The following is a 57671-nucleotide window of genomic DNA, read 5'->3' as shown; positions in this document are numbered from 1 at the left end:
CCCTCTTTGATCTTATCGAATCTTTGGTCGAGCCTGGCGAAAAAACGGCCCAGGTGCAATACCATCATGAGGGTTGGGTCGTGCATCCTATCACCAATACTTGGGGCTATACTTCTCCTGGGGAAGCGGCCAGTTGGGGAATGCATACCGGTGCTGGGGCTTGGATCAGTACTCATATTCTAGAACATTATGCTTTTACCGGTGATAAAATATTTCTGAAACGGATGTATCCCGTTCTCGGGGGGTCTGTCGAATTCTATATAGACTGGTTAGTGAAAGACCCAAAAACCGGGAAATTGGTTTCTGGTCCGGCGGTATCTCCAGAAAATACTTTTATAGCCCCAGATGGAAGTAAGAGCCAAATCAGTATGGGGCCCGCCCATGACCAGCAGGTCATTTGGCAGCTCTTCACCGATTTTTTACTGGCTTCAAAGGAGTTGGGGGTTAAAAACGATTTCACGGTTAAAGTGCAAGAATCATTAAATCAATTGGCCGGACCGCAAATTGGTTCCGATGGTAGGTTGATGGAATGGGCCGAAGAATTTCCGGAAGTAGAACACGGACACCGCCATATTTCACATCTTTTTGCATTGCACCCTGGCAGTCAGATTGATTTAAGGGAAACTCCCAAACTAGCAATTGCGGCAAAAAAGTCATTGGATTATCGTATCGATAATGGGGGCGGACATACGGGCTGGAGTGCAGCTTGGTTAATCAATCAGTACGCACGCTTGCAAGATGGGGAAAAAGCCAAAGAAAGTCTTGAGACGGTATTATCGAAAAGTACTTCGCCCAATTTATTCGGTTTGCACCCTCCTTTTCAGATGGATGCCAATTTCGGCGCAACTGCCGGTATGGCCGAAATGCTGCTGCAAAGCAGGGACGGAATTGTACATTTACTTCCTGCGCTTCCCAAAGAATGGCCTGATGGCAAGTTGTCTGGATTAAAAGCTAAGGGCGGGCTCACCATTGATATGGAGTGGAAAGATGGCAGCCTCTTGTTCGCTAAGATATATTCTTCAAAGACCCAAAATATTACTTTGGCCTATAAAGGAAAAGAGACACTTTTAGCTTTAAAAAAAGGGGAGAAATATAATTTTGACAATTAAATAGGTCACATGAGGTGCTATGCGATATTCGCATCGCATTTGATTTTTAATCTGTGATATGATTGTTAAAAGGTCAAAAAAGTGAAGTGCTGGCAAGAAAAAAGGAATATTATTTTTATATTCACGGGCGCTACACAAAATGGTTTAGAACCGAACAGATATAAATTCAATAACAATGGAAAAAATGGAGAATAACAAGAAGGGCAAAGGACTGTCTGAAAATTCAAGAAGGAATTTTGTCAAGAGTACAGCGTTGCTTTCAGGCGCTATGGTACTTCCGACATTTCAGATGGGTGCTATGGTAAATGTACTTAACGATAAGAAGCTTAAACTTGCCGTAGTAGGTTGTGGAGGCCGGGGAACAGGTGCGGTTGTTCAAGCCTTAAAGGCCGATGATAATGTAGAACTGGTTGCCATGGCCGATGCTTTCGAAGACCGGTTGAAATCAAGTTTGACCAATATTGCCAAAGCAATGGGCGAGACCAAGAAAATAAATGTAAAAGAAGCACATCAGTTTGTAGGCTTCGATGCGGCCGAAAAGGCTATAGATTTGGCAGATGTGGTCATTTTAGCCACTCCCCCAGGGTTTAGACCGCAACATTTTGAGTATGCCATAAATAATGGGAAACACGTTTTTATGGAAAAGCCCGTTGCCACCGATGTTCCCGGGGTACGTAGGGTACTGGCTGCCGGTAAAAAAGCGAAAGAAAATAAATTAAATGTTGTTGTCGGACTCCAACGTCACTATCAAGATAGTTACCTTGCCGCATTAGAGCAATTGAAGCAAGACAAGATTGGTAAGATTGTATCAGGTCAGGTATATTGGAACAGTAGAGGTGTTTGGGTACGGGAAAGACAGCCTCAACAGACTGAACTTGAGTACCAAATGCGTAATTGGTATTACTTCAATTGGTTATGCGGGGATCATATTCTTGAACAACATATTCATAACATCGATGTCGCAAACTGGTTTATTGGAGAGTACCCAATCTCTGCTCAAGGTATGGGAGGTAGACAAGTTCGTACAGGCAAAGACCATGGTGAAATTTTTGACCACCATTTTGTAGAATACACATATCCGAGTGGTGCTGTAATCGCAAGTCAGTGTCGACATCAGCCGGAAACAATGAGCAGGGTGTCCGAATTTTTTCAGGGAACCAAAGGAACGGTTTCAACCAAAGGAGATACGGCCGAATTAAAAGATTGGAGTGGCAAAACATTATTCGAACATAGAGGAAAAGATGATCCGAATCCGTATGAAGTAGAACATGTTAAATTATTCGAATCGATTCGAAATGGTGGCGTTATCTCAAATGCTGAAAACGGGGCGAAAAGTACCCTTACTGCGATAATGGGTAGAATGGCCACTTATTCTGGTAAAGTAATCAATTGGGACGAAGCTTTGAACTCTGATTTGGTTTTGGTGCCCGATAATATGACATGGAATTCTCCTGCACCGGTTCAGCCTTTGGCAGATGGTACCTATGCAATACCTACACCCGGAAAAACAGTGGTAGTATAACACCTGCCATTATAAATAGAATATTTATTTGAATCCACATTTGTATATGTTTAATATCAAGCATTTAATGTCCCTACTAGCCGTAGGGACATTATTTTTTTCCTGTAAAGACAACCCAGAAAACAAAATAACAACTGAAAAATCGACAAAACCGAACATCATCTATATTTTGGCCGATGACTTGGGTTATGCCGAATTGGGGGCCTATGGCCAAGAAAAGATCGAAACTCCTAATATTGACGCCTTGGCAAAAAACGGTATGTTGTTTACACAGCATTACAGCAGTGCTCCCGTTTGTGCCCCGGCAAGATATATGTTGATGACTGGAAAACACGCAGGGCATGCCTATGTACGTAGTAATTCTGAGTGGGGCGAACGTGGTGACGTCTGGAATTACAGGGCAATGGCGAAAGACTCCGTATTAGAAGGACAACGACCGATGCCCGAAGGTACGGTAACCTTTGCGGCTAAACTTAAGGAGGTAGGCTATGCCACCGGTATGATTGGCAAATGGGGATTGGGAGCCCCGAACACCCAATCAATACCCAATGAAATGGGCTTTGACTTTTTCCTTGGATACAATTGTCAGCGTCAGGCGCATACGTATTATCCGCTCTTTTTATACAAGAATAGAAACCGCTTACATTTGGCCAATGATACTGTTGCACCAAATACCAAATTGCCAAAGGGCGCAGATCCAAAAGCTTCAGAAAGTTACTCCGATTTTACCCTGAATCAATATGCACCGGATATTATGTTCGAGGGAATGACCGGCTTTGTCGAAGAGAACAAGAACCGACCTTTCTTTATGTATTGGGCCAGTCCCATTCCGCATGTCGCACTTCAAGCGCCGAAAAGATGGGTAGATTATTATATTGAAAAGTTTGGCGATGAGGAGCCCTATTTGGGTGATAGGGGTTATTTTCCGCATAAGAACCCCCATGCTGCCTATGCCGCTATGGTTTCTTATTTAGATGAAAATGTAGGAAAACTGGTAAAACAATTGAAAGACCTCGGTATTTACGATAATACGTTGATTGTGTTTACTTCTGATAACGGGCCGACGTACAATGGGGGCTCTGATTCTGAATTTTTCGATAGTGCAAAGCCCTTTCAAGGAACAAGGGGTCGAGGAAAAGGGTTCTTGTATGAAGGGGGTATTCGCGTGCCTTTGATTGCTTCATGGCCAGGGAAAATAGAGCCGGGTAGCAAGAGCGACCATGTTTCCGCACATTATGACATGATGGCTACATTTGCGGATGTTGCGGGCTACAAAGCTCCTGAAAATGGAGATGGTCTCAGTTTTCTTCCTACACTACTTTCACAAAGTGATCAGCAAAAACATGACTTTATGTATTGGGAATTTCCTAGTAGTGGCGGACAAGTTGCCATTCGAATGGGTGATTGGAAAGTGTTGCGTAGAAATTTAAAAAGTAAGGATGAGCCAACTTTGGAGCTCTATAATTTAAAGGATGATCCAACTGAAACGACCAATGTGGCGGATGCCCATCCGGAGATAATAGAAAAGGCTGCGGAAATTTTCAGCAAGGAACGTGAGACTCCCGAATTGGAAAGTTTTAAGATTCCTTTGATTGAAAACGGTCTACTAACTAACAAATAGACCGTATCTTTACCCCTCAAATTTTTTACCCTATGATGCGAAATAGTAGTGCAATTCTAGTTATGTTGATTCTTTTAATCGGATTTACTAGTTGTAAAAACAAAGAAAAAAAAGATAATCAAGCTGTACAAAAGGAGGTGAAGACCGAAGTTGCCAAGGTTGCCGTACCTCAAAATATCGAAGTTGTAAAGTCGAAGCCTGAAGATGTAAAGGTTCCTGAAGGTATGGTATGGATTGATGGAGCGACTTTTATGCAAGGGGCGGTGGATCAAGACAAAATGGCGATGGACCATGAAAAACCTGCACATAATGTAGCCGTCGATGGCTTTTTTATGGATGTCACTGAGGTTACCAATAGCCAATTCAAGAAGTTTGTCGATGAGACGGGTTATGTAACGGTTGCCGAGCGTGCCATTGATTGGGAAGAGATGAAAAAACAGCTTCCCGAAGGAACCCCTAAACCTCATGATTCTATTATGCAGCCTGGCTCTTTGACTTTCAAAAAAGCAAAAAGCAGTGTTCCAAATTTATATGATTTCTCTCAGTGGTGGAGTTGGACTATTGGTGCCAACTGGCGACACCCCAATGGTCCTAAAAGTTCTATAAAAGGTAAAGACGACTACCCTGTGGTCCATATTGCCTATGAAGATGCCTTGGCTTATTGTGAATGGGCCGGTCGAAGATTGCCCACCGAAGCGGAATGGGAACTCGCTGCTCGAGGTGAGGAAGAAAATGCTATATATTTCTGGGGGAACGATGCTTCGGGCCTTGAAAAGAAAGCGAATACATGGGAAGGCGAATTTCCTGTTACCAATACAAAAACCGATGGCTATGAGGATCGTGCCCCGGTGAAATCATATCCTCCCAATAATAAGGGACTTTACGATATGGCAGGAAATGTTTGGGAATGGACTGGCGATTGGTACAACACGAACTTCTACAATGAAATGCTTTCGACCAATGCGGTTACTAAAAATCCGCAAGGGGCAACCGCTCCGTTTAATGAGCGGGATCCATATGCCAAAGAAAAAATAATGAAAGGAGGGTCGTTTCTCTGCAACGCTTCCTATTGCGCCAGTTATAGAATATCTGCAAGAATGGCGACAAGTCTCGACTCCTCATTGGAGCATTTGGGTTTTAGGACTGTGGCTTCCGTAGAAATGGCAAAAAAAGAGAAGGATTAAACCAAACCGACCTAATGAAGTTTTTAGAGAAATTCAGTCCCCAACTCGTTGTTGAGTCCCCAGGAAGAATAAATCTTATTGGGGAACACACCGATTATAACCTAGGGTATGTACTGCCCACCGCAATCGAAAAGAAGATTATTTTCAAATTACAAAGGAATGGTTCGGATACCGAATGTAACATTTACAGTACGGACTTTGATATAGGTTTTAAAATCAACCTAAAAAAAATTGCTAGAAGTTCGGTAGAATGGGAAAACTATATTCTAGGCGTTCTCAACGAAATTTCAGAACGAACCGATGGTGTTAAAGGCTTTGATTGTACATTGCAAAGTAATCTTCCACAAGGGTCAGGTTTAAGTTCCTCGGCCGCATTGGAATGCGGACTGGCTTTTGGTCTGAATGAATTGTTCGACCTTGGTCTTACTAAAAAAGATATTGTGCAATTGTCACAAACTGCAGAACATACCTATGTAGGTACGCAGTGCGGTATTATGGATCAATTTGCCTCGGTGATGAGCCAAGCCGGGCATGTTATTTTGCTCGATTGTAAATCGTTGGAGCATAGCCAAATTCCAATAGCGTTTGAGCCTTATCAAATCGTAATGCTTAATACGAAGGTATCGCATAATTTGGCAACAAGTGAATACAATGTGCGAAAGCAGGAGTGTGAAGAAGGGGTTTCGGTAATAAAAAAGAAGTATCCTGAAGTTGGCTCCCTCAGAGACGCCACTTTACAAATGCTCGAGGAGGTAAAGCAAGACATGCGTGAAGTGGTCTTTAACCGTTGTTTATTTATAATTGCTGAAAACGAAAGAGTTTTGTTAATGGCAGATGCACTAAAGAATAATGATTTGAACCAGGTTGGTGCACTGCTGTATGAGGCTCATGAGGGAATCAGTAAGCTGTATGAAGTAAGTTGTCCGGAATCCGATTTCTTGGTTAACTTTTCAAAGGGTTTTTCCGCTGTTTTAGGTGCTCGCCAGACTGGGGGAGGGTTTGGCGGTTGTACGCTGAACATTGTTCATCGGGATAGCGTTGATGAATTTATAGAAAAGGCAAGTATCGCCTATAAAAAAAGTTTCAATATAGCATTGGAAGCTTTTACGGTAAGCCCCAGTGCCGGTACAATGGCTCGATAGAAATTTATTAAATAGATTCAAACTTGATTTGCCGTAATTTTTTGATTCTTGTAACGATAGGGTGCTTTTTATTCATAAAAGCCGACAGCCTCCCTAAACTCCATTTTTCTTTTTCTACTTAAAGGTATCTTTCTTCCGCAAATCGCCACTGTTGAACTATTAAAATTCTCGACTTTTTGTAGGTTTATAATATATGATTTGTGAATTCTGACAAATGTTTTGTTTGGTAATTGTTTGGCAAAGGCGGTCATGGAGGAGAGAATCATCATGTTTTTGTTTTCCATAACGAGTTTAACGTAATCGCCTAAGGCTTCTACCCACTTGATATCTGATAGTCTGACCCTGACACTTCTTGACTCGCATTTGACAAAGATGTGCTTTTCTTTTTGCTTTGGAACACCTATACCAGACTTGAAGAATGCCTTGTCAACAGCACTTTCAAAGCGATATGGCACAGTTGGTTTTAAGAGGTAATCGGCAACATCGTAATCAAAAGCCTTCAGAGCATGGTCGGCGTTGTTGCTGATGATTATAACTTGCGGGCTTTGTACTAAAGTTTCTAGTAGCTCAAATCCGTCAATATGCGGTATGTCGATATCGAGAAAAAGAAGATCTATTTGATCGATGTCGTTGATATTATCAAGTGCTTCCAACCCATTTTTGTAGCTGGCTGCAAGGTTCAAAAGCGGGTGCAATGAAATCAATTTTTTGAGTTGCTCTCGTTGCATTTCCGAATTATCTACGACGATACAGTTTAGTTTTCTAGTTTTCATGGTCAAAGATTCGTGTTTCTATACCTATCTACGAAGAATGAGTTCATAGGGTTTGGTTTTCTGAATTTTTTTTAACTTTTCTTTTTTTAGCTTGAACTTTGCTTGTAATTCGACTGGGGGAATGATGAGGTGTGTTTCCTTTTCGGGGAATTGATGTAAAAATGAAAGACAACTGCGAATTCAAACGGTCTTTCGAATAGATAACTTTTGATAACTTTTAATGTAAGGTTTTTGCTAAAAAACCTACTTTTGTAGTATAAATTTTTTGAAAATTTGAATTATGTCGGATAAAATCGAACGATTAAAAACATTGATTATTGGGTCTGGACCCGCAGGATATACCGCAGCCATATATGCCGCTAGAGCAGACCTCAAGCCGGTGGTTTATACTGGTATGGAGCCAGGTGGGCAGTTGACCACGACTACAGAGGTCGATAATTTTCCCGGTTACCCTGAAGGAATCGATGGCCCTTCTATGATGGTTCAGCTACAACAACAGGCCGAACGATTTGGTACCGAGGTTAGAATCGGTATGGCTACAGCAGTTGAATTGAGCGATGAAGTTGGCGGTATTCATAAAGTGACCATTGATGGAAGTACACAAATCGAGGCAGAAACCATAATTATCTCTACAGGAGCTACGGCAAAGTATTTAAACATTCCTAGTGAACAACGTTTGCGCGGTGGGGGTGTTTCGGCTTGTGCGGTGTGCGACGGTTTTTTCTATAAGGGTCAAGATGTTGCCATTGTTGGTGCCGGTGATACGGCAGCCGAGGAGGCATCTTATTTGGCCAATATTTGTAATAAAGTTACCATGTTGGTAAGAAAAGATTATATGCGAGCTTCTAAAGCGATGCAACACAGGGTAAATAGCCTCAAGAACATAGAGGTTCGTTACAACACTGAAGTTGATGAAGTGTTGGGAGATCAGGTCGTGGAAGGACTTCGTATGGTCAATAATCAAACCGGTAAAAAAGAAGATATCGCTATCACTGGGCTTTTTGTTGCCATAGGTCATAAGCCGAATACTGATATTTTCAAAGGCCAATTGGATATGGATGAGGTCGGTTATATTCTTACTCAAGGAAAATCGACAAAAACCAACAAACCAGGTGTTTTTGCTAGTGGCGATGCTCAGGACAAAGAGTACCGTCAAGCAGTAACAGCGGCAGGTACAGGTTGTATGGCCGCTTTAGATGCTGAACGGTATCTTGCGACAGTTGAAACCCACGAGGAGGTCGCGACCTCATAATTAAATCGATAATATAAATAAAAAAGCGCCGCGTAAGCGGCGCTTTTTGTTTCAAGCAATAAAATCTTAATCAATTCTTTTATAATTTTCAGAATTTATGCGGTTTCCATCTTCGTCGAGAAAAATCTGGCTAAACCGATGGTTGTCCAATTGAAGTTCCATTTTCCATTCCATATTTTCATTGGCAATCTTACGCATCGAGGCCGACATATATTCCAGTCTTTCGGTTAAAGTATTGTCCGTAGTTTCGTAAGAGCCATATCCGAACCATTCGACAGAATCCGTTGGCACATACCTCGTCCACATGACCTTTCCGTCATAATACATTTTTATTTGTCGATATCCCTCTGTAGTGGGTAGGGTATCTGAAACGGTAACACCATCGAGATAATTGTAGAAACTGACAAGCTCCCAAGTACCTTCAATTGATGGATGATAAGCTAGCTTTTCAGAATCAGCTTCCGTAGCGGAGACTAGAAAAAGCAATAAGAAAATCAATCCGAGTAATTTTTTCATAGTCTTTGTTTTTAAGTTATAATTTAAAATACCTCAAAATGGTATCATCATTAATTGATCCTTCTATAATTTTCAGAGGCGATACGGCCTCCTTCTTCATCGAGATTAATTTGGGTGTAAGTGTTGTTTTCTAATTGTAGTTCCATGTGCCATTCCATGTTCTCGTTGGCAATTCTTCGCATCGATGCCGACATGTATTCCAATCTTTCGGTCAAAGTACTATCTGTCGTTTCATAGGTTCCGTACCCGAACCATTCAACTGATTGGTTAGGGGTATATCGTGTCCACATTACTTTACCATTGTAAAACATTTTAATTTGATTGAATCCGGTAGCTGGTGTGAGGGTATCGGTGATGTTGACACCATCATAGTTGTACCGGTTTATCAATTCCCAAGTACCTTCGATTGACGGGTGGTAAGATTTCTTTGTAGGCACGGTAAAATTGGTCGTCAAGACTAAAATCAAAAACAAAAGAACTAAAACAGATAACTTTCTCATAATAGTAATCTTTATGGTTAATGATTGGATTATATATCAAAAGTTACGAATTTTTTTGTTAAAAAATCAATTTTAAGTAATAAAAAATGTGTTTTTAAAAACTAGGAAAGGGATTTATATAGAATGCTTAAAATCAAACATTTCCTACGTAAAATGTTTGATTTTCAATTTTTTTTGCAGACTTTAGTTATGAACTACTAACTCCAATTTACTATGAAGAATACACTTTTTTCATTGTTTGCCCTGTTATTGACTTATACGCTCGTCGGCCAAACTATTAGTGGCAAAGTGACTGACAACATGGATGTTCCTTTACCAGGGGTGTCAATAGTTATTACTGGAACCAATACGGGAACCACCACTGATTTCGATGGTAACTATTCGATAGTTGCAAGGGAAGGTGACATACTACAATTTTCTTATCTAGGAATGAAAACCAAAGAAATTACTGTAGGAAGTAATCAAATTTTAGATGTTCAACTCGAAGAAGATTCAGAACAGTTGAGCGAAGTTATTGTGACAGCTTTTGGAATATCGCAGGAAAAAAAGGCCTTAGGGTATGCCGCCCAAAGTATAGATGCCGAAGCAATTGTAAAAACTAAGCAAACAAATTTAGTGAATGCGCTGCAAGGACAAGTTGCCGGGGTACAGATTACCAATTCTGGTGGTGCTCCTGGGCAGAGTGCAAGAATTATTATAAGGGGTATAAACTCATTAGACCCGCAGGCAGACAACCAACCCCTTTTTGTAGTCGATGGAGTACCTATTGATAACTCCACTGTAGAGTCAACAAACACCCCTCGTGGATTATCAAACAGGGCAGCGGATATAAATCCGGCAGATGTTGAATCTATGTCAGTGTTAAAAGGTGCGGCCGCAACTGCACTTTATGGAGTAAGGGCTGCCAACGGAGCCATAATTATTACAACTAAAAAAGGGCAAAAAGGTCAGGTAAGGGTTAACCTGAATACTTCAGTTGGTTTTGAAGAGTTAAACCGTCTGCCCAAGTTACAAGATCAATATGGACAAGGTTTTAGTGGGGAATACGATCCCACTAGTTTTTGGCCTTCTTGGGGCGCTCCAATATCGGAGGTTGCGCTAAATGTTCCTGGACATAAATATCAAGACAATTGGAACAGGGCATTTAATACGGGTGTTCAAACCGATCATAGTTTAAGTATTTCAGGAGGAGGAGATAGAGCGACTTTTTATGGATCGTTCGGGCGCTTCGATCAAAAAGGCATAATTCCCTTTAGCGATTGGGCAAGAACTACAGCTAAACTTTCGGGAACGGTTCAGGTAAGCGAAAAATTTGATTTTAGTGGATCTATAAATTATACCAACTCAGGGGGGAATAGGGTGCCGCACGATCGGTTTATGGAAAGAATGATGTATTGGGCAGAAACCCAAGATGTACGTGACTACATTAACCCGGATGGCACAATGAAAACCTATGGGAATACAAATCCGATATATGATGCCCGTTTTAGTACCTATGTAGACAACGTAAATCGAATAATCGGTAATTTAAATTTAAATTATAATCCCACGGAATGGTTGACCCTTTCTTATCGTGTAGGTACTGATTTTTATAGTGATGTCAGAACGGAGATTACGCCCGGACCCAAAGGCATTGACGGCGAGCTGCCATTAAGCTCTACAGGTGAGTTGGAGGAAACCAGAATTAACAGTAGGGATATTACCTCAAACTTTTACATTACTTTAAAGAAGCAGTTCAATGATGACTGGAATACATCTTTGCGATTGGGTAATGACATTTTTGAGCGAAAATATGACCGGGTTACGGCAACCGGCTCCGATTTTGTAATTCCAGAGTTCTATAACCTTAATAATACGAGACAAATTTTTGCGGATCAGGGAAAAAGTATCAGAAGACTGGTCGGCTTCTATGGAGATTTGATGGTAAACTATAAAGAATATCTGTTTTTGAATGTAACCGGAAGAAATGACATTTCGTCAACGTTGCCTAAAGATAACAATTCTTTCTTCTATCCTTCGGTGAATTTAGGTTATGTATTTAGTGAACATTTAAATACCAATTCTTGGTTAACCTTCGGTAAGCTTAGGGCATCTTGGGCGCAGGTTGGAAAAGATACGAATCCACATGTTCTCGGGGCTACCTTCGTTTCGCCAGATGTTTTTCCACTTGACGGACAGGTCGGTTTTAGTAGAAATAGTACTTTCGGAGATCCAGCATTAAAACCAGAGTTGACTACTTCTTTGGAATTTGGGGCACAATTGGCATTTTTCGATGGGCGGTTAGATTTAGACTTGACCTATTATAAATCGAATGCCGAGGACCAAATTATACCGGTTCCCATCTCAGATGGAACAGGTTTTTCGTCCTATATCACCAATGCGGGTGAAATTGAGAATAGTGGTGTTGAGATTATTCTTGGTGGTGATATTGTTCAAAATGAGGATTTTGAATGGACCGCTACTGCCAACCTATCGATGAATAACAATGAAGTAAAGGCTATTCGCGAAGGTATCGATGAAATTGTGGTAGGTAGCCAATTCGGATATGCCGGAAGTACAGTGACCATGAAGTTGATAGAAGGCGAGGCCTATGGTAACCTTTATGGAACTAGTTATTCACGTTTTGGTGCCGATGAAAACAACTTGTTTCTCCAAAGCGGTCTCCCAGTGATTATTGATGATGAAGGCTTCCCCGACCGTAATGCCGATCAGCTTATTTTGGGCAATGCGGTTCCAAAATGGATAGGAGGTCTGAGAAATGAACTACGGTACAAGAATTTCGAATTAAGCATTTTAGTTGATTTCAGGGCAGATGTAGAACAATACAACCAATTCGACAATTTTCTGGCCGCCTTTGGTAAAAATGAATATACATTGGCCAGAAATGATTTTAGGGTGTTTGATGGTGTTTTGGAAGATGGGACGACCAATACACAAGAAGTCTGGCTTGGACAAGGGGTAGGGCCCGATGGCAATGATTATGGTGCGGGATTTTGGCGGAACGATTATAGGGGTATCACCGAAAATTTTGTGAAAGATGCGAGTTACATTAAGTTGAGAAGTATATCACTGGCCTATAACCTCGACGACAGAATACTGGATAGAACGCCGTTTACGTCCCTTAGGGTTTCTCTGGCCGCGAACAATATCATTTTATATTCCCCATGGGATGGTTTTGATCCAGAGTCATTTTCAGCAGGAGCAGGAGGCAACGCCATCGGATTTACGGGTCTCGGCTTTCCCGGCACACAGAGCTACTACTTGACCTTGAATTTCGGGTTATAGTAATTGTCAGTAGTACTGTGACTACCTGCACAAATTTGAATGGATATAAACATGCAATATCAAAACACAATTGTCTTTACAACAAATAAAAAAAATCGGATGAAACCAAGCAATATTTTAACAAAAATAGGGAGCACCATATTGGTGCTGATGACCTTTTCATGTGACTCTTATTTAGATGTCAATGAAAATCCAAATAATCCTGAAGATGCACCAATCTCTGGTTTAATGATTAATAGCACCTATGAGTCGGCCAATAATGTATATCGCGTCGGAGATATTACATCAAACTATGTTCAATATTTGGCGTCACCAAACCCTGCAAGTGCTTCAGATACCATGGAACCCGTGAGTAACAATAACACATGGTTCAGTTTATATAATGTCATGACAGATTTGGTAGTGCTTATTGATAAAGCAGAAGAGCAAGGTGCCTCTCACTATCAGGGTGCCGCTCAGGTCTTAATGGGGCTCAACCTTAGCATGGGTGTTGATATCTTTGGAAATATGCCGTTTTCTGAAAGCTTTAATTTTGAAACAGTTACCCCGAAATACGATACTGATGAGGAACTTTATAGCGTGGTCATGGATTATTTGGATGCGGGCATCACAAATCTTCAGGGTGAAACAACGGCATCATTAGGCGATGATGATTTTATCTATTCAGGAGATGTTGCCAAGTGGATTGCTTTTGGCAATATGCTTAAGGCTCGTACGATGATACACCAGAAAGGATTAACAGGTTACAATGATACTGCAGTTTTAGCGGCACTGGATAAAGCATTTCAATCGAATGAAGATAATGCACAAGTTTCTTTTTTCGAACAATCGATTAATCCATGGGCCGATGTAGCCAGGGATAATGCTGATTTATTGCTTGGTGGGTGGATTTCCGAGCAATTTATCCAAGCGTTGGATGGAACCTCATATGAAGCGATTGATCCAAGACTTAAATTAATGGTAGGTACGACTGATGCTGATGAATTTGTGGGTACGGTAAATGGTTTAGGGAGAGGAAATGCCCCAGAGCAAGGAGCGAGGTCTACCTTGGTCGAAGATCAATATTACACTTCGATAACCTCACCTATATTAATAGGTACGTATAGTGAGCAAAAGTTTATTGAGGCAGAGGCAACTTTTGATACCGACAAAACACGGTCGTATCAAGCCTATTTGGATGGGATTGAAGCCCATATGGAAATGCTTGAGGTACCCCAGCTAGAGATAGATGCGTATTTGGAAAGTTCAAGTGTAGATATGGGGGAGTCTGTTTTCTCCATAAACGATATATTTAAGGAAAAATGGATTGCTTTATTTTTACATCCGGAGGCCTGGAACGATGCGCGAAGATTTGATTATCAATATAAGGATATGACTTTGCCCGCTAATTTAAATCCAGATCTTAGCGGTCAGTTTATCAGAAGACTTTCCTATCCGGATAGTGAGGTAAGTAGAAATGGAAATAATGTACCATCGGTAACCTTGCTTGATCGTATTTTTTGGGATGCCGAATAAGCAATCAATGGTTTAAAATTAGCAATAGTACATCTCAATACATTTAGCGAGAGATACTATGTCCGTTTTTGTATGTGCTGCACTTAACACAATTCGACTCAGGGTCGGGGAATACTCATCGGGGTAATTGAAGTCGGTAACTATGATTTTATTGTGCGTTAAAAATTGTGTCAATCCGCTATCGGAAAAACTAATAGCTGGGTGGTTTTTCATGAATTTGAATTTTTTGGGATATTTCAAGCGGTCTAAAAACAGGTTTATGTTCTGCTGTAGTCGTCTTCTTTTTTCTGCGTAGATTTCCTGAGCTCCCAGTATGGTCGCAAGGGCGGCTGGCATTGCAGGACTCGCCCCGCCAAAAAAAGCGGTGTTCTTTAATTGATTGATGCGATTTTCAGTGCCAAATATTGCTCCCGCCTGTACCCCTAAACCTTTTCCTAATGAACAGCAAACCAATAGTTCTTGGCTTCCCAAATGCTTTAATTTTTGGTAAATTCCGTTCCCGTGCTCACCTATCACTCCGATTCCATGAGAATCATCGACAACCAAAATTACTTTATCCAAAGGAAGTGTTCGAAGTGCTTCAAAAGCAGGGTAATTATTTCCTGAAAAATCTATGGAATCCAATAAAACCACGGGAGTTTTACTTGGGTTTTGCTTTAGATGATCAGTTAAGAAAGCATGTAGTGTTGAATATGATTCAAAAGAACCTGAATCATCGGTCATCAATGCCGAATGAGTGTTCGGTGCATAAAGAAGTTTATGCTTTTCTACTTGTAGTGTTTGCGCCACTAATTGACCAGCTAGATAACCTGAAGAGACGGTTATACAGGCTTGGCTACCTACCCAATGTTTCAAGTGTTGTTCAACTTCGTTATAGATCGATAGCCTAATATTCGATTTTCGTGAAGCTCCGTAATTGGTGCCGTATTTTATGACGTTTTCGATAAAAATACCTTGAAACGCTTTGTCCTTTTGGAGCCCCAAATAAGCGGTTCCTCCAAAATAGAGGTGCTTTTCTCCGTTGATAAGAAGTTCACGACTTGAAAAACCGTCAATGTGATGTGTCATTACCGAAGTGTTATACCGCTTCCTGGTAGTTCGGGAAAGATTACGTTGCCGTCAGATTCGATTTTTACTCCATCGGCAATGTCGCTGGAAAGCAACATGGCACCATCCATATCAACATAATCCAATTGAGGCAAGAGTTGCGCAATGGCCGATATTCCGACCGTTGATTCGGTCATACATCCGACCATAACTTTAAGGCCTATCTCCTTACCTTTTTTTATCATACGTAGGGCAGGGGTTAGGCCCCCACATTTAGTGAGTTTTATATTGATACCGCTAAAGTGAAGTCCGCATTTTTCTACGTCGGTTTCTATAATACAACTTTCATCGGCTATGACGGGGAGAACACTATTATGCATCACCTTTTCCATACCTTCCCAATCACCTGCCGGTAATGGTTGTTCTATAAATTCGACGCCTAAATCTTTTAATAGTGGTGCATTTAGAATAGTTTCTTGTGGGGTCCAGGCACAATTTGCGTCAATACGGAATATGGCGTCTGTATGCTTTCTAAGTTTCTTAATAATTGCAATATCATTTTTCGTACCCAATTTAACCTTATAGATGGGCCATGGCATTTCTTGCATTTTTGCCACCATGTTTTCGATAGTGTCTATACCAATAGTATAGTTCGAGGTGGGGTAGCTGTCGGTATTTGTTTGCCAGATTTCATACAGCGGTTTTTTCAAAATTTTGCCGAAAAGATCATGTGCGGCTAAATCTAAAGCACAAATGGCAAAATTTGTCAATCCTTTTTCGACCAGAAAGTGGTGAAAAATTTCCGGACTAGTGAACTCGAAGTTGGTTATCTCATTTTGAATGGCTTCTATTTCGGCCATCATGCTTTCAACCGTAATTTGATAATAAGGGTTTGAAGTGGCCTCACCATATCCCGTTTGGCCTTCTAGCGAAAGAGATACAATCAAAGTATCTTGAAAATCATGAGACTCGCGAGAAATACTAAAGGTATGTTTTAGAGGAAGTATGTACTTTTTTAAATGTAGTTGCATCATGTATGGGTAGGTATTAACGAAGATAGCAAAAGACTTGCAAGCTTTCCAAAACCGAATGAAGGTAATTTATAAAATTCGTAAAGAACAAACACCCGTCAAACTATTAATAACTTGACAGGTGTTCTCCTATAAATCGTAGCGCTTGGGGGATTTTCTATTGTAGCGATCGATACATATTAATCACGGTAAGTAATGCTTCCGGATATATTCTTTTTGCCTTTTAATGAGGCGTCACCCGAATAGGAAATGTTGCCACCACTACTGGCGTCGGCAACTAAAGATTCGGTAACCGTTATCATTAGATTTCCTCCGCTACTGGCATCGGCATGGCAAATTTTGGTTTCCAAATTCTTGGCATTTATATTGCCTCCGCTACTCACATCTATATCGGCATTTGCTACATCTCCGGAAACGGTTAAATTTGCCCCACTACTTGCATCAATTTCCACTTTTTCGGCCAGAACGTCGACCTTCAAAAGAGATCCACTGCTCGCATCGATTTCGATATCATTACAAGTAATGGTATGCTGTACTATTAAATGACTGCCACTAGAACTTCGCAAAGCCGTTATTTCGGGTAACGAAACATATACTTTTTTGGTAGCCCTTCCAATATTCTTAACGGCATGAACTCTAAGTTTTCCCTCTTTAATATCTGTTCCGATAAGGTCGATAATATTCTCATCGGCTTCGACCATGATTTCAAAGTCTTTTGCTTGCGTCACATAAACCTCCAAGCCCTCTGAAGCTGATATTTTAGAAAAATTGTTGGTGATGGTGCGTGAATCTTTCGTTACTATTCCGTTTCCTTTTATTCCACTGCTAAGATCACCCATGTTTATATCAAATCCGCATGAAGTGAAAAATAGGGCAAGTAAAAATGCGATTGTCAGTCGTGCTAATGTTGTCATGATCGATGTTTTTAGAATGAACTTGTTTCGGTATTTGTTGATTAAGTTCAACTGTTGATGAATGATTGTTGTTTATTAATGTAAAAATGCTGATTAAGCTTACAGTTTTATAGTTTATAGTACCGAATCGTAGAATTCGATAGATGAATCGTTTGTTTGGCGCCTGTGTTAAAACAAAGGGAGGCATAAGCAATAATTGCGCTATCGTAAAACTTTATAGGGTGTTTAGTTCTCATCGGTATTCACCTTCACGCCTTTTTGGTCAATATTGATGTCAACATTATCACTATTGTCGTTTGCCTTTATTTTAACACCATCCCCATCAATTTTCATTTTGAAGGAATCTTGGTTGTCCTGAATATCGATGTCCACCCCTTCTTCGTTGATGATAATTCTGTTATTCCCCTTAGAATTTTCATCATCATCATCATCATCATTTTCTTCTGGACAATTAAGGCATATGAGCTCACCATTTGCGTCCATTTGCCACAAATATTTGGTCATTTCACATCCATTCATATTTCGGTCTAAAGGGGCTCTCATCGTCCAACAACGATTATTGTTGTTTTCATAAGAAATAACAGTGCCTTCTGGAATCGCGAGATTGACCTGAACTTCTTGGTCTTTGAACTTGTTGGATCTATGGGTGGTCAAAAAATTGTCGAGATAAATGGTATTCTTCTCAGTTCTATAATCGTACGCTATTTTTTCCGCAGTTTCCCGGGCATCATTGAAAGAGCTGCCACGAGCATCTTTTCTGACCCTAATATGCGACGAGGAACCATTTGATTTTTCAATTTTGACTTGTACATCGTTAGATAAAAGAATGTCGTTGCCATCATCATCTTTATATAGCATAATATCGTCGATGTTCATGGTATTGAGAATACCGCTGTTTTCAGGTGAAACGAGTGCCACTTTTAATGTGTCGGGCTCATTTAAACTGAAGAGTTCCTCTTTGGTTGTCGCACTTCCCTCGAAAGCTCTCGCAGTACCTTGTTGTATGCCTAAAACAATCAATGCAATAAGACTGATCAGCCAAAGGCCCAATAAAGAAAACTTGGCGATGTTCCCGATCGATTTTAGATTGTTGACTAAAATTTTTAATCCTAGGTAAAGTAAAAAGAACAGTGGTATGGCAGAGACAAAGAAAATAAAGAGTGAGGCCAGCCAAATAGGAGTATTTGTGGCATCGGCCATTTGGTAAAAATCCATTCCGGGGAAATGTACTCCTTTAAAGACGCCCACTGTAAAAAGGGCTACTAAAAGGGCAATGATTCCGGCAGTACCAGTAATGATCAAGATGATGCCGATGAATTTTGCGATGATTTTGAAAAAGAACATGATGATTTTTCCAATGGTATCAAAAAAGGTTTGACCACTACTTTTTATCTTGTTGCCCATGGCGTCATAGTCGGCATTTTTAACTTTATCGGCTACGCCGTCAAATCCTTCCTTTACTTTTCGCTCAATATTGCTAATGTTGATTTCTTCACCTCGCATGTCCAATTTTTGGGAGGTGGTTACCGCCTCAGGAATTAAAATCCATAGCAGGCCGTAGACTAAGATAAAACCTCCACTAGAACCGATAGTCAAGAGAATCCACAACAGTCGCATCCAAAGGGCGTCAATTTTGAAATAATGACCCAAACCTGAAGATACCCCCGCAATGTATTTATGGTCGATATCACGGTATAATTTCTTGATTCGTTTGGGTTCTTTTTGAGATAATGGTTCATCTTCGAAAATATCTTCATCGATCATGTAATCTTCTGGTTGCCCCATGATGGCAATAACTTCATCGACTTCTTTTTCGGTAATGACCTGTCGTTCGTGTTGCATTTTTTCATGAAACAGCTCTGCCAGACGCGCTTCGATGTCTGCAATGATTTCATCGCTTCCCGGGGTTCCGGCAAACGAACGTTTGATCGCTTCGAGATAATTTCGCAACTTTCGATATGCCTCTTCATCGATGTGAAAGAAGATATTTGCGAGATTTATATTAACTGTCTTGTTCATTCTTAGTCGTTTTTAGTGTTGGTAACCAGATTGGTGGCACTTCTTAATTCGTCCCAGGTCTTGTCTAATTCTTTGAGGAACAATTTTCCGGTTTCTGTCAAGGTGTAGTATTTTCGTGGCGGGCCTGAAGTCGATTCTTCCCAACGATAGTTGAGTAGCCCGGCGTTTTTGAGCCTAGTGAGCAGAGGGTAGATTGTTCCTTCCACTACGAGCATACGCGCATCTTTTAAGGTTTCCAGAATTTCTGAAGCATATTTGTCCTTTCCGTTGAGAATAGACAATATGCAATATTCCAGCACCCCTTTGCGCATCTGTGCTTTTGTGTTTTCTACGTTCATAGTTTCATTTTACTAATTGATTAACTGTTCGTTTTTCTGTGCTGAACTTGTTTCCGTATTGTTTCAATGATTGGTTGAATCGAGAAATAAGTTCGGCACAGTTTGATTGATGACTAAACTCCAAATGGTGTGATGAGTACCATATGCTTTTGATTTATCGTGTTTTACTTTATAAAATCGATGGTAATAGGATATTTAAAGGTTAGACCTTCGTTGGTACGAATGGTTGCCAAAATAGTGTAAACGAGATTGATGATAGAGAGCCCGATTTGTAAGAGACCTGAAACGCCCAAAGGCAATAACCATTTGCCAAAACCGAAATCATGGCTCTTGAAACTGATGTTCATGGTATTGAAATTGTTTAGGCTATCAAAACCGAAATGGCCAAAATCAAAAATATTCGGAAAGAAACCTATTAAAAAGGGAATGCTTATAATTCCTAATACTATCGAATAGAGTAAAAGACTGATTTGAAAATTTAGAGCCTGCTTTCCATTATAATCGATAAATCGATATTCCGCCTTATTTGCCGTCCATAAAATCAGCGGAAGAATAAAATTTCCGAAGGGAATAAAGTATTTTGAAAATGTCGATGCGTGAATTATTGCAGACAAATTTCGTTCGTGTTTTGTCAATGTATCTGTCATGGCTTAGTAATTTCTTATGCAAATATATGTCTAAAAGAAGGTACTATGCAAAGCAAAGTACTATAAATTAACATATAATTAACAATTATAACTTCGGAAAATTTCAATACTTTTAGGTCATAGAAACGAGATTATGGCAACAAATACAGGGAAATTCAATGCGTTTACTTTTTTTAATCTACCCGTAGCTTGGTGGTGTGGGGTTCGCTTGAAATATATTGACGAACAAAAGGCGATTGTTACCGTAAAGCATCGATGGTTCAACCAAAACCCTTTTAAATCGATGTTTTGGGCCGTACAAGGTATGGCTGCAGAATTCAGTACGGGTACTATGGTTATTGCCCGAATCAGGGAAAGTGGCAAAAAGATATCAATGCTAGTGGCCAATAATAATGCCAATTTCTCAAAAAAAGCTACGGGAAGAATCACTTTTACATGTGAAGATGGTCATTTGATCAGTGAGGCCTTGGCTAAAACCATTGATACCGGAGAAGGGCAAACCTTTTGGATGAGGTCGGTCGGCGTAAATGAAGATGGGGTAGTGGTTTCAACTTTTAATTTTGAATGGACAGTGCGCTTGAAAAAGTGATTTTGATCTGTTCGAATAAATTATGAGCTCCTATTTTAATACAATGGCAGTCTTGATTTAGGCCGATTTCCGGTACTTCCCAAGATTTACTAAAAGAATTGGGGTTGGTAGACAAAATTGCGCTTTTGCTCTATATACTTTTCCCCGATATCTATTAAGATTGATTTTGCTTTATATTTTAAACACTTTTATGATGTATGGAATGGATTCGACCGTTCTTAAAATCATTAATAAAGTAGTGTTGTTTTATGAAGAAAATCTTGATTCTTTTAGTATTAGTAAGGGCAAATTTGTCTTATGCCCAAGAAACAGATGGTATTTATGTTGACTACGAAAGATTTCCAAGTTCTGATGTCGGAAGTGTGGATAAAGTAGCGGCTGGGATTGCTATTCCCTTATTAAATACAAACAAGGAAAAATTAACCGTCGGGGGGAAGGTTCAAAATGTAAGCTTTAATTTTGTCGATAAGAACGTACCCTTCGAAACAGACGAGATAGAAGGGTTTAATTCCTTTAGTTTAAAATTTGCATACCAAAGAAATTTAAGCAGTAATTGGGCAATAAACTTGATGGGGGAATCCCAGATATCATCGAATTTTGATCAAACGGAAATTAACTCAAACGATATATTCTTCAATGCCCTGGTTACTTTAGACAAGTATAGTGAGGAAAATAATAGTTTATGGACTTTTGGTGCGGAATATGATATTAAATACGGTTTGTACCATCCAGTCCCGGTAGTGGCCTATACAAAAAGAATCAGCGAGGCATGGGCTTATAAAATAGGTATACCAGATAGTCGCGTCAAATGGACGTTGACAGAACATCATGATTTCGAGGGCTTTGCTACCTTAACGGGGTTTACTGGTAATATCAATGATGATATCGATATTTATAAAGAAGATTATATGGGAACATTAAGACAAACGAGTTTTTTAATTGGTTTAGCGTATAATATTGCCTTTTGGAAGAATTTTAAAGCGACATTAAAAGGAGGCCATACGGTATACAATCGTATGCAAGTACAAGATTATAGTAATGATGAGATTTATGATTTTGATATGTCGAATAGCTTCTATCTCAATTTTGGGTTAAAATATGCGTTTGGCAGCAAAACAAAAATCAAGAGCCCATACTAAAGGCCGCACAAATTAAATGCGGTATGTTCCGCAAGAGGCTGTGACGAGAGTTTCGATGGGCCACCCCGGGTTTCCGAAAATCTACGAAACGTATTGAAGTTTGGTCAGGTTTGTTTATGTATAAAATTATTGCCTGGCTAAATGTTAACGTTCTTCCGTGTTATTTTTTGGTTCTATGTATTCATGGTTTTATTAGGCTATGGACATGTTAAAACAATTCTTTAATTTGTAACGAATAACAGGAATAGTCTACATATAGAAGAATTGTAGAAAAAATATAATTGAAAAAAGTAATGAATATGAATGCACACGAAATAGACTATGAGATTTACGGGGAAGAAATGCAATATGTCGAAATCGAACTCGACCCTCAAGAGGCGGTGGTGGCCGAAGCAGGTAGCTTTATGATGATGGATGCCGATATCAAGATGGATACTATTTTCGGTGACGGATCCAATCAAGATACGGGTGTTCTAGGCAAACTGTTTTCGGCGGGAAAACGATTGTTGACAGGCGAGAGCCTGTTCATGACCGCATTTTTGAATATTGGTCAAGGAAAAAAACAAGTAAGTTTTGCATCGCCCTATCCGGGAAAAATTTTACCCATAGATCTTTCTGAAAAAGAGGGTAAGTTTATCTGTCAAAAAGATGCTTTTTTATGTGCCGCCAAAGGGGTTTCGGTAGGTATAGAATTTTCGAAACGATTGGGGCGCGGACTATTTGGAGGTGAAGGGTTTATCATGCAAAAGCTTGAAGGTGATGGTATGGCATTTGTTCATGCCGGGGGTACTATGGCAAAAAAGGTTTTGGGTGTCGGTGAGATCTTAAAGGTCGATACCGGCTGTATTGTCGGGTTTACTAAAGATGTCGATTATGATATCGAGTTCGTCGGTGGTATAAAAAATACGGTTTTTGGGGGTGAAGGCTTGTTTTTTGCAACCTTACGCGGTCCAGGAACGGTTTATATACAATCGCTGCCGTTTAGCCGCTTGGCGGGTCGCGTTTTAGCTTCGATACCCAGAGGCGGAAAAGACAAGGGTGAAGGCAGTATTTTAGGAGGACTCGGCGATATTATTGGGGGAGACAATCGGTTTTAATTTCTGTATTCGCGAGGTACGAAGCGATCTGTTGAATTTCGTTCAATCTAGAGCATGCATTACTTCTAAAGTGACTACAATAAACTGATTGCTTCACTTTGTTCACGAAGACTTCAATCATAAACTTTTTTACGGAATGAATTTCAAAAACCTTGTTACTTTTCTTAAAGAACTCGAAAACAATAACAATAAAGAGTGGATGGATGCCAACCGAAAATGGTACACCGAGGTCCGGAATGATTTTATCGCTTGGCTCGATGTATTAAATACAGAATTGGCGGCCCTTGACGATGAATATTATGATACGCCAGGGAAAAAGGGTATCAATCGCATCAATAATAATCTAATGTTTCACCCGAATAAACCCATTTATAAAAATCATTTCGGTGCGGGATTGGACAAGCGCCCCAATACTGGAGACTTTTATATTGAAATTGGTATCGAACGGTCGATATTTGCCGGAGGGCTATGGCGGCCAGATTCCAAACGATTGCGAAGTGTTCGAGATGCCATAGATTACGATGGAGAAAAACTAAAAGGAATTTTGGCTAAAAAGTCATTTACGAATATGTTTGGAGCACTATATGAAGATGCGAAACTGACCAATGCTCCGAAGGGATACCACAGTGATCATCCGCATATTGGTTTACTACGAAATAAAACGTTTGCCGTGGCCACCGAATTTTCAACGAAAGAGGTGTTGAAACCTGATTTTAATAAAAAAGTGATTAAAGCCTATCTAGAAATTCTTCCGTTTCGAAGGTATTTAAACAAGGCGGTAACGGTATAATATAAAGCGAAGTAACTTTTTTAATTTCTAGCAATACAGTCTTTTCTAAATTCATGTTGGCCTATAAAGAATACTATAGTTGCAAATTTGGGACCTAATCTTTTTCGAAGAAACCGAAACGCTTTGGTTAATTGTGCCTCAATCGTTTTTTTTGAAATATCAAGATGTTTCGCTATTTCGATATTGGTTAAACCGTCTTTTTTGCTGAGAAGAAAAATTTGACGACATTTTGGAGGCAAGTCCTCGATGGCTTCGGTAACGAGCACCATCATTTTTTGTAGCTGGTTTTCATTCTTTTCGTCTATGACAAGATCAAGGGCGGCAATGTATTTTTTTTCTAAGGCCATTACGGCTTTGTTCTTTCGGTATTGGTCTACAAACTCATTATGAACCGATTTGTACAGATAGTTTTTTATTGAAAAATCAGATTTTAATTTACCTCTCTTTTCCCAGGTGCGCACCAATACATTTTGTACAATATCTTCGGCAATTAAATCGTCTCTAATCAAACTGTTTGCATATACGCATAAGTTATGATGGTACTTTTCAACCAAATAGGCATAAGCATTTTCATCTCCCTTTTTTAAGCCATTGATCAGTGTCTTGTGATTTGAAAAATCCTTCTCCATATTGTTTATTACATAGTATTTAGTGAAAATTTTTGGTAAATATGAAAAAAAATCGTGAAAAAAATAAGGGTTTCATAGAATGGCTTCGTATAAAGGTGAACCGAGTGACGAATGAGGGCGAAAAAAATTCAGAAATTAATCGTTAAATATGTGACCGCTTCTATTTCCGCAGCCGAGTGGGATGAACTGCAGTTATGGTTGGCGGAGCCCGATAATGAGAAGGTTTTTAACGATTTTGTAGAGATCAATTATGTCATCGACCACACTATGAAAGCATACGATACTAAAAAATCAAAAGAGCTTTTATTGCATAAGATCAGACAAGACAAACGTCTTTTAGGTAGATATAAGTTAGCAAACGTTCTTAAATACGCGGCCATAATTGTTTTCTCTGTGGGACTAGGATATATTGTTCATCAACAAACGGAGAAAGAAGTCACTGTCGAGCCATCGATGCCCGCATCAAACTTTATAACGTTAGAGCTTGAGGATGGGAATATTAAGGTGATTTCTGAAGATGGCACCTCTGAGGTTCGTGATGCCTTAGGAAATGTGGTAGGTAACCAAAAGGGAAGTCAGTTGGTATACGGTACTAAAGATAATAATCTTCCCGAAAAATTGGCATATAATACCCTCAAAGTACCTTATGGAAAGCACTTTAAACTGCAACTTTCCGATAGTACGATAGCTTATTTGAATGCTGGCTCGTCATTAAAATACCCGGTTAAATTTTTAAAGGGAAAAGATCGTACGGTTTTTTTGACGGGAGAAGCTTTCTTGGAAGTAGCAGAAGATGCCGAACATCCTTTTATAATAAATGCCGATGATTTACATATAAAAGTCTTCGGAACGAAATTCAATGTAAATGCCTATCCAGAGGACAAAGTGAAAGAAGTTGTTTTGGTCGAAGGTTCGGTAGGTCTTTATATTGGTGGTGAAACAGCTGATTCTTCGGGACCAACAGTGTTGACTCCGGGTACTAGGGGAAGCTATGACAACACAGAAAAAGATATAACCACCGAGCCTGTAATCACAAGTATTTACACTTCTTGGGTGCAGGGTGAATTGGTGTTTAGAAATATGACATTTGAAAATATTCTAAAAAAATTGGAACGACAATATGATGTAACCATCATCAATGAGAATTCGAAGTTGTCTTCTGTTGAATTCAATGCCAGTTTTGATGATATGCCCATTGGCAAAATACTGGAATATTTCAAAGGGGCCTATGATATTGATTTCACCATAATTAATGATAAAAAAATAATAGTAAATTAAAATAATGCCTATGAAATAAGCGTCAAATAAAGAGGTCGATAGACCGATGATCACTTTCTAACTTTGATATACAAAAAATCGGAAAATGCGTCACCATTTCCCGATTTCCACTAGTGATTAAACTAATTGAGTAACCACACTTAAACACTATAAAAATATGAAAAAACTTCTTCACCAAGAAAGGAGCTTCCATGGGATATTTAAACCAAGCTTAAAGATGAAACTTAGTATGTTGTTCATGTTCACGGTACTGCTGACTATGCAGGCGAACACCTCAAATGCCCAACGTACCAAAGTAACGTTGAATTTGAACGATATATCGGTAGAAAGGCTCATCGATGAAATTGAAAGCAAGACTGATTTTCACTTTGTGTATCAGATAAAACAAGTAGACTTAAAACGCAAAGTAAGCGTTAAGGCAAACCAAGAACTGGTTACAGCTATTTTAGATCGCATTTTTACAGATACGAAGACGGTTCATAAGGTGGTAGACAACCAAATATTTTTAAAAGAACGTATTGCCCCTCCACCTCCAAATAATGATAAGATTGCACCTGTTTTAATTGACCTACAAACTATGGTAACGGGTCAAGTAACCGACGATAAAGGTACTCCGTTACCTGGTGCCAACATAGTAGAAAAAGGAACCACCAATGGGGTTACCGCAGATTTCGATGGGAATTTTTCGATAGAACTTTTAGGTGATAATGTTACCTTGGTAGTTTCCTATATCGGATTTTCTACCAAAGAAGTCCCGCTAAACGGACAAACTAATGTAAATGTACAACTGCTGGAAAGTGCAGCAGGTCTTGATGAAGTAGTAGTAGTAGGTTATGGTGTTCAGAAAAAGTCTGATATTACTGGAGCGGTTTCCAACATTTCAGAAGAAAAATTACAGAGCAGGCCGACCGCTAACTTTTCCGATGCACTACAAGGACGAAGTAGTGGAGTTCAAATACGACAGTCCGGCGGTGATTTAGATGGCAAATTTCAAATAGCCATTCGCGGGGTCGGTTCAGTAACCGGAAGCAATGATCCCTTGATCGTTGTCGATGGGGTTCCTTTGATAAGTGCAAGTTTTTCTACGATAAACCCCAAAGATATAGCCTCTATCGACATTTTAAAAGATGCCTCGGCAACTGCTATTTACGGAGCTCGTGCGGCCAATGGAGTAGTCATTATTACAACGAAAAAGGGCAAAGTCGGCAAACCTCAATTGACATACAGCTCAGACTTAAGTGTTGAGCATATATCGGAACGCTATGATGTGATGAGTACGGAACAACAACGGCTGCTTTTTGTGGAAGCGTTTAAGAATTCCAATAGAAGTACGGCCGTTTATGATGATCCGACCAACCCTGTCTGGCAGCTTGATACCGATTGGCAAGATTTGGGTACGCGAACGGGAATTCGTCAAATTCACAATATCAACTACTCTGGTGGTACAGAGAATACCCAGTACTCGGCATCTGCATCTTATCAGAACAGAACGGGAACCTTGTTGAATACAGATCTTAAAACCTATTCGTTACGCACCAATTTGAGCACCCAGGTAAACGATTGGCTTAAAATAAGTACGAATATTACGGGCAGTTATCAACCTGAGAATTATTCAGATGGTGATAATTGGGGGTCAACAGGTTTTCGGGGGTTTGCCTATCAGCACAGTTATACTCCGGCGTACGATGAAAATGGAGAGCTAACCAATATCAATACGGCATCGGCCCCTTATTTTGGCGCCAATCAAAACCCATTGGTTCCTTTGCTTTTGCCTACCCAAGAGCGGAATACCACCAGGTTGCTCGGTAACTTTCAGGCAAACATAAAACTTATTGATGGCCTATTTCTAAATACCAATGTGGGTGGTGATTTGGTACGTATAGAAGGGTATAGTTATAACCCTATTTACCAAATAGGGCGAATGATCAATAATCAAGGTTCGGTAACGGTAACTAATAATAACGATACCAATTGGGTGGCCGATGCCACTTTAGACTATTCAAAGGATTTCAACAAACAAAGCCTAAAGTTGTTGGTCGGTGTTTCTGCCCAGCAATTTTTATTGCGCAGAACAGCGGCATCAGGTACGGGAACCATCGACAATTCCTTAAACCAGCTATCGAATCAAACCAGTTTTAATAGCACTGGTAGTAATGTAAAAGGAGGTTTGGCTTCTTCATTTGCTCGTCTAAATTATGGATATGACAATAAATACTTGTTGACGGCCACCGTTCGAAGGGATGGTTCTTCCCGTTTCGGACCCGATAAACGCTATGGTACTTTTCCTTCCGCATCGGTCGCTTGGAGAGTTTCACAAGAAAACTTTTTAAAGAATAGTACTATTTTGAACGACTTAAAACTCAGGGTTAGTTACGGTCTTACTGGAAATCAAAATATTGGAAACTTCGAATTTATCACCAAGGCAGCGCCTACTCCTTACGTATACGGCAATACTGTGGTCGTTGGTAACTCGGCGTCTAATATCGGCAACCCTTCGTTGCAATGGGAAGCGAATAAACAACTAGATATTGGTATTGATTTCGCATTATTTAAAAGTAGGGTCAGTGGTACCATTGACTACTATGATAAAAAATCGGAAGACTTGTTGATACAAAACCCGATACCCTTGACTGCAGGAGTGCCCAATGCCCCTATTGTCAATATTGGATCGGTACAGAATTCGGGCATCGAGTTTGCAATTTCTTCTAGAAATTTGGTCGGAAATTTTACTTGGACTACGGATTTTAACATTGCCTACAATAAAAATGAAGTGTTGGATATTGGAACGAATTCGGCAGGGGAGCCTTTAGAAATACCAGGACAAAATATTCCATTATCGAATCTTCCTTCCAACTTAACGGTTGCTGGAAATCCTGTTGGGGCTTTCAATATGTATATTTATGACGGAGTTTGGCAGTTGGGCGAAGAAGCCGAAGCTGCCACTTGGTTCAACGCCGTACCTGGAGATCCGAGGTATAAAGATATTAATGAGAATGGTGTGCTAGATGCAGGTGACCGAACTTTTGTAGGTAATCCGCATCCGAAACTTATTGGAGGTCTTGACAATACCTTTTCCTATAAAAATTTGTCGCTATCGGTCTTTATGAATTTTGCAACAGGAAACGAGTTGTATAATACTGCTAGAAACTTGTTTTCGAGAGGAGTTCCTTTTGTACAGAATTTTGCCGAAGCCTCTGATTTTTGGACTCCTGATAATCCATCTGAAGTGCCACGGCCCTCACAAGGGGGTACTACCACAACTTTGGCTACTTTGGTATCTACACGATTTCTTGAAGATGCCAGTTTTTTAAGATTGAAAAACGTGGCGCTGACCTATGATCTGCCCAGCAAAATTTTTGACAACTCTTTTATAGAAAGTGCACAATTTACTTTTTCGGGAACCAATCTTTTGACCTTTACCAAATATACCGGTTTAGATCCAGAAGCTTCCAGTAGGGAAAGCCTACTATCGGCAGGAATAGATTATACGCCTTATCCGAATACAAGGCAATATAATTTAGGGGTTAAAGTAAGTTTTTAAATTAAATACGGATAAAATGAAAAATTATATAAAATATATAGGACTACTTTTAATAGGCGTCTATTCAATCAGCTGTAGCAATATTTTAGACCCGGAGCCGGAAGGTCAGGTAGCTTTAGAGCAACTTTTATCGACTGAAGAGGGTCTTATTACTGGCGTTAACGGTGTTTATGAGCCATTACAGCCTATTTTTCAAAATACGATGGTACAATTGGCAGGTCGTTCAAGTGACGATGGATGGACCTGGCGTAAAGAAACCGAATCGGATATTTTCAATATTGATGAATCATTCGGGCTTATACAGACAACTTGGCAGAATCATTATCAGGGTATTACCAGGGCAAATACGGTTTTAGAGCGTATGTCTACCATAGACGAGTTCTCAAGTGCAGAGATGAAATCATTAATTGAGGGTCAGTGCAAGTTCATGAGGGCTTTTTATTATTTTCATTTGGTAAGATTCTATGGTGGGGTTCCCTTAATAATCGAAGAAATTAAAATACCCTCTGATGCAGAATTGCCAAGGTCTTCAATTGAAGAAGTCTATGCCCAAATAAAATTGGATTTGAATGAAGCCATAACCCTGTTGCCGACAGCTTATACAGGTGGTAGTGGAAAAGAAGAAGGTAGGGCAACAAAATATGCGGCCATGGCATTGTTGGCGACCGTAAACCTAGAGTTGGAAGAGTGGAGCGCGGCGGTAACCAACACCGAAGACATCATAGGAAAAGGTAGGTTGCTAGAAAACTATGCAGATAACTTTAATGGATCTAATGAAAATGGTCCGGGTTCAATTTTTGAGGTGCAGTACGGTGGCGAAACCGGTGCGACCACGACCAATTTAAGAAATACGTTTGCTCCAGAAGCAATGCAAGGAGGAGCGGCGACCTTGCCTACCGATGATCGTTTGAATGGTGAAGGGGGTAGCTTATCTTCCGGTAATGGAATTGTTCAAGAATATGAAGACGGGGATAACAGGTTTGAGGTAACCCTCGCAGATTATGGTATTGATAATTTTCTGTTTCCCGACCAACCCAAAGGAAGCCTTCTGTTTGTAAATAAATATTTGAACGAGGTTGATCAACCACCAGGCCAAAGCACCTGGAACTATCCGATTATCCGATATGCCGATGTGCTGTTGATGCGGGCCGAAGCGTTGAATGAAGTTGGGTATATTTCTGGCGGAGAGGCCTTCGGTCTATTAAATGAAATTCGACTGAATGCAGGGCTTCCCGCACATGATGCTACCACCCTTACTTCACAAGAAGCATTTAGAATGGCCATAAGAAAAGAAAGAAGGGTAGAGATGGCATTCGAGACCAAGCGCTACTTTGATTTGAACAGATGGGGCATTCTAGAGGAACGTATCCAATTTCAGATGGATATTAAGGGTGAACTCACATTTCCCTCAAATCGGTTAATATCACACCCTATCACAGGAAAACCGTATTTCTTATATCCGATTCCATTGGTCGAGTTTTCGAATAATGCCAATATTCAGGAACAAAATCCGGGGTACTAGTTCTCTTCGGTCAAACTTGAATTATAAAAACTGAAACACTTTAGGTATGAACTGTAGCTTGGTCCGTGGCGGACTTAAAAGAATACCAATAGCCGTTTGGGCGTCGCTCGTGATGGCTTCCTGTGGCTCGAAAACTTCAAAGCAAGCAAATGAAACTATTCAGGAGGTCGACAAACCTAACATCGTCTATATTTTAGCTGATGATATGGGGTACGGCGATTTATCGGCGCTCAATCCAAAATCGGGTATTCAAACTCCTAATATGGATAAGATTATTGAAGAAGGTATGTACTTTACCGATGCACATTCCAATTCAGCGGTTTGCACCCCGACGCGATATGGTATTTTAACAGGGCGCTATGCGTGGCGCAGTCGTTTGAAAGAAGGCGTGTTATGGGGCTATGATCCACCACTTATTGAAGAAGATCGCACAACGGTCGCTTCATTTCTCAGCGATAACGGCTATCAAACTGCCTGTATCGGAAAGTGGCATTTGGGCTTGGGATGGCACTCTAAAAATCCGGAAATGCCCATTGAGAAATATGAATGGGATAGGGTTTTTGAAAAATATGCTGACAGTAATGTCGACTTTAGCAAGCCGGTGAGCGGTCCGAATACCGTAGGTTTTGATTATTCGTATATCATTCCTTCTTCATTGGATATGACACCATACCTTTATCTTGAGAATGAAATGGCGACCGAATTGCCAACCGCCTATACTACAGGTAAAAGTCAGGCTAAGGATGGAAGAGGCGTTTTTTGGCGCGCGGGAGAAGTTGCGCCAAGTTTTGATTTTTATAATGTGCTCGAACATTTGACAGATAAGGCCACTGATTTTATAGAGAAGCAAAAAACAGCAAAAGAACCGTTTTTTCTTTATTTTCCTTTAACCGCACCGCATACCCCGTGGTTACCTAATGCTGAGGTAAATGGAAAATCGCAGGCAGGACGTTATGGCGATTTTGTCACCTTGGTAGATAATACCGTGGGCAAGGTTCTCACAGCTTTAGAACAATCGGGTCAGGCCGAAAACACCTTGATTATTGTCACTTCCGATAATGGGTCGAATTGGACCAAGGAAGACAAAGAACAGTATGCACACCGGGCTAATTATATTTATCGAGGCCAGAAAGCCGATATCTACGAGGGTGGTCATCGCATCCCCTTTATTGTTCGCTGGCCAGGAAAAATAAAGGCAGGGAGCGTTTCCGATCAAGTGACATGTACGACCGATTTACTGGCGACTGTATCAAGTATTGTCGAGAAAGATTTACCCACAGGTGCTGGTGAGGATAGCTATAATATGTTGCCTGCACTTACCGAAAAGGCACAAAAACAGATCCGTGATTACACGGTGCATCATTCTCTTAATGGTTTTTTTGCAATCCGGAAAGGACCGTGGAAACTTACCACTTCGTTGGGGTCGGGAGGCTTTAGTAAACCTGATTTGATAGCACAGGAAGAAGGGCAACCGAACGCAACCTTGTACAATTTGGAGGAAGACCCGCAAGAAACCAACAACCGCTATGAGGAACATCCTGAGGTAGTGGAAGAACTTCTGGCGCTTTTGAACGATGCCAAAAAGTAATGGATTTTAAAGTGTCATGGTATTATATCAGGTAATTTGATTTGCAGGATACGCTAAATAGAACATAAGCATGAAAAAAATACTGGAAATTTCTACTTTTTGCTTTGTAATGATTTTTTTAAACGCTTGCGGAGGCAAGCAGGCAACGAAGAAAGAAGCAGTTGTACATAAAGTGGCCCCCCCCAATATCGTGATTATTTATGCCGATGATATGGGTTATGGTGATCTCAATTGTCAGAATCCAGATTCGAAAATACCAACGCCAAACCTTGATAAGCTGGCTTCGGAAGGCATGCGATTTACCGATGCCCATAGTTCTTCAGGTATTTGCTCTCCAAGCCGTTATGCTTTGTTGACAGGTAAGTATCATTGGCGAAAGCAGCATGGTATAGTACAAGCATTCGGAGAGCCGTTTTTTAATGACACTGACGTGACCCTTCCGCAGGTTCTACAAAAGTCTGGCTATACTACGGCATGTATTGGAAAGTGGCACCTGGGGTGGAACTGGGAATTTAAGAATGAACCTTCGGGAGAGATGATTCGAAGGGATAGACCAGTCAAGTTTTATCAGTCACAAGACATCGATTGGAGCAAACCTATCGCGGGTGGGCCCTTAGACCGGGGGTTTGACTATTATTTCGGTGATGGTACCATAAATTTTCCGCCCTATGCATGGGTAGAAAACGATAGGGTGATTGAATTCCCGACCGTGAATCAAAATATTGAAAATAGCAGCTACGCAACCAAAGAGGGGAACTGGGAATTCCGACCCGGCCCCATGGTTGAAGGTTGGAACCCCTACGACGTTCTGCCTACACTTACAGAAAAAGCTGTTGAATATGTAAATAATCAATCGGAAGACACCCCATTTTTTCTATACTTTGCACTGCCTTCTCCACATGCACCAATTATTCCGAATGACGAATTTATCGGAAAATCAGAGGCTGGAGGCTATGGTGATTTTATGGTACAGACCGATTGGGTGGCCGGACAGGTGTTGAATGCCCTAAAAGAAAAAGGGCTGGACGAAAACACGCTCGTCATCTTTAGCGCCGATAATGGTCCTGAAAAATATGCTTTCGCTCGGGCAGAGAAATATGATCATTATAGTATGGGTGATTTTCGGGGTTTGAAACGTGATGTTTGGGAAGGAGGGCACCACGTACCGTTTATTGTAAAATGGCCAGGGAAGATTAAGGCAGGGTCGGTTTCCGAAGAACTGATTTCCCAAGTCGATATCATGGCAACATTGGCCGCAGCAACAAAAAGTGAGTTGCCAAACGAAGCTGCTCCCGATAGCTACAATTTATTACCTGTTTTTAATGGAGAGAAGTATACTTCACCACTTCGGGAAGCTACGGTACATAACACCTATGAAAATATTTGGGGTTTACGTCAAGGAAAATGGCTTTATATCAGCGCCGCTTCAGGTGAACACAGCAAAATGCCCGATTCATTCAAAAAGCTAAGGGGTTATAAAGATTTTGAAACCGCGGGTTTATTATTTAATATGGAAAATGATCCTGAACAGCGTATAAATCTATATTCCAGTCATCCTGATAAAATAGAAGACATGGCCCATTTGCTACAAAAATATCGTGAACAGGGTTATTCTTCAAAGAATTCCAGAATAGCTGCAAAATAAGTTATATAATAAACGGTAAGCTTTGAAACGCTAACCGACTATTTGTAAAGAGTAAAGAATCGATGACAAAAAACATAATGAATATAACGGTCTTCTTTTTTCTTGTTTCCATTTTTATGTCGTATGATGTTGCGGCCCAGGGGCATATAGAAGAAGTGGGGGCCGAAGATTCAGGCAGGGCGAATTTTATTCTTATCATGGCAGATGATTTGGGGTATGGTGATATTTCGTGTTACGGCAATACTTCTATTAACACCCCGAATATTGATAAGTTGGCTTCTGAAGGAATACGGTTTACCGATTTTCACTCCAATGGAACGGTTTGTAGCCCCACACGCGCTGCTCTGATGACGGGGAAATACCAGCAGCGTACGGGCGTTTCGGGAGTTATCACGGCTGCCAATCATCGTGACGTAGGTTTGGCAATTGATGAGCTTACCTTGGCCGATGAATTAAAGAAATACGGGTATACCTCTGCGATATATGGGAAATGGCACCTGGGGTATGCCCCGGAATTTAACCCAACCTTGCAAGGGTTTGATAATTTTAAGGGGTTTGTGAGCGGCAACGTAGATTTTCATGCCCATATCGATCAAGAGGGATATTCTGACTGGTGGGAGGGTACCGATTTAAGGGATGAAGAAGGGTATACCACAGATCTAATAACCCAATACGGAATAGACTTTATCAAAGAGAACAATCCATCGGAAACAGGAAAACCTTTCTTTTTGTACTTGCCCCATGAAGCGCCACATTATCCATATCAAAAAAGGAACGATGAAGCCGTTCGTAATGTTGGTGTGAGGGGAACGAAGCCAATTCCTCAAGACAGCATTCCCCATGTGTATAAAGAAATGGTCGAGGTGATGGATGAAGGCATTGGGAGAATAATGCAAACACTTAAGGAAACGGGACTTGATCAAAATACCATCGTCATATTTTGTTCCGATAACGGAGCTTCGAAAAATGGAAACAATGGTCATTTAAAAGGGTTTAAGACCGAAGTTTATGAAGGTGGTCATCGTGTGCCGGCGATTGCTTGGTATCCTTCTGAATTTAAAGGGGGTACTATAATCGATGAACCTGTAATGACTATGGACTTTTTACCTACATTTCTTGATTTTATAGGAGAAAAACCAGAAAGCGAAGTAATTGACGGAATAAGTATTAAAAGCCTGCTATTGATGGGGAAATCGCCTCCGAAGCGTGATTTATTCTGGAGTTTTAAGAATGGAAATGCGATTCGCAGTGAAAATTGGAAACTCGTATCCATAGCAGAAGCGGGCACCAAAAAGATTGAATTATACGACTTGTCGGAAGACGTCGGGGAAGAAAATAATATGGCCGTATTAAGACCTGATTTGGTAAATGTGCTACAGCAAAAATTAAAAAATTGGCAAAAGAAAGTTCATGAAGGAGTAGTGGAGGTTTCCAACTAGTCTGCTTCTTCAGTTTAGCTTTTTTAGTAGACTATTCCTCCATAACTGCTATAAGCTCCTCAACTTTTTTTAATCGGGGAACAAATTGGGTTTTAACTCTCCATTTTCCCCAGAAATAAGTGACTACCCCAGTAGCAATTGTAACAATAAATAGTATTGCAATCAATTTGTTGTTAAGTTTTCCTTCTAGTAAAGGGCCAAAAAGAAAGAGTATTACACTGAGTATAGTGGGTAGAATATACCAGTAAATTGCATTGTCTCCCCACTTTTTAAGTAATACTAAATAGTTTCTAGATTCATATAAGTAATCCAAATAACTTTTTTTCAAGTTATTGGGTTTCTTTTTCTTCCACTCCTTGAGTTTAAAAAAATACCAAATACCCCACGTGACAATTAGAATAGATGCAATCTTTGAAAGTACAAAAGGAACGAAATAGATATAAAAAATAAATACGGGTATGGCGATTATCATTGCCCCTTGCTCTATGAGTATACCGCATTTTACTAATTTGTCAAAACGATTCAAACTTGATTGCATATCTAACATCAATCGTGACTTGTCAAATTTAATTTGTTCCTCCATTGGGGAAGATTGCCATATTTTGATCAGTTCATCTTCCATCATGTTGTTTGATTTATACAGTTCAATAATTTTTTCTTGATGCGCTTTACCTTTACTGCCACGTTATTTTCCGTTAGGCCTAAAATTTCTGAAATCTCTTTATACCGAACTTCTTCCAAATAGAGTGTGATGACCGCCTTATCGGCCTCATTCAATTTTTTGATACAGCTTTTGAGATGCGCCAATTTCTCTTGTTGTACATTATTTTCCTTTGTAGGTGTAAATTTGGCTATGGTAATACTGTCCATTTGAATGAACCTTTTTTGTTTTTTGATTTCCTTGGAACGAAAACGAAGGCAAACGTTCAATGTTATTCTGAACATCCAGGTAGCTATTGATGATTTTGCCTCAAAAGTTGGCATTGACCTCCATATTTGTACCAATACCTCTTGAAAAAGATCCTTGGTGTCATCGGTATCTTTGGAATAAACCGAACAGATTCGCAATAGCTTCTGTTGGTTTTGCTCTAAGGCATTTAAAAAGGTTTTTTCAAGTTCGTTGCTCATTGGTCTGGCTTGTTACTATTTATTTAGTTACGCGCATTTCAAAAATATGACAAGGCAGCAGCTAATTTTTAGCTGTGATACTTCCAATTGGAATCAAAGCAGGTGCGGTATCTTATTTTCGATAGTCTATGAAATGAAAGGAGAACGTGCTTTGTTCTTGAGCAAAATAAGTAGTAATTTTTCACGGTAATTCATAAATGGAAAAAATGTGATTAACATAATTTGATTACGACAAGATAAACCAATGATAGCAGCGGAAGCAAAATTAAAGGAACGGATCAAGGAACTTACCTGTCTTTACGAGGTGACTTCAATTATTGTTAATTGTGATTATACCGAAATTCGGGTGGCTCTGGAGGCCATTGCCGCAAGTTTGCAAAAAGCTTGGCAGTACAGTAAAGACACCTATGTCTCTATAGATACGGGAATCTATACCATTACTACGGATAAAAAAAACCTTGACCGGGTGTTCCTCGAGTCGAAAATAACTGTTTTTAATAAGGAAAACGGACAATTGAAAGTTGGGTACCCTTCGCATAAGTATCGGGTCGAAGATTTTTTGGAAGAAGAACAACAGTTGCTTGACAATGTGGCCCTTGAAATAGGTAACCTTCTGGAAAGAAAGGAAATTAAGGAAAACGAAGTATTGATCAAAAGACAGGTCGAGCAGTCCGATCGCTTAAGAATCTTGGGGGAAATTACTGCTGGTATAGCTCATGAAATCAATACGCCATTGGCCAATATATTGGGTTTTACAGAACTTTTGAAAGAGAGTATCCCCTCGGGAAGTCAGGCTTCAAAAGACCTTGAGAAAATAATTAATAGTGCTATTTATTCACGGGAGGTAGTCAAAAAATTGATGTTCTTTGCCTGCGAAATGCCGCAGCAAAAAAATCTGGTCAATATAATTCCGGTGACCCAAGATGCCATTGCCTTGCTCAATGCCCTACTGAAAACCAATAAAGTTGAGTGTTGGTTTACATCGGATCAAGAAGACGTACAGCTCAAAATTGACAAAATTCAGCTGACCCAAGTGCTGTTTAATCTGATCATTAATGCCATATATTTTTCTCCTGAAGGAAGCACGATTACGATTGAAATAATCGACAAGCCCAACCAAGTACTTATTGAAATCACGGATGAGGGATCAGGAATACCTGAGCCTATTCAAGATAAAATTTTTGAGCCATTTTTTACCACAAAACCCTTTGGGGAAGGGTCGGGACTTGGGTTAAGTGTTGTACATGGTATCGTAAAAAGCCATCAAGGAAACATAAGCCATCGACCTAATAATCCCCAAGGCACTATATTTACCCTTACATTTCGAAAACTGTAGCACTTATGGCCTTGAACAAAGAAAATATTTTAATTGTAGATGATGATGTTCATATTTTAGAATTGTTACAGCGCCATTTAAAGTCGCTCGAATATCACACGTACAAGGCCATTTCGGTCAAGCAGGCCTTATATATTTTAAAGGATACCGAAATTGATCTATTGATTACTGATATTCAAATGCCCGAAATAGATGGTCTACAATTATTAAAATATACTGCGGAACATTATCCTCATATTCCAAAATTGGTCATAACCGGCTACCCCTCAATTGATGGGGCCTTGAATGTGATAAAATCGGGTGCTATTGATTATTTGACCAAACCTTTTACCAAGGAAGAATTAAGACAAGCGGTATCAAAATCTTTTGAAACCCGTACGAAAAGAAAGCCTGAGACGAAAAGCAAAGGAGCGCCTCAGAGCCCAATTTATGCCGATATGATCGGACAATCGAAGGCATTCGGTAAAGTTACTGACATCATAGCGCGGGTAAAAGACAATAGGGCAACGGTACTGATACAGGGTGAGAGCGGCACAGGAAAAGAGTTGGTCGCGAGGGCCATTCACTATTCGGGCAAGTTTTCCCGAGCACCTTTTGTTGCTGTAAATTGTGGCGCAATACCCGAAGGGTTGCTCGAGGCCGAACTTTTCGGTTATATGAAAGGAGCTTTTACCGGAGCACATGAAAATAGGAACGGTTTTTTTCAGGCAGCAAACAATGGCACTCTTTTTTTAGATGAGATAGGCAGCGCTTCACTGGCGGTGCAGACCAAATTGCTGCGGGCGCTTCAGGAAAAGAATATAACCAAAGTGGGGTCACAAAAAACCGAAAAATTAGACCTTCGAATTATAGCTGCAACAAACAATGATTTGTTGGAAAGTATCAGCGATAAATCGTTTCGCGAAGATCTGTATTATCGATTGACCGTTGTTCAAATCAATGTGCCGCCCCTTAGGGAAAGAAAGTCCGATATTCCATTATTGGTCGACCGGTTTATAAAAAAATACGGCGTGGAGTACAAAGATCGTATTTTGCAGGTTACTCCCGAGACTATAAAAGTGTTGCAACGGTATGACTGGCCCGGAAATATTAGGGAGCTGGAAAACGTGATACAACGTGCGGTTATTATGAGTGATGGTAAAATTGATGTAAAGGACCTTCCCGAGGGCCTGAAATTTAAAATTGAGTTTCCCGAAAACTCATTTGCCTCCTTAAAGGAAATGGAAAAAGAATATATTCAGCGTGTGCTCTCCGCCACGGATAATAATAAGACAAAGGCCGCCGAAATTTTACAGATAGACCGTAAGACACTTCGTGAAAAATTAAAATAATCTACCGGGGTGAAAATCTCCGACCGGGTAAAATCTCCTCACTTTATTTATCGATGTTTTTGCTTGATAAGCAATAATGATTTGATAGTAAGTTAATTGTGAATTTCTGTTCTTAATTGCAGTTTTTAGGCACGCTACTTGCCATAGAAAGATTATGAGTAAAATTATTATTCTTTTAGCTTGTACTTAAGGGGATTGTGATATGAAATACGGCAGTTTGATATTTGAAAAAAAAGACTATGTGGAAACGAAGCGGTTGCTTTACTTCGGGAAATACTATGAAGATTATGCCCATAAGCATTCTCTTGATAAATTAAAGGAAAACCTAGACACGGCGCTGGTTTGCAATGAGGCTGAAATGCCCGATGATGTGGTGCGCCTACATTCAAAGGTGACCTTAGCTTCTAAAACCGGGTGGCACAGAAATGTTGAATTGGTGACCCCTTCGGAATATGGAATGGAGGGCGGCCAAATCTCTGTTTTTTCTGCTCTGGGCTCTTCTATTGTAGGACTTGCCAAAGGCGATGAAGTACCCCATGGCTTTCCATTGGGAGTAGAATCTCTTGAGATTCTAGATGTCGAGCAGCCCATTCTTTCAAATAACCCGTAACCTGAAAAAGAAGTTTAGTTAGTTTGGTTGTTTGATCCGCTCGGCCTTTCGGTCCAATGGCTTTCCGTAGCTATGAAACGTCGAGTGGATTTTAATAAACATTCCAAATAAAAAATCGGATTCCCACTAAGACAAATGTTGAAACGAAAATTTCTTGCGCATCATCAATTCATAGGGCGATATCGCTTTGATCTTGGGCGTTAACAAATACGAGCTATTTTTTAGAAACTAGGTTAAGATTTAAAAAGAAAAAGTGATGGAAGAACAAAATAGAAGCATATGTGTCACGTGCTATAATCAATCGTTCTGTGTGCTTACGACCGATAAGAGTGACATCACATCTTGTAGTGAATATGAAAATACCGTCGAATTCAATTTTGAGCCGAAGAAACGATTTGACAAACTAAAAAAAGTCGGAACACGAAATTCGCACATGACTTGGAAACAATTTGCTTAATACAAAGCTATGATAACAAAAACACTGAAAAAGCGGCTTAAACGCAAGCAGGGGATGTTGGATAATGTGATGCGCCAGTTTGACAATGCTGCTGACATTATAGACTTGAATCCCAATATTCGTAAGATTCTGGAAGTGACGAACAATGAACTCGTGGTACACTTTCCCGTTCGTATGGATGATGGTGAGGTCGAAGTTTTTAAGGGGTACAGAGTGCAACATAATAATGCGCTTGGCCCTTATAAAGGGGGCTTACGCTATCACCCGACCGTTGATATCGACGCAGCTAAGGCTTTGGCCATGTGGATGACATGGAAAACATCATTGGCAGGTTTGCCCTATGGTGGTGCCAAAGGAGGCATTCAACTGGATCCTTTCAAATATTCCCAAGCTGAACTTGAGCGTATTACTCGAAGGTTTACGTATGCCTTGGGCGACAATATTGGTCCTGAACTCGATATTCCGGCTCCTGATGTAAATACCAATGCGCAGACTATGGCGTGGATCTTAGATACGTTCATGTCTACGAAAGCTCCTGCGGAGCGCTCTAAAAATATGCATGTGGTCACAGGGAAACCCATAGGGGCGGGCGGTTCTTATGGAAGGGACAGGGCCACTGGGTATGGGGTGTTCCTTAGTATAAAATTTTGGGCCGAACATAAGAGAGTTGATTTGAAAGATAAGAAGTTTGTCGTTCAAGGTTTTGGCAACGTAGGCTATTGGGCCGCTCATTTTTTAGAAAAAGCAGGGGCATCCCTGGTAGCCGTACAAGATGCTTATGGTAGTATCGTCAATGACAATGGAATTGGGGTAGAAGCACTCTTTGCTTATGCCCACGGCAATAAAAATGGCATTGTCGGTTTTTCAAATACCAGGCCTATCGATAATTCTGAATTCTTTGCATTGGATTGTGATATCTGTATTCCTGCTGCTCTCGGCAACCAGATTACTGCCGAGAACGCACCAAAAGTGAAAGCATATTTAATAGCAGAAGGTGCCAACGGACCGACAGATGTAGAAGCTGAGAAAATACTTTTGGAGAATGGTGTTGAAATCATTCCGGATATTCTTTGCAATTCAGGGGGTGTTATTGGTAGTTATTTTGAATGGTTGCAAAACCGAAACGGGGAAATTTGGCAGCTGGAGGAAGTGATGGAGAAACTCGAAAAAAAACTTCGAACATCATTCGACAAGGTCAGGGAAATTTCAGATGAGCGAAAGGTAGACATGCGAACGGCTGCTTTTATGATCGCAATTGAGCGACTAGAGCAAGCTTACAAGCAACGCGGCATTTTTCCATAGGATTTTAAGGGAGAAAAAATGCTTTCAACTGTAAAAGCGACTTAAAAAAGAAGAACGAATATTTCAAGATGTATTGTGATGGGTTTCTGATAATCATAGAATATTTTGAAGTGGATAGGGCCCTACAAGGGAAATCAAATAATCAGGGGTTGAACAATGAAAATAAAAAATATGAAGTACGGTAGTTTAGTCATAGAAAAAAGGGAATATGTAGTACTAAAAAAACTAATGAACCTTTCAGGGTACTATAAAGATGCCACGCTGGCAAAATCAGTTAGAAAGTTGGTCGGAGAGCTTGACGCTGCCCAAATATTGGATGAAAACGAAATGCCTGACGACGTAATTCGGTTTAATTCGATTATAAGAATTATTTCAGATAAGGGCTGGGAAAAAAGTTTCCAGTTGGTAATGCCTACGGAAAGTGATGTGCGAAATAATAAAATTTCAATATTGACACCTATGGGAGCTGCTGTTATGGGCTATGCCGAGGGCGATACTGTTATATGGGAGTTTCCATTAGGAGAACAAAAACTGACGATTCAAAGTGTAGAACAGCAGAACAAACATATAAACGTAAATATGGTCTTATGAGTAATTCAAAACTTTTTTACCACCACGAGTCCGACAGTCGAATCATGCTTAAAAAAGATAATGCGGAACTTAACGATTGGGCCGAGAATCTTGAATACATAAGTGAAGAACTTGAGTATTTCTCCGAAATCGAAGACCGTATTTTGAACGATTCGAATTTATATTTGCTGTTACAGGAAATACGTCGGGAGAATACCTTGATAACGGGAAGGGTATACCGGTATGAAACCTCGATGCGAAATGCGGCCGAATGTGATAATATGGCCTGTGATTCCTACTACCTTCACAATCACGAGAAGCATAGAGAACTTTATAGAGAGCACCTTAAGAAGTACAGGGTTTTAAAAAAGAAGATGTTATCCAAGATTTTGTTGTTGGCAAAATGATAGACTTTGACTTGACAATTTTTAATGTAGTAACCTTTTTGTTTCTTACCTTAAATTGAGAAGTAGGTAAGTCCCGACGGCTGCTACGAGTTATATCGTTGTTGGTCAGAGATTATATGGAGTGCCGTATCCCCGGTTTTATTCTAAATTATCCGATGCCTGAATCAATTGAGCACTTAAATCAGGTTTTTCCATGGCTTCATCCAAGGGGTACATCGGTCTTTTTATTTGTTTATGATTCAAGCGTTCGAGGTCTTGATCAACCCCGCCCGGGGTTAAGGCCATTACCCAATCTCCCCTTATGTCGTAAAGTTCAGGAACGAGATAACCAATTTTAACGACCACGACATCGGCTTGCCTTGGGTTTAGGTTAAGGTCGGTAAAATCTTTTAAGTGGTGGTAAGGCTTACGTTTTTCGGTCACGATTACGTTGACACTTCCAATCTTTACGACCACTTCTACTTCGGCATCTCGGTCGCCTTCCTTAATAGCGGTAACAGTTCCGTTTAATTGTAATGGGGGAGCAAAGCGGTCATCGACCTTGGCCCCTGCCATAGCAGAAACTTTTCCGCCGACGCCGACTTTTTGAGCTGCAGCCACTAACTCAGGACCTGGAATCGAGGCGTAAATCAATGTTGGGCCATCTTCCGATTTAAATTCTGGCCGAGCAAGTATTTCTTTTAATGTCCAAGTTACATCACCAGCACCTCCAGCTGTAGGGTTATCCCCCATGTCACTGATTATAAAAGGTTGTTTTTTGCTGTTTAGCGCCATTTTTATACTCTTGTCCAGCGTGGCGACCGGGGCAACGAATTCGAACTCTCGGCGTACCTCCCAAAATGCCTCAGCCAATTTTTCGGCACCAGAAACCACTTTTTCCTTATCGTCACCAGTAACCATTACAACTGCATGGTTTCTGGGTTCATCGGCCCAAGCGTAACCGATCCATATTGCCGCATCGATAACACCTTTTTGGTTGGCGACCGATGGAACCTTTGCGTACAAACTTTTTCCAGGTTCAATTCGGGTACTTGTTTTTTCACCAGGCAATAGGATAGGAACTGGTATCCAGGCTTTGTATTTTGGTTTCCCCATGTTGTTTTCCAAACGATCCAATAAGTTGGTGATAGCCCGTTCTTTCGATTCTAAAGCATCTTCATGTGGTGCCATACGGTAACAAGTAATCAAATCGGTATGTTGTGCTAAACGTTCCGATACGTTGCCGTGTAGATCCATAGAGGTAGAGATCAGTACTTCCGGGCCCACCACTTCCCGAATACGTTTGATCAAGTCGCCTTCGGCATCTTCAAGTCCGACAACACTCATTGCACCATGGATGTCGAAAAAAAGGCCGTCATAGGGTCCGTCTGCCTTTAGCATTTTTAGGGTTTTTTCGACCATTGACTCATAGGCCTCCCTGGTAACGATACCACCTGGTAATGATTTGCCCAGCAGGGTTGGTATCCATTCTGCTCTTTTTCGAACATCGGAATCATCGGCAAAAAAGGGATAGCGCCCAAAAATCGAATCCCCGATCCGGGCATGAAAGGCTTCTTCATGCGTTTGGGCAGGAGAAAAGGTACTCGATTCTATACCCAGGCCTGCTATGGCGATTCGAGGAAGTGTTTTTTGAGTTTCAACATTCTTGCTATTTTGTTTACAACTTAAAAAAAGAAGTATTACCAAAAAACTATAAAACAATCTCTTCATATAGGAAATATTAGGTGTTTGAAAAAAACACGTTTTGTACGCTTATGGCCTAAAATTAGGTAATTCAAGAACTAATTCAAGGTTTTAAAATCTGAAAAGGCAGTTTGAGATAAAAACTGCTGCCTGAATACTATTCTTGTAAAAAAGAGTGGTTAAAAATGGTAATGTTGCAATACCAACCAATCGAAGACGCTCTTCACCTTGAGCTTATAGCTGTTTTATTTCATAAACTTAATTTATTATCACAGCCCCCTACCATTTTTCCCCCAGTGGAAATGTTTACTTTTGAATTTCAAAATATTGAAAATTTGAAAAACGGTAAGATTAAAAATATCAAAAAGCAATTATTATCCGATAATTGGTATACCCTCAACAAGTTTACTTTTGATTATCAAAAGGAAGATGGCAGTTGGGAAACGCAACAGCGTGAAGCCTACGACAGGGGCAATGGGGCAGCTATTCTTTTGTACAACAAGAAGAAAGGTACAGTGGTTTTGACCCGACAATTTCGTATGCCCACCTATGTCAATGGTAATGAAGATGGAATGATGATCGAAGTATGTGCGGGACTCTTAGACGGAGACAACCCTGAAGATTGTATTAGAAAAGAGGTGGAAGAAGAGACTGGATATCAAATTAATGATGTGAAAAAAGTTTATGAATCCTATATGTCGCCAGGTTCTGTCACCGAAATTTTACATCTTTTCATAGGTGTTTATGAAGACAGAATGAAAGTAGGAGAGGGTGGCGGAGCCGACGATGAGACCGAAAATATAGAAGTCTTGGAATACTCCTTTGAAAAAGCCCTGAAGTTAATTGCCGAAGGCGAAATAAAGGATGCCAAGACGATTATGTTATTGCAGTATGCGGCAATAAATAGGGTTTTTAACTAATGGCATTATGGTGATTCCTCCAGAGACGGATGCCGATACAATCTGTTGAACCTGGCGCAATGCTCAATATATAGCTTTTCACAACTTCGGGTTCCATTTAATATTACCAAAAACTTGTGATACCTTCTGTTTTTTACCGAAACCTACTCTTTCTTTGTATACACCACTTGTCCATCAAAAATAGTCATCTCGATTTCGGTTTTTAGAAAGTCCACTTCCGGTATGGTCATTATATCTTGGCTATAAATGGTAAAATCGGCAAGCTTTCCAGGGGTAATGGAACCTTTAATATCTTCTTCAAAAGCGCCATAGGCCGCATCTAAGGTGTAAGATTTCAAGGCCTGTTCCCGCGTCATTTTTTGATCAGGTTCATAGCCTCCTTGAGGAGTACCTTTTAAAGTTTTTCTACTAATACTGGCGTACAAGCTGGCAATCGGGTTTAAGGGTTCGACGGGTACATCGGTACCATTGATCACTGGTATCCCGCTTTTCAATAATGCCTGCCACATATAGGCTCCTTCCTTAATCCGATTTTCACCTAAACGGTCGATGGCCCAAGGTCGATCAGAAGATAAATGTATCGCTTGCATGGCAGGAATCACCCCTAGAGCTGCAAAACGGGTAATATCAGCGGCATTTAAATGTTGGGCATGTTCGATTCGAAACCGATGGTCGCTGGTCAGCCCGGGCAATTCGGCAAATGCAGATTCATAATTGTCGAGTACCTCTCTGTTGGCTCGATCACCAATGGCATGCGAGCAAACTTGAAACCCGTGTCTTAATCCATTGAGGGCGGTTTCTTTTACGACTTCCATAGGGAGGGTTTCGTGGCCAAAATGACCGGGTCTATCGGAATAGGGTTCTAAAAGCCATGCCCCTCGAGAGCCTAAGGCCCCATCGCAGCTTAATTTTATGGCACGAACGGTTAATAAATGGTGAGAATCAATTAACGGTCCTTTTTCATACCATTCACTAATCAGTGCTTTGTCCCACCCGCCCAACATCGCATACAATCGGACATTCATTTTGTTCGCCGTCTTCATTTGGTCGTAAAGTGCAAGGGTCTCTCGACCAATACCGGCATCATGAAAGCCAGTAATACCATTTTGATGGCAAGCGGCAATCGCCAATTCAAAAGCTTTGGTATTTTTTTCGGGCGTGCTCTCGGGAATATATTTTCCAATTAAACTTATAGCCTCCTCGGTAAAAATTCCTGTGGGCCTTCCCAACGCATCACGCATGACTTCACCACCTTCGATTTCAAGTTTGTCAATACCATCTTTGGGTAAAAGTTCAATGCCTGCGATATCCATAGCTTTGGCATTGACAAAACCTGCATGGCCACTGGCATGACTTAAATATACGGGATTATCAGGCGAGATCTCACTGAGGCGATAATGCGTCTGAAAGCCTTTAACTATGTCTTCGGGCATTTCTGTCCATTTACTTTGGTGCCAACCTCGACCGATAATCCATTCACCAGGTGCCGCGGTTTTGACGCTCTCCGTTACGGCATCTATGATTTCTTGATAACTTGTGGTATGCGCAAGGTCTAGATTCAAATTATTGTATCCCAGTCCCATAAAATGACCGTGTCCCTCAATAAGCCCCGGAGTCATAGTCTTGCCCTCTAAATCGATTACTTGAGTTGCTTCATTTTCAAATGCCCGGGCTTCGGAAAGGCTGCCGGCAAAGAGAATTTTGTTGTCTTTTGTGGCGACAGCTTCAACGGTCGCCTGCGTAGAATCGACCGTATAAATAGGCCCTCCATAGATGAGTAAGGTGGCAGATTCTTTTTTTGGGGTCGAACATGCAGTCAATAGAAGGAAGATGAGGGCTGAATTCCAGAAAACGGATTTATTTAAACACATAGGCAATTATTTGAATTTCTGAATATACAATTATTATTACCTAGGGCGCTTCACAGCTATCGCTTGCCTTGGTTTCTTGTGCAATAATTAGTAATTATCCCTGATTTCTTCAAAAATAGCCTGCATTCGCCGTTTTTCTTCTGAAGAAGGATGTAGAAAATGGTTATTCATAAAACTGAATATTAGTGTTTTACCAGATTTGGTCAATAAATAACCACTGACACAATGATTGTTGCCCAAGCTTCCCGTCTTTGCATAAACATAAGGGTCTGGGTTACCCGGATACCAATTTTTTAAGGTTCCTGAAACGCCACCTGCCGGAAACAAAGCGAAGAGGCGTTCCCTCGAAACTTCATCGTATATTTTTGTAAGTACATGTACCAATGAACTGGGAGAGAAGAGGTTGTATCGTGATAATCCTGATCCATCTACCCATCTTGGGGGTTGTTGTAGATCGTATAGGTGATTTTTCAAGATATAGTCTCTACTCTTTTGACTGTTGAGGGTATCCGATAGGCTAGCGGAAGCAACCAGTAATAACTGCTCGGCAAGAAAGTTATCGCTCTCTTGCATCATTCTTTTGTATACCGAATCGGAAGGTACGCTGTACAATACTTTTCGCTCTCCGTCGGGCAATTTTTTAGCTAAGGACAAGTTATTTTTGACGACCTTTTGTAGCAACGATAGGGTCAATGATGTATCTACAATAAAGGGAACTTCTAGAGTGTCCTTCCTTGAAGCAGCGAAATAGAATCGATTTTCAGACTGCTCTCGATTGGCGGAGTAGTGTATTGGAGTCACATGACTTTTTAGATATTCGGGCTGTGCTACCAAATTTTCTTGATTGAAGAGCGTGAGTACATTTCCATATAAGGGTAATGCACTGCGTTCGGCAGAATAGTACCATTCATAATCGCCCCATGACCAACCAGGTCCAAACTTTTTTTCTTGGGAATTCGTAAGGTTTATGGCAATATTGGGGTGCTGATTTAAAAAGTGTATTGCCGTACTATCTTTAAAATAAGAATGTAATAGGGTTGGGTCACCGGTGCCTTCGACGTAAAGGGTGTCGTTTTTATTTACGTATTTTAAGGAAGGCATTTTTTCAGGCAGTAATTGTAAGGCGGTATAAAGCGTAAAGATTTTAGTATTACTGGCCGGGGTGAAATATCTATCACTATTGTAATCGAACAACGTATCTTTTGTCTTTGCGTCTACAGCTAGGAAACCTGTAAATTGGTTCGTATAGAATTTGGAATTCAGCGTATCGGCTATTTCTTTGCTGATTTTCTTTTTTATACTAACGCAACTTGATAAGGTAAACAGAACCAATATATTACATAAAAAAAATCTCATAAATTCTAAATTACAGGATTCACATATTACCTGAATTTCGTACAATTTAACACGAATTTATCTAATTTTTAACGACATAAGGCAATATCATTTACCTTTTGATGTTTAACTTTACCATAATTAAACAACTAATAAAAACATTTTGGAATATGGCAGGAGTTATGCTTGAGTATACCAAAACCGTGCTTAAAAAGGTTAGTTTTGACACGAAGTTATTTTGTAAAGAGCTTAAAAAGGCAATATCACGGTTGTTGCCCGATGAAGTAGAAGAACTGAAACTCTGGTTGCAACAATTTATAGATGATAAACCAGAATTACAACAAAGTCTTATATTATTAAAGGCATAAAAAAGGAAGCCACTTAAATTTTAAGTGGCTTTTTTTGTGGCATGCCGCTAGTTGGTTGTTGACCTTGAGCTATTGTGGTTCCTTGATGTTTTTTGGTTTCTTGCGCCAAAACTATGACATGATAAGTACTGAGGGCTTATTGAATCACTGGCTTATTTGCTGATCGGACTAATAATATTCACATCTTGAAAAGCAATGGCACCTCGTACAATTCCTGAAATGGTGTCTTTCAGGGCATTCGTAATATGTATTTTAAGTTCCTTCTTGTGATAAATAAGACTTACTTCCCGTGCCGGGCTCGGACTATGGAAATATTTTAAATTCTGTTTTTTTGAAGAATCCAAGGTCATTGTATTCAAGAAGGGCAATAAGGTCATTCCAAGTCCTTCATTGGCTAGATTAATCAGTGTTTCAAAACTTCCGCTTTGCAATTGAAAACGCTCTTCAGCATAATTTTTTGGTGCATTGCACAAGTTTACGACCCCATCACGAAAACAGTGCCCGTCTTTTAACAATAAAATATCACTGATGTCAAGATCTTCGGGATTTAACTTTTCTACATTGGCCAATCGATGATTAATTGGTACATAGCCTACAAAAGGCTCATAATACAGGGGGCGCTCTTTTATAAATTCAATGCCAAGGGGAGTGGCGGCAATCGCGGCATCTAAATGACCATCTTGAATATTACGAATCAGATTTTCAGTACTCTGTTCTTTGATTATTAGGTTGACTTTTGGATATGCCTTTATGAAATTTTTTAAAAACATGGGTAGCAGGGTCGGCATAATGGTGGGGATAATGCCCAAGGTGAAATCTCCACCTATAAACCCTTTTTCTTGATCTACGACATCTTTGATCCGTGCCGCCTCATTTACAATATTTTTCGCTTGGGCCACGATTTTTTTTCCCACTTCGGTAATCGATATGGGTTTTTTGCTCCGGTCGAAAATAAGTACATCAAGTTCATCTTCAAGTTTCTGAACTTGCATGCTCAAAGTAGGCTGCGTAACAAAACTTTTTTTTGCGGCTACGGTGAAGTTTTGATGCTCTGCAACGGCCAATACATATTGCAATTGGGTTATGGTCATACATGATAATTTTAGGCTATAAAAATATAAAAACTATCGATAAAGACTATGGAGAAAACCGTCTTATATTTCTTAATTTTATGGTGAATTTAAAGGAAGAAAGATGAAACTAAATAGCATTGGCCTAAGTGCCGAAAAATCAGGAGAATTAAGTGACGATTTAAACCAGTTATTGGCAAATTTTCAAACGTATTACCAAAACTTAAGAGGTATTCATTGGAATATAAAAGGAAAACGTTTTTTTGAACTGCACCCCAAGTTTGAAGAACTTTACAACGGGGCAAATCTTAATGTCGACGAGATTGCAGAACGAATTTTGACTTTAGGAGGTGTACCACAGCATACCTTTACTGAATATGTAGAAAATTCAAAGGTTCCTGTGGGCAAGAACGTAACCAAAGATGAAGATGCCATTCGTTTAATAGTAGATTCGTTGAAGGAATTATTGGTTATTGAGCGGCGAATTCTCGATGCTTCGGGTGAATCGGGAGATGAAGGAACCAACTCGATGATGAGCGATTTTATTACCGAACAAGAAAAAACGGTTTGGATGATGAAAGCTTGGTTGGCCGAGGAGATTTAAAAATACTTTTCTCGATTAAAAAAACTGTCGTTGGTAATCCTAGCGACAGTTTTTTTATGTCAAAAAAAGACTAGTGGCACCTAGTATACAGTATTGCTGAATTTGAAGTCTCAAGATTTACCGAAATATCCTTTTTTATTTAAAATGGAAATTCATTTGTAGGTAACCATTGAGGGCCTTCCGATTTGAATACCCTTTCTTTAAAAGGGGAGGCAATATAGAAAGGAACAGAGGGTACTAGAACTTTAGAGATATAATCGCCATAAGTACTGAACGCCGAATAGTTTTCAGCAGCTCCTTGTTTGATTTCAAAGGTTTTATTAGCGAACATCTGGGTAACTGCCGAAGGAAATATGCCTTCAGGTATTTGGGGCAGTATCACTTCGTTTTGTTGACCGTCAAAAATTAATTCCACACGAACAGAAGGGTTCTCGGCAGTAAGGACTGCGCCACCCGTACGAATGCCTATCAATCGAATTCGACCTACTTCATATTCAGGGAGACCGGTAAAGCGAACTTGACCGTTTGAAAAACTATAATCAATCGAGGCATCTGGTATCGTGATTCTTGAAGGAGGTTTTCCGGAACCTTCCCAAGTGTAATTGGCTACTTGTCCCGAATACGTGTAATAGTCAAAAATGTCTGCAAAATAATATTTCTTGATAGAAGAAGTAGGTCCCTCCAAATCATCCGAATAAAGCAGGTGACCTGTTCTAGCACTGTACATGGCCTCATTTTCATACCCAGTTATTTTCATTATCGGACTTAGAAAACCACTATCGATTTCAAAGGTAGCCGCGGTAACTCTAGATTTAGTAAAGTCTTCTGGTGCCAAAGTAGTTCTAGACTGTAGGTCGGTAATCCAAGCCCATTGATAGCTATCCGCTATGTTCTTGTTGAAGTAACTAATAAATGTTTTGTTGGTCGCTAGTTCGTTGCTGAATTTGGTAGAAACGTGTCCTGAAAATTTGCCGTTATAATATATTAAGGAGTTCCATGGTCCCGATGCCCGCATTTGATAGCTGTCTTCATAAAAGGGAACGTCAAGCTTAAGTGATGCAGGGCTTAATCCGCCTGATGTTTTGTTTAGGTTTATCGCGTTGCCCAACATCCCTTTTGAGAGATTGCTATAAACGTAAAAATTGAAAATGGTATTATTAAAATCATGGATAAAGGTTAAAATGAATTCACTATTCTCGTTGGTTTCGGCAAAAGAACAAAATTCCAAGGTTTCGATTTCACCCGATGAATGCGTACGGCTATCTATAAAATTACCATCGGAATCACTTATAACGATATGTATTTTTTCTATGCCTTTACGCATGAAATCTTTTGGAAAATTAATTGCCATAATTTTCTCCCCTATCGCGATGTCAATAGAATCTCTAGAAATGTTTCCATGGTCATCTTCCGAAATGAATTTGAGATTGCCCTCTCCGGCAGGAAGTTCTTCCGGGTTTAAAATAAAAGAGAAATCTGTGCTATTGTCCCTTTCTGAAACTAAAATATCATCAAGAAATACCGCTAGACTCTTTACGTTGGAAACGATATCTGAAATTCTCGGTGAAACTCGAATTTTATTACAGATGAGTTCATTTGCTGCAATGGAATCAATAGATAATTGAGGACCAATATTGTCGATTTTGACTGTGATGGTTTTAGATGCAACCCTCTTACCATTGGAGTAGACGGCTACTTTTAACTTATGCTCACCCTCATCAAGGGTCTCGATATCCAATATGAAATTGTAAGGTGGTGCAAGGAAATTTTCGATATTTTGGTCGTCCAAAAAAATCTCAAGACGGGAAATGTCGATTTCAGTAGAAAGTGTGACCGTTATTTCCTGGTTAGATAAAACCGTATTTTCAGTGATGTCTAGCGTAATAGCGATGGCATTTAAATTGTTTTCTTCTTCGATGGCCGTGTTATTCTCTTCTGATGAACAGGAAAATAAAACAATGAAAAAAAAGATACTCCAAAAATGAGGTCGATTTGGCATGGAACGAATTTAGGTTGAGTTGATAAGATTAGGGCTTTTATTGAAGCAATCGCACACCACTGAATTGAAAGTCAGCTGTAGAATGCTCCTATCTTCAACTTGCAAAGAAAAGATTGTCTTTCTTATATTCAGTTTTAATATCGATGTATCGGAATAATTAAAGTTCAATTGCAACTGTACCCAAGGAACCACTGATAAATTTTTATCAACTGTAAAACGAATGTGCCTATTGTCTTGTCCCCAATAATGATTTTAGGTATCTTAATCAACGAATTGATTGAAGATAATTTATGAAAGATATCGAGTTAGGGCAAATTCAAAAAATGCTTCAAGAGCAGGAATATATAGGCGACGGCGCTATCGCAATGTCTATTTTTCTTGCTATGAAACTGGAGAAACCATTGCTTATTGAAGGACCTGCGGGAGTAGGTAAGACTGAAGTCGCCAAGGTAATGGCCAAAGCATTGCATACCGATTTAATTCGTCTGCAATGCTATGAAGGGCTCGACAGTACGCACGCACTCTATGAATGGAATTATCAACATCAATTGTTATATCTTAAAATGCAAGAAGAAAAAGGGCAAAGCGCCAAAGCGCTTGTAGAGACCATTTTTTCAGAACGTTTTTTGTTAAAAAGACCAATTTTACAGGCGATAACCCATTTGAAAAAGCCGGTTTTGCTAATTGACGAAATTGACCGGGCCGATGAAGAGTTTGAAAGTTTTTTGCTAGAAGTTTTGTCCGATTGGCAAGTGACTATTCCTGAAATCGGTACCATACCTGCAACCCATAAGCCTCAAATCATTTTGACGGGGAATCGCACCCGTGAACTCTCCGAAGCACTTCGAAGAAGATGTCTTTACCTATGGATCGATTATCCCGATTTTGAAAAAGAATTGACCATAGTGAAAACCAAAGTACCCGAAGTAGATACAAAATTGGGAGAGCAGATTTGCATCTTTATGAAAGAGCTTCGACAATTGAAACTAGAAAAAACTCCTGGTATTTCAGAGACTATCGATTGGGCTAGAGCTTTGGCCGGTATGCACTTGACACATTTAGACAAACAGACCGTAGAAGATACCTTGGGAGTCGTATTAAAAGATTGGCAAGATATGCGTCATACCCGAGATGCGCTTTCCGAACTGTTAGAGAAAACGGGAGTGGTATCCCGGATTGGATAGAAGGGTCAGATGCACGAAGCACGACGTTCGATGCAAGAATATATAGAAATCATGAATAAAGTAATGTAAATATGTTAGCGCGGTGAGCGAAGCGAAATTTAAGTTCGAAAAACTACGTATTTGGCGGGATGTGATGGAGTTGGGTGAGGAAATGGACCTTATGACAAATGAATTTCCTAAAAAGGAAGTATACAATTTATCTTCCCAAACCCGAAGAGCAGCTGATTCAATTGCCTTAAATATCTCAGAGGGTTCGATTTTGCAGTCAAAGCCTGAATTTCGAAGATTTATGGGATACGCAATTCGTTTATTATCCGAGCCGTTACTTGCTTGCACAAGGCAAAACATCGCAAATACATCAATTCAGCTGTATTCGAAAAGCATTATGATTTTTGTTATATATTGATAAATGCGATGATTGCTTTATGAATAAATTATAGCGGTCGCTTGATTTATCGAGCATCGAGCATCGAATACCAAGCATCCAACAATCAACAGTTCGCATTTAGAATTCAGTACCCGTTGCCATGGAACAACCACTTATCCAACACAAAACAGAACTTTCGGGAAACATAGTCCTGCTATGTAGATTCCTAAGAAAAAAAGGATTTCCTGTAAGCGTCATTGAAGAAGCCGATGCGCTCAGTGCCCTGTCTCATTTGTCGATTCGTCGAGAAAAGGAATTCAAAGAGGCATTAAAGATTGTATTGGCTAAAAATCAATACCAGTTTGAAAAGTTCGATGGGTATTATAAAGAATTTTGGGACCAACTTTACAAAGCCGTCAATTCTAAAACCAAAGACACTTTAGAACGAAAGAGCAAACGTAGTGAAGCGAGGGAACAAGAAATTCGCTTTGATTCCTTAAAAAGCTGGTTAAACCTTAAACCTTCCGAAGAAGAGAAGGCGGTTTCTTCCTATAGCGAAATTGAGGTTTTGACCAAAAAGAATTTTTCCGATCTAAATGAGGATGAAATGCTTTTAATGATGCGCTTGCTTGAAAAGTTGGCACGTAAAGTCGCCCATCAAAAGAGCAGATTGCGAAGAGTATCCAAAAAAAAGAACAAAATAGATTTAAAGCGAACCATTCGTATGGGTATGCGCAAAGGTGGTGAAATTCAAAGGCTGGTCTATAGTGAAAAAAAAGAGAAAAAATTGAAATTGGTGCTGCTCTGTGATGTTAGCAAGTCTATGGATTTGTACAGCCGGTTTTTTGTGCACCTGATTTATGCCTTCCAGAATGCTTATGATAAGATAGAGACATTCGTTTTCAGTACGGCCCTGCACCGTGTAACCACTATACTTGATAATTACGAATTCAACCAAGCCTTCGATATTATTTCCGATAGGGTGCCCCATTGGTCGGGAGGTACGACTATTGGAAGTTGTTTGCAAGATTTCGTTTCCAATTACCGGCATAGCTTATTGGATAAAAAAACGATTGTCTTTATTTTAAGTGACGGATGGGATACGGGAGAACCCGCGCTTATGGAAGCGGCAATGAAAACTATTTACAAATCTTCGAGAAAGGTAATATGGTTAAATCCACTGGCAGGAAGCACCAATTTCTCTCCAGATGCATTGGGCATGAAAACGGCCTTACCCTATGTAGATTTGCTCGCCTCTGCCCACAATTTAGAAAGTCTTAAACAAGCCATAAGGCTGTTGCCAAAAAAACGAAATTTAGTCGATCAATACACTTAATTTATAATCAGGTTGATACTACTTATTCAGATTTCTTATCAATAATGAAAAATTAAATTAAAAAATTTACGGATATCGTATCAAATTTTTATCTTCAAGGACAATTAATTGTAAGAATAGAATTGATGTCGCTTTCATAAGCACATAATCATAAAAATATATAAAGAGTGAAGATTACTGGGAATTATCTACTGAGTGCGAATAGAGATGTATTATGGAAAATGTTAAACGATCCAAAGGTATTGGAAAAGGTGACTCCTGGAATTAAAACATTAGAGGCTCAAGGCGAAGATTTATATAAGGCGATTTCCGAAGTTAAAATAGGGCCTGTTAGAGGACAATTTCAAGGAGACCTTGCTCTTAAGGATAAAGTTGAAGGAGAAAGCTGTAGTGTAGTCTTGGACCAAAAGAGTAAAATGGGAAATGTTGTAGCCGAAATTGGTATGACGTTGGTTCAAAAGGAAGAAAATCAAACAGAAGTACAATATACTGGAGAAGCTAAAATGTCAGGAATGTTGGCGCGTATGGGACAACGGATTATGAGCGGAGTGGTCAGCACGCTATCCAAGCAATTCTTCCAAGCTATGGAAAAAGAGTTACAAGACCGAACGTAAATCCCTTTCGTGATTTACAAGCATCTTCGTCATATGATTTCTGAATATAAAGTCTAGGGCTATGCCTTTTGCAATGGAAATGGGGTACCCAAAATAAGAGCGCATTTAAATTTACATATATATGAAAATAACTGTTAAGGTCAATGGGGTCGCACACACCCATGAAGTAGAACCAAGAATAAGCCTTACCCATTATTTACGGGAGATATTAGACCTCACCGGCACACACATCGGATGTGATACCAGTGGTTGTGGTGCCTGTACTATTACTATGGATGGTAAAGCGGTCAAGTCATGTACCATTTTGGCTGTTCAGGCCGATGGTAGTGAGATAACTACCATAGAGGGTATGGCCAATGGCAATGAAATGCATCCGATTCAGGCAGCATTTAAAGAACACCACGGGTTGCAATGTGGCTTTTGCACGCCCGGAATGGTCATGACCGCGGTAGATATTTTGAAGAATAATTCCAATCCAACGGAAGAAGAAGTCCGGCATGGATTGGAAGGCAATTTCTGTAGATGTACAGGATATCACAATATTGTTAAATCTATTCGGCATGCCGCTGAGCAAATAAACAGCTAGAATATGGAAAAGTTTATAGGAAAATCTGTTAAAAGGCGTGAAGATGCCCGATTTCTAAAAGGGGCCGGAAAATATACCGACGATATAAAGTTGCCTAAAATGACACAAGCGGCATTTGTCAGAAGTCCGTATGCCCATGCAAAAATTCTTTCCGTTGATACCTCCGAAGCCGAAAACGCCGAAGGTGTGGTGGCCGTATTTACTGCGCAAGACGGTTGCGGGGAATATGGTGTTCCCTGCGGTTGGCAAGTAGATTTCAAGAATGGGGAAACGATGCGTGAACCACAACACCCTTTATTGGCCAAAGATAAAATTCGGCATTTAGGAGAAGCAGTTGCCATAGTTATTGCCGAAAGTTTGGAGCTCGCCCGTGATGCCGCCGAATTGGTCGAAGTTGATTATGAAGAACTACCGGCGGTGACAGATCCAAAAAAAGCGATGGAAGACGGTGCACCCTTGGTTCACGAGCAATGGGCAGATAATGCCGCGTTCGATTGGTGTATCGGTAACGATAGGGCAGAGGTAGAGACAGCACTCGCCAGTGCCTATCATGTTACCGAGTTGGAATATCGCAATCAGCGCTTGGCACCTAATGCCATGGAGCCCAGAAGCTATATTGCCGATTATGATGTAAATGCCGATAAATGGACACTCTATACCAGTACACAGAACCCACATTTGATTCGATTGTTATTATGTGCCTTTGCTTTGGGGATTCCAGAGCATAAGGTTCGGGTAGTATCCTATGATGTAGGTGGCGGATTTGGAAGTAAAATTTACCACTATACCGAAGAAGCACTCTTGACATGGGCTTCGAAGGAGATTGGAAGACCTATTAAATGGACATCCGATAGAAGTGAGGCGTTTTTAACAGACGCGCATGGTCGAGATCATGTGGTTCACTCTAGAATGGGTTTTGAT

Annotated in this window: 51 protein-coding genes (2 of these 51 only partly in view); 34 read left to right on the top strand and 17 right to left on the bottom strand. The window is 40.2% G+C overall.

All coding sequences use genetic code 11. The annotated features are described in order from the left end of the window. The 5 genes from AACZ88_RS03590 to galK form a co-directional block, all read left to right on the top strand. Window positions 1–1109, top strand: the 3' end of a protein-coding gene (locus AACZ88_RS03590) for a glycoside hydrolase family 95 protein (RefSeq protein WP_339706289.1). 1288 nt of this gene lie to the left of the window's left edge; 1109 of the gene's 2397 nt are visible here — the last part of the coding sequence; its start codon lies off the left edge, out of view; its stop codon occupies window positions 1107–1109. A gap of 175 nt (window positions 1110–1284) precedes the next feature. Further along, window positions 1285–2631: a Gfo/Idh/MocA family oxidoreductase gene (locus AACZ88_RS03585; protein WP_339706286.1), complete on the top strand. Its 1347-nt coding sequence runs from the start codon at window positions 1285–1287 to the stop codon at window positions 2629–2631. Window positions 2632–2698: 67 nt separating this feature from the next. Beyond that, the gene (locus tag AACZ88_RS03580; RefSeq protein WP_339706283.1) at window positions 2699–4252 is read left to right on the top strand and encodes an arylsulfatase; all 1554 of its coding nucleotides are present in this window, start codon (window positions 2699–2701) and stop codon (window positions 4250–4252) included. Between the two features lie 32 nt (window positions 4253–4284). After that, window positions 4285–5436 carry an SUMF1/EgtB/PvdO family nonheme iron enzyme gene (locus AACZ88_RS03575; protein WP_339706280.1) on the top strand — a complete coding sequence of 384 codons (1152 nt, stop codon included), beginning with the start codon at window positions 4285–4287 and terminating at the stop codon, window positions 5434–5436. A 14-nt stretch (window positions 5437–5450) separates the two neighbouring features. Beyond that, a complete protein-coding gene (gene galK / locus AACZ88_RS03570; protein ID WP_339706277.1) occupies window positions 5451–6578 on the top strand; it encodes a galactokinase in 1128 nt (375 codons plus the stop codon). 68 nt (window positions 6579–6646) lie between these two features. On the opposite strand, the gene AACZ88_RS03565 is transcribed toward galK, so the two are convergent. Next, window positions 6647–7351, bottom strand: a complete 705-nt coding sequence (locus AACZ88_RS03565; RefSeq protein ID WP_339706274.1) for a LytTR family DNA-binding domain-containing protein — start codon at window positions 7349–7351, stop codon at window positions 6647–6649. A 280-nt stretch (window positions 7352–7631) separates the two neighbouring features. Between AACZ88_RS03565 and trxB the strand changes: the two genes are divergently transcribed. Beyond that, window positions 7632–8603: a thioredoxin-disulfide reductase gene (trxB, locus tag AACZ88_RS03560; protein ID WP_339706271.1), complete on the top strand. Its 972-nt coding sequence runs from the start codon at window positions 7632–7634 to the stop codon at window positions 8601–8603. 66 nt (window positions 8604–8669) lie between these two features. Here trxB and AACZ88_RS03555 read toward each other — a convergent pair whose 3' ends face one another. Next, window positions 8670–9119 (bottom strand): hypothetical protein, encoded by a 450-nt coding sequence (locus AACZ88_RS03555; RefSeq protein ID WP_339706268.1) that lies wholly within the window; start codon window positions 9117–9119, stop codon window positions 8670–8672. A gap of 50 nt (window positions 9120–9169) precedes the next feature. After that, a complete protein-coding gene (locus tag AACZ88_RS03550) occupies window positions 9170–9619 on the bottom strand; it encodes a hypothetical protein (RefSeq protein ID WP_339706265.1) in 450 nt (149 codons plus the stop codon). Window positions 9620–9832: 213 nt separating this feature from the next. Here AACZ88_RS03550 and AACZ88_RS03545 point away from each other — a divergent pair, with 213 nt between their 5' ends. Both AACZ88_RS03545 and AACZ88_RS03540 read left to right on the top strand, forming a co-directional pair. Continuing rightward, complete coding sequence (locus AACZ88_RS03545; protein ID WP_339706262.1) at window positions 9833–12904, top strand: SusC/RagA family TonB-linked outer membrane protein; 3072 nt, start codon at window positions 9833–9835, stop codon at window positions 12902–12904. A 99-nt stretch (window positions 12905–13003) separates the two neighbouring features. Further along, window positions 13004–14419 (top strand): SusD/RagB family nutrient-binding outer membrane lipoprotein, encoded by a 1416-nt coding sequence (locus AACZ88_RS03540; RefSeq protein WP_339706259.1) that lies wholly within the window; start codon window positions 13004–13006, stop codon window positions 14417–14419. Between the two features lie 18 nt (window positions 14420–14437). Here the strand turns inward: AACZ88_RS03540 and AACZ88_RS03535 are convergent, their stop codons facing one another. The 6 genes from AACZ88_RS03535 to AACZ88_RS03510 form a co-directional block, all read right to left on the bottom strand. After that, the gene (locus tag AACZ88_RS03535; protein ID WP_339706256.1) at window positions 14438–15487 is read right to left on the bottom strand and encodes an aminotransferase class I/II-fold pyridoxal phosphate-dependent enzyme; all 1050 of its coding nucleotides are present in this window, start codon (window positions 15485–15487) and stop codon (window positions 14438–14440) included. After that, complete coding sequence (locus tag AACZ88_RS03530) at window positions 15487–16497, bottom strand: dipeptide epimerase (protein ID WP_339706460.1); 1011 nt, start codon at window positions 16495–16497, stop codon at window positions 15487–15489. Before AACZ88_RS03530 ends, AACZ88_RS03535 begins: the two co-directional genes overlap by 1 nt. Window positions 16498–16676: 179 nt before the next feature. Beyond that, entirely contained in the window at window positions 16677–17411 is a 735-nt protein-coding gene (locus AACZ88_RS03525; protein ID WP_339706253.1) for a head GIN domain-containing protein, read from the bottom strand. Window positions 17412–17636: 225 nt separating this feature from the next. Continuing rightward, the gene (locus AACZ88_RS03520; protein ID WP_339706250.1) at window positions 17637–19430 is read right to left on the bottom strand and encodes a PspC domain-containing protein; all 1794 of its coding nucleotides are present in this window, start codon (window positions 19428–19430) and stop codon (window positions 17637–17639) included. 2 nt (window positions 19431–19432) lie between these two features. Then, window positions 19433–19768, bottom strand: coding sequence for a PadR family transcriptional regulator (locus AACZ88_RS03515; protein ID WP_089888005.1), 336 nt, complete (start codon window positions 19766–19768; stop codon window positions 19433–19435). A 164-nt stretch (window positions 19769–19932) separates the two neighbouring features. Next, window positions 19933–20415, bottom strand: a complete 483-nt coding sequence (locus AACZ88_RS03510) for a DUF4870 domain-containing protein (RefSeq protein ID WP_339706245.1) — start codon at window positions 20413–20415, stop codon at window positions 19933–19935. Window positions 20416–20548: 133 nt separating this feature from the next. Here AACZ88_RS03510 and AACZ88_RS03505 point away from each other — a divergent pair, with 133 nt between their 5' ends. From AACZ88_RS03505 to AACZ88_RS03490, 4 genes are all read left to right on the top strand, one after another. Further along, on the top strand, window positions 20549–21004 hold the full coding sequence (locus AACZ88_RS03505; RefSeq protein WP_339706242.1) for a DUF4442 domain-containing protein: 456 nt from the start codon (window positions 20549–20551) through the stop codon (window positions 21002–21004). A gap of 248 nt (window positions 21005–21252) precedes the next feature. Further along, window positions 21253–22143: a DUF6268 family outer membrane beta-barrel protein gene (locus tag AACZ88_RS03500; RefSeq protein ID WP_339706239.1), complete on the top strand. Its 891-nt coding sequence runs from the start codon at window positions 21253–21255 to the stop codon at window positions 22141–22143. Between the two features lie 299 nt (window positions 22144–22442). After that, the gene (locus AACZ88_RS03495) at window positions 22443–23240 is read left to right on the top strand and encodes a TIGR00266 family protein (protein WP_339706236.1); all 798 of its coding nucleotides are present in this window, start codon (window positions 22443–22445) and stop codon (window positions 23238–23240) included. A 136-nt stretch (window positions 23241–23376) separates the two neighbouring features. Continuing rightward, a complete protein-coding gene (locus AACZ88_RS03490; protein ID WP_339706233.1) occupies window positions 23377–24030 on the top strand; it encodes a DUF2461 domain-containing protein in 654 nt (217 codons plus the stop codon). 20 nt (window positions 24031–24050) lie between these two features. Here AACZ88_RS03490 and AACZ88_RS03485 read toward each other — a convergent pair whose 3' ends face one another. Further along, window positions 24051–24659: an RNA polymerase sigma-70 factor gene (locus tag AACZ88_RS03485; RefSeq protein WP_339706230.1), complete on the bottom strand. Its 609-nt coding sequence runs from the start codon at window positions 24657–24659 to the stop codon at window positions 24051–24053. Between the two features lie 111 nt (window positions 24660–24770). On the opposite strand from AACZ88_RS03485, the gene AACZ88_RS03480 reads away from it, so the two are divergent. The 6 genes from AACZ88_RS03480 to AACZ88_RS03455 all read left to right on the top strand — a co-directional run bounded on the left by AACZ88_RS03480 (window position 24771) and on the right by AACZ88_RS03455 (window position 35672). Continuing rightward, on the top strand, window positions 24771–25937 hold the full coding sequence (locus AACZ88_RS03480) for a FecR domain-containing protein (RefSeq protein ID WP_339706227.1): 1167 nt from the start codon (window positions 24771–24773) through the stop codon (window positions 25935–25937). Window positions 25938–26154: 217 nt separating this feature from the next. Next, complete coding sequence (locus AACZ88_RS03475; RefSeq protein ID WP_339706224.1) at window positions 26155–29478, top strand: TonB-dependent receptor; 3324 nt, start codon at window positions 26155–26157, stop codon at window positions 29476–29478. Window positions 29479–29494: 16 nt separating this feature from the next. Continuing rightward, the gene (locus tag AACZ88_RS03470) at window positions 29495–31000 is read left to right on the top strand and encodes a RagB/SusD family nutrient uptake outer membrane protein (RefSeq protein WP_339706221.1); all 1506 of its coding nucleotides are present in this window, start codon (window positions 29495–29497) and stop codon (window positions 30998–31000) included. A gap of 46 nt (window positions 31001–31046) precedes the next feature. After that, the gene (locus tag AACZ88_RS03465) at window positions 31047–32588 is read left to right on the top strand and encodes an arylsulfatase (RefSeq protein WP_339706218.1); all 1542 of its coding nucleotides are present in this window, start codon (window positions 31047–31049) and stop codon (window positions 32586–32588) included. Window positions 32589–32658: 70 nt separating this feature from the next. After that, window positions 32659–34233 (top strand): arylsulfatase, encoded by a 1575-nt coding sequence (locus AACZ88_RS03460; protein ID WP_339706215.1) that lies wholly within the window; start codon window positions 32659–32661, stop codon window positions 34231–34233. A 62-nt stretch (window positions 34234–34295) separates the two neighbouring features. After that, a complete protein-coding gene (locus tag AACZ88_RS03455) occupies window positions 34296–35672 on the top strand; it encodes a sulfatase-like hydrolase/transferase (RefSeq protein ID WP_339706212.1) in 1377 nt (458 codons plus the stop codon). 31 nt (window positions 35673–35703) lie between these two features. Here AACZ88_RS03455 and AACZ88_RS03450 read toward each other — a convergent pair whose 3' ends face one another. Together AACZ88_RS03450 and AACZ88_RS03445 are read right to left on the bottom strand one after the other, a co-directional pair. Then, window positions 35704–36297 carry a hypothetical protein gene (locus tag AACZ88_RS03450; RefSeq protein ID WP_339706209.1) on the bottom strand — a complete coding sequence of 198 codons (594 nt, stop codon included), beginning with the start codon at window positions 36295–36297 and terminating at the stop codon, window positions 35704–35706. Further along, window positions 36294–36800: an RNA polymerase sigma factor gene (locus AACZ88_RS03445; RefSeq protein ID WP_339706206.1), complete on the bottom strand. Its 507-nt coding sequence runs from the start codon at window positions 36798–36800 to the stop codon at window positions 36294–36296. Before AACZ88_RS03445 ends, AACZ88_RS03450 begins: the two co-directional genes overlap by 4 nt. 244 nt (window positions 36801–37044) lie before the next feature. Between AACZ88_RS03445 and AACZ88_RS03440 the strand changes: the two genes are divergently transcribed. From AACZ88_RS03440 to AACZ88_RS03410, 7 genes are all read left to right on the top strand, one after another. After that, window positions 37045–38136, top strand: coding sequence for a HAMP domain-containing sensor histidine kinase (locus tag AACZ88_RS03440; RefSeq protein WP_339706203.1), 1092 nt, complete (start codon window positions 37045–37047; stop codon window positions 38134–38136). A 5-nt stretch (window positions 38137–38141) separates the two neighbouring features. After that, window positions 38142–39467 carry a sigma-54 dependent transcriptional regulator gene (locus AACZ88_RS03435; protein ID WP_339706200.1) on the top strand — a complete coding sequence of 442 codons (1326 nt, stop codon included), beginning with the start codon at window positions 38142–38144 and terminating at the stop codon, window positions 39465–39467. A gap of 202 nt (window positions 39468–39669) precedes the next feature. Continuing rightward, window positions 39670–40077 (top strand): GreA/GreB family elongation factor, encoded by a 408-nt coding sequence (locus tag AACZ88_RS03430; protein ID WP_339706197.1) that lies wholly within the window; start codon window positions 39670–39672, stop codon window positions 40075–40077. Window positions 40078–40333: 256 nt separating this feature from the next. After that, window positions 40334–40534, top strand: a complete 201-nt coding sequence (locus AACZ88_RS03425; protein ID WP_339706194.1) for a hypothetical protein — start codon at window positions 40334–40336, stop codon at window positions 40532–40534. Between the two features lie 9 nt (window positions 40535–40543). Then, window positions 40544–41836, top strand: coding sequence for a Glu/Leu/Phe/Val dehydrogenase (locus tag AACZ88_RS03420; protein WP_339706191.1), 1293 nt, complete (start codon window positions 40544–40546; stop codon window positions 41834–41836). A 171-nt stretch (window positions 41837–42007) separates the two neighbouring features. After that, window positions 42008–42427, top strand: coding sequence for a GreA/GreB family elongation factor (locus tag AACZ88_RS03415; RefSeq protein WP_339706188.1), 420 nt, complete (start codon window positions 42008–42010; stop codon window positions 42425–42427). Next, the gene (locus AACZ88_RS03410; RefSeq protein WP_339706185.1) at window positions 42424–42813 is read left to right on the top strand and encodes a hypothetical protein; all 390 of its coding nucleotides are present in this window, start codon (window positions 42424–42426) and stop codon (window positions 42811–42813) included. The genes AACZ88_RS03415 and AACZ88_RS03410 overlap by 4 nt, the downstream gene beginning before the upstream one ends. Before the next feature lie 138 nt (window positions 42814–42951). On the opposite strand, the gene AACZ88_RS03405 is transcribed toward AACZ88_RS03410, so the two are convergent. Further along, window positions 42952–44523: a M81 family metallopeptidase gene (locus AACZ88_RS03405; protein ID WP_339706182.1), complete on the bottom strand. Its 1572-nt coding sequence runs from the start codon at window positions 44521–44523 to the stop codon at window positions 42952–42954. A gap of 308 nt (window positions 44524–44831) precedes the next feature. On the opposite strand from AACZ88_RS03405, the gene nudK reads away from it, so the two are divergent. Beyond that, window positions 44832–45416 carry a GDP-mannose pyrophosphatase NudK gene (nudK, locus tag AACZ88_RS03400; RefSeq protein WP_339706179.1) on the top strand — a complete coding sequence of 195 codons (585 nt, stop codon included), beginning with the start codon at window positions 44832–44834 and terminating at the stop codon, window positions 45414–45416. Between the two features lie 143 nt (window positions 45417–45559). Here the strand turns inward: nudK and AACZ88_RS03395 are convergent, their stop codons facing one another. Both AACZ88_RS03395 and AACZ88_RS03390 read right to left on the bottom strand, forming a co-directional pair. Then, window positions 45560–47287, bottom strand: coding sequence for an amidohydrolase (locus AACZ88_RS03395; protein ID WP_339706177.1), 1728 nt, complete (start codon window positions 47285–47287; stop codon window positions 45560–45562). A gap of 87 nt (window positions 47288–47374) precedes the next feature. Further along, window positions 47375–48643, bottom strand: a complete 1269-nt coding sequence (locus AACZ88_RS03390; protein WP_339706175.1) for a D-alanyl-D-alanine carboxypeptidase — start codon at window positions 48641–48643, stop codon at window positions 47375–47377. Window positions 48644–48792: 149 nt separating this feature from the next. Between AACZ88_RS03390 and AACZ88_RS03385 the strand changes: the two genes are divergently transcribed. Beyond that, the gene (locus AACZ88_RS03385) at window positions 48793–48990 is read left to right on the top strand and encodes a hypothetical protein (RefSeq protein ID WP_339706172.1); all 198 of its coding nucleotides are present in this window, start codon (window positions 48793–48795) and stop codon (window positions 48988–48990) included. 152 nt (window positions 48991–49142) lie between these two features. Here the strand turns inward: AACZ88_RS03385 and AACZ88_RS03380 are convergent, their stop codons facing one another. Next, complete coding sequence (locus AACZ88_RS03380) at window positions 49143–50081, bottom strand: LysR substrate-binding domain-containing protein (RefSeq protein ID WP_339706169.1); 939 nt, start codon at window positions 50079–50081, stop codon at window positions 49143–49145. 103 nt (window positions 50082–50184) lie between these two features. Here AACZ88_RS03380 and AACZ88_RS03375 point away from each other — a divergent pair, with 103 nt between their 5' ends. Beyond that, window positions 50185–50664, top strand: a complete 480-nt coding sequence (locus AACZ88_RS03375) for a Dps family protein (RefSeq protein WP_339706166.1) — start codon at window positions 50185–50187, stop codon at window positions 50662–50664. A 139-nt stretch (window positions 50665–50803) separates the two neighbouring features. On the opposite strand, the gene AACZ88_RS03370 is transcribed toward AACZ88_RS03375, so the two are convergent. Beyond that, a complete protein-coding gene (locus AACZ88_RS03370) occupies window positions 50804–52663 on the bottom strand; it encodes an Ig-like domain-containing protein (RefSeq protein ID WP_339706163.1) in 1860 nt (619 codons plus the stop codon). Window positions 52664–52953: 290 nt separating this feature from the next. On the opposite strand from AACZ88_RS03370, the gene AACZ88_RS03365 reads away from it, so the two are divergent. The 6 genes from AACZ88_RS03365 to AACZ88_RS03340 all read left to right on the top strand — a co-directional run. Beyond that, window positions 52954–53847 carry a MoxR family ATPase gene (locus AACZ88_RS03365; protein WP_339706160.1) on the top strand — a complete coding sequence of 298 codons (894 nt, stop codon included), beginning with the start codon at window positions 52954–52956 and terminating at the stop codon, window positions 53845–53847. A 133-nt stretch (window positions 53848–53980) separates the two neighbouring features. After that, window positions 53981–54253: a four helix bundle protein gene (locus AACZ88_RS03360; protein ID WP_339706457.1), complete on the top strand. Its 273-nt coding sequence runs from the start codon at window positions 53981–53983 to the stop codon at window positions 54251–54253. A gap of 121 nt (window positions 54254–54374) precedes the next feature. Beyond that, window positions 54375–55550: a VWA domain-containing protein gene (locus AACZ88_RS03355; RefSeq protein WP_339706157.1), complete on the top strand. Its 1176-nt coding sequence runs from the start codon at window positions 54375–54377 to the stop codon at window positions 55548–55550. Between the two features lie 167 nt (window positions 55551–55717). Next, the gene (locus AACZ88_RS03350; RefSeq protein ID WP_339706154.1) at window positions 55718–56164 is read left to right on the top strand and encodes a carbon monoxide dehydrogenase subunit G; all 447 of its coding nucleotides are present in this window, start codon (window positions 55718–55720) and stop codon (window positions 56162–56164) included. A 121-nt stretch (window positions 56165–56285) separates the two neighbouring features. Next, a complete protein-coding gene (locus AACZ88_RS03345; RefSeq protein ID WP_339706151.1) occupies window positions 56286–56750 on the top strand; it encodes a (2Fe-2S)-binding protein in 465 nt (154 codons plus the stop codon). 3 nt (window positions 56751–56753) lie between these two features. Next, window positions 56754–57671, top strand: partial view of a xanthine dehydrogenase family protein molybdopterin-binding subunit gene (locus tag AACZ88_RS03340; RefSeq protein ID WP_339706148.1) — the beginning only. It continues 1443 nt past the right edge of the window; the window shows 918 of its 2361 coding nt (coding positions 1–918); it begins with the start codon at window positions 56754–56756; its stop codon lies beyond the right edge, outside the window.

Origin of the sequence: uncultured Kriegella sp. (assembly GCF_963975415.1) — a bacterium.
GTDB lineage: Bacteria > Bacteroidota > Bacteroidia > Flavobacteriales > Flavobacteriaceae > Kriegella.
The sequence above is the reverse complement of the archived record's forward strand: the minus strand, read 5'-3'. Positions and strand labels throughout refer to the sequence as shown.

Bases quoted from the DNA above. Each gene is read 5' to 3' on its own strand.
- AACZ88_RS03425 (WP_339706194.1), top strand. From the start codon at position 40,334: ATGGAAGAACAAAATAGAAGCATATGTGTCACGTGCTATAATCAATCG.
- AACZ88_RS03365 (WP_339706160.1), top strand. From the start codon at position 52,954: ATGAAAGATATCGAGTTAGGGCAAATTCAAAAAATGCTTCAAGAGCAG.
- AACZ88_RS03530 (WP_339706460.1), bottom strand. From the start codon at position 16,497: ATGCAACTACATTTAAAAAAGTACATACTTCCTCTAAAACATACCTTT.
- AACZ88_RS03345 (WP_339706151.1), top strand. From the start codon at position 56,286: ATGAAAATAACTGTTAAGGTCAATGGGGTCGCACACACCCATGAAGTA.
- AACZ88_RS03555 (WP_339706268.1), bottom strand. From the start codon at position 9,119: ATGAAAAAATTACTCGGATTGATTTTCTTATTGCTTTTTCTAGTCTCC.
- AACZ88_RS03490 (WP_339706233.1), top strand. From the start codon at position 23,377: ATGAATTTCAAAAACCTTGTTACTTTTCTTAAAGAACTCGAAAACAAT.
- AACZ88_RS03390 (WP_339706175.1), bottom strand. From the start codon at position 48,643: ATGAGATTTTTTTTATGTAATATATTGGTTCTGTTTACCTTATCAAGT.
- AACZ88_RS03450 (WP_339706209.1), bottom strand. From the start codon at position 36,297: ATGATGGAAGATGAACTGATCAAAATATGGCAATCTTCCCCAATGGAG.
- AACZ88_RS03515 (WP_089888005.1), bottom strand. From the start codon at position 19,768: ATGAACGTAGAAAACACAAAAGCACAGATGCGCAAAGGGGTGCTGGAA.
- AACZ88_RS03495 (WP_339706236.1), top strand. From the start codon at position 22,443: ATGAATGCACACGAAATAGACTATGAGATTTACGGGGAAGAAATGCAA.
- AACZ88_RS03485 (WP_339706230.1), bottom strand. From the start codon at position 24,659: ATGGAGAAGGATTTTTCAAATCACAAGACACTGATCAATGGCTTAAAA.
- AACZ88_RS03500 (WP_339706239.1), top strand. From the start codon at position 21,253: ATGAAGAAAATCTTGATTCTTTTAGTATTAGTAAGGGCAAATTTGTCT.
- AACZ88_RS03435 (WP_339706200.1), top strand. From the start codon at position 38,142: ATGGCCTTGAACAAAGAAAATATTTTAATTGTAGATGATGATGTTCAT.
- AACZ88_RS03385 (WP_339706172.1), top strand. From the start codon at position 48,793: ATGGCAGGAGTTATGCTTGAGTATACCAAAACCGTGCTTAAAAAGGTT.
- AACZ88_RS03415 (WP_339706188.1), top strand. From the start codon at position 42,008: ATGAAGTACGGTAGTTTAGTCATAGAAAAAAGGGAATATGTAGTACTA.
- AACZ88_RS03540 (WP_339706259.1), top strand. From the start codon at position 13,004: ATGAAACCAAGCAATATTTTAACAAAAATAGGGAGCACCATATTGGTG.
- AACZ88_RS03480 (WP_339706227.1), top strand. From the start codon at position 24,771: ATGAGGGCGAAAAAAATTCAGAAATTAATCGTTAAATATGTGACCGCT.
- AACZ88_RS03405 (WP_339706182.1), bottom strand. From the start codon at position 44,523: ATGAAGAGATTGTTTTATAGTTTTTTGGTAATACTTCTTTTTTTAAGT.
- AACZ88_RS03520 (WP_339706250.1), bottom strand. From the start codon at position 19,430: ATGAACAAGACAGTTAATATAAATCTCGCAAATATCTTCTTTCACATC.
- AACZ88_RS03465 (WP_339706218.1), top strand. From the start codon at position 31,047: ATGAACTGTAGCTTGGTCCGTGGCGGACTTAAAAGAATACCAATAGCC.
- AACZ88_RS03355 (WP_339706157.1), top strand. From the start codon at position 54,375: ATGGAACAACCACTTATCCAACACAAAACAGAACTTTCGGGAAACATA.
- AACZ88_RS03375 (WP_339706166.1), top strand. From the start codon at position 50,185: ATGAAACTAAATAGCATTGGCCTAAGTGCCGAAAAATCAGGAGAATTA.
- AACZ88_RS03445 (WP_339706206.1), bottom strand. From the start codon at position 36,800: ATGAGCAACGAACTTGAAAAAACCTTTTTAAATGCCTTAGAGCAAAAC.
- AACZ88_RS03395 (WP_339706177.1), bottom strand. From the start codon at position 47,287: ATGTGTTTAAATAAATCCGTTTTCTGGAATTCAGCCCTCATCTTCCTT.
- AACZ88_RS03585 (WP_339706286.1), top strand. From the start codon at position 1,285: ATGGAAAAAATGGAGAATAACAAGAAGGGCAAAGGACTGTCTGAAAAT.
- AACZ88_RS03410 (WP_339706185.1), top strand. From the start codon at position 42,424: ATGAGTAATTCAAAACTTTTTTACCACCACGAGTCCGACAGTCGAATC.
- AACZ88_RS03475 (WP_339706224.1), top strand. From the start codon at position 26,155: ATGAAACTTAGTATGTTGTTCATGTTCACGGTACTGCTGACTATGCAG.
- AACZ88_RS03370 (WP_339706163.1), bottom strand. From the start codon at position 52,663: ATGCCAAATCGACCTCATTTTTGGAGTATCTTTTTTTTCATTGTTTTA.
- AACZ88_RS03565 (WP_339706274.1), bottom strand. From the start codon at position 7,351: ATGAAAACTAGAAAACTAAACTGTATCGTCGTAGATAATTCGGAAATG.
- trxB (WP_339706271.1), top strand. From the start codon at position 7,632: ATGTCGGATAAAATCGAACGATTAAAAACATTGATTATTGGGTCTGGA.
- AACZ88_RS03455 (WP_339706212.1), top strand. From the start codon at position 34,296: ATGACAAAAAACATAATGAATATAACGGTCTTCTTTTTTCTTGTTTCC.
- AACZ88_RS03440 (WP_339706203.1), top strand. From the start codon at position 37,045: ATGATAGCAGCGGAAGCAAAATTAAAGGAACGGATCAAGGAACTTACC.
- AACZ88_RS03535 (WP_339706256.1), bottom strand. From the start codon at position 15,487: ATGACACATCACATTGACGGTTTTTCAAGTCGTGAACTTCTTATCAAC.
- AACZ88_RS03550 (WP_339706265.1), bottom strand. From the start codon at position 9,619: ATGAGAAAGTTATCTGTTTTAGTTCTTTTGTTTTTGATTTTAGTCTTG.
- AACZ88_RS03545 (WP_339706262.1), top strand. From the start codon at position 9,833: ATGAAGAATACACTTTTTTCATTGTTTGCCCTGTTATTGACTTATACG.
- AACZ88_RS03575 (WP_339706280.1), top strand. From the start codon at position 4,285: ATGATGCGAAATAGTAGTGCAATTCTAGTTATGTTGATTCTTTTAATC.
- AACZ88_RS03460 (WP_339706215.1), top strand. From the start codon at position 32,659: ATGAAAAAAATACTGGAAATTTCTACTTTTTGCTTTGTAATGATTTTT.
- AACZ88_RS03505 (WP_339706242.1), top strand. From the start codon at position 20,549: ATGGCAACAAATACAGGGAAATTCAATGCGTTTACTTTTTTTAATCTA.
- AACZ88_RS03510 (WP_339706245.1), bottom strand. From the start codon at position 20,415: ATGACAGATACATTGACAAAACACGAACGAAATTTGTCTGCAATAATT.
- AACZ88_RS03380 (WP_339706169.1), bottom strand. From the start codon at position 50,081: ATGACCATAACCCAATTGCAATATGTATTGGCCGTTGCAGAGCATCAA.
- AACZ88_RS03470 (WP_339706221.1), top strand. From the start codon at position 29,495: ATGAAAAATTATATAAAATATATAGGACTACTTTTAATAGGCGTCTAT.
- AACZ88_RS03525 (WP_339706253.1), bottom strand. From the start codon at position 17,411: ATGACAACATTAGCACGACTGACAATCGCATTTTTACTTGCCCTATTT.
- AACZ88_RS03580 (WP_339706283.1), top strand. From the start codon at position 2,699: ATGTCCCTACTAGCCGTAGGGACATTATTTTTTTCCTGTAAAGACAAC.
- AACZ88_RS03420 (WP_339706191.1), top strand. From the start codon at position 40,544: ATGATAACAAAAACACTGAAAAAGCGGCTTAAACGCAAGCAGGGGATG.
- AACZ88_RS03360 (WP_339706457.1), top strand. From the start codon at position 53,981: ATGGAGTTGGGTGAGGAAATGGACCTTATGACAAATGAATTTCCTAAA.
- galK (WP_339706277.1), top strand. From the start codon at position 5,451: ATGAAGTTTTTAGAGAAATTCAGTCCCCAACTCGTTGTTGAGTCCCCA.
- AACZ88_RS03430 (WP_339706197.1), top strand. From the start codon at position 39,670: ATGAAATACGGCAGTTTGATATTTGAAAAAAAAGACTATGTGGAAACG.